Here is a 56981-nt window from a genome sequence, read left to right as displayed (position 1 = left end):
GAGTTCGGTGGCGTCACGCACCTGCGTTTCGACGACACCAACCCGGCCAAGGAAGATCAGGAGTACATCGACGCCATCGAGCGTGACGTCAAGTGGCTGGGTTTCGAGTGGGCCGGCGAAGTGCGCTACGCCTCGCAGTATTTCGATCAACTGCACGACTGGGCGGTCGAGCTGATCAAGGCCGGCAAGGCCTATGTCGACGACCTGACCCCCGAGCAGGCCAAGGAGTACCGTGGCAGCCTGACCGAGCCGGGCAGGAACAGCCCGTTCCGCGATCGCTCCGTCGAGGAGAACCTCGACCTGTTCGCGCGCATGAAGGCCGGTGAGTTCAAGGACGGCGAGCGCGTATTGCGGGCCAAGATCGACATGGCCTCGCCGAACATGAACCTGCGTGACCCGATCCTCTACCGCATCCGCCATGCCCATCACCACCAGACCGGTGACAAGTGGTGCATCTACCCGAACTACGACTTCACCCACGGTCAGTCGGATGCCATCGAGGGCATCACCCATTCGATCTGCACCCTGGAATTCGAAGGCCACCGTCCGCTGTACGAATGGTTCCTGGACAACCTGTCGGTGCCGTGCAAGCCGCGCCAGTACGAGTTCTCGCGGCTGAACCTGAACTACACCATCACCAGCAAGCGCAAGCTCAAGCAACTGGTGGACGAGAAGCACGTCAACGGCTGGGACGACCCGCGCATGTCGACCCTGTCAGGCTTCCGTCGTCGCGGCTACACGCCCAAGTCCATCCGCAACTTCTGCGAGATGGTCGGCACCAACCGTTCCGATGGCGTGGTGGATTTCGGCATGCTGGAATTCAGCATCCGTGACGATCTCGACCAGAGCGCGCCACGCGCCATGTGCGTGCTGCGTCCGCTGAAGGTGGTGATCACCAACTACCCGGAAGGCCAGGTCGAGAACCTCGAGCTGCCCTGCCATCCGAAGGAAGACATGGGCGTGCGCCAGTTGCCGTTCGCCCGCGAGATCTACATCGATCGCGACGACTTCATGGAAGCGCCGCCCAAGGGCTACAAGCGCCTGGAGCCGGCTGGTGAGGTGCGCCTGCGCGGCAGCTACGTGATCCGTGCCGACGAGGCGATCAAGGACGCCGACGGCAATATCGTCGAGCTGCGCTGTTCCTACGATCCGGACACCCTGGGCAAGAACCCCGAGGGTCGCAAGGTCAAGGGCGTGATTCACTGGGTGCCGGCGGCCGCCAGCGTCGAGTGCGAAGTGCGCCTGTACGACCGCCTGTTCCGCTCGCCGAACCCGGAGAAGGCCGAAGACGGCGCGAGCTTCCTGGACAACATCAACCCTGACTCCCTGCAGGTCCTCACTGGTTGTCGTGCCGAACCCTCGTTGGGCAACGCACAGCCGGAAGACCGTTTCCAGTTCGAGCGCGAAGGCTACTTCTGCGCGGATATCAAGGACTCGAAACCAGGCGCCCCGGTATTCAACCGTACCGTGACCCTGCGCGACTCCTGGGGTCAGTGATTCAGTCAAGGAATTAACGTGCTTACGATCTACAACACGCTCACCAAGAGCAAAGAAGTCTTCAAACCGCTCGATGGCAACAAGGTGCGCATGTACGTCTGCGGGATGACCGTGTACGACTTCTGCCATCTCGGCCACGGTCGCAGCATGGTCGCCTTTGATCTGGTGACCCGCTGGCTGCGCTTCAGCGGTTATGACCTGACCTATGTGCGCAACATCACCGACATCGACGACAAGATCATCAATCGGGCCAACGAGAACGGCGAGTCGTTCGAGGCGCTGACCGAGCGCATGATCGCGGCGATGCACGAGGACGAGGCGCGGCTGAACATCCGCAAACCGGACATGGAGCCGCGGGCCACCGATCATATCGCCGGCATGCACGCGATGATCCAGACCCTGATCGACAAGGGCTACGCTTACGCACCGGGCAACGGTGACGTGTACTACCGCGTCGGCAAGTTCATGGGCTACGGCAAGCTGTCGCGCAAGAAGATCGAAGACCTGCGCATCGGGGCGCGGATCGAGGTCGGCGAGTCCAAGCAGGATCCGCTGGACTTCGTCCTGTGGAAAGCCGCCAAGCCGGGCGAGCCGAGCTGGGAGTCGCCGTGGGGAGCGGGGCGTCCGGGCTGGCATATCGAATGCTCGGTGATGTCGACCTGCTGCCTGGGCGAAACCTTCGATATCCATGGTGGCGGCAGCGACCTGGAGTTCCCGCACCACGAGAACGAAATCGCCCAGAGTGAGGCGGCCACCGGCAAGACCTACGCCAATGCCTGGATGCATTGCGGCATGATCCGCATCAATGGCGAGAAGATGTCCAAGTCCCTGAACAACTTCTTCACCATTCGCGATGTGCTCGACAAGTACCATCCGGAAGTCGTGCGTTACCTGTTGGTGGCGAGCCACTACCGCAGCGCGATCAACTATTCGGAAGACAACCTCAAGGACGCCAAGGGTGCCCTGGAGCGTTTCTACCATGCGTTGAAGGGCCTGCCGAGCGTGGCACCCGCCGGTGGCGAGGCGTTCGTCGAGCGTTTCACCCAGGCGATGAACGACGACTTCGGTACACCGGAAGCCTGTGCGGTGTTGTTCGAGATGGTGCGCGAGATCAACCGCCTGCGCGAGATCGATGTCGACGCGGCGGCCGGGCTGGCGGCGCGTCTCAAGCAACTGGCCGATGTGCTCGGTGTGTTGCAGCTGGAGGCGGACGAGTTCCTGCAGGCCGGTGCCGAAGGACGTGTCGATGCGGCGCAGGTCGAGGCGTTGATCCAGGCGCGCCTGGCGGCGCGGGCCAACAAGGACTGGGCCGAGTCCGACCGTATCCGCGACCAGATCACCGCCATGGGCGTGGTGCTGGAAGACGGCAAGGGCGGTACGACCTGGCGGTTGGCTGACTGAGCCTTGCGCTGAGTGAGCAGAAACCCGCCTTGTGCGGGTTTTTGTTTTTAGGGCTCTGGGTTGCGGTTCATCCGCGAACAGGCGGCACAAACAACAAAGGCACCCGAAGGTGCCTTTGTCTTGACTGTTGTCAGCTGTCAGGCGTGCAGCGACTCGGCCGCATACAGGGTGTTTTCCAGCAGGCAGGCACGGGTCATCGGGCCGACACCACCTGGAACCGGCGTGATCCAGCCGGCGCGGGGCAGGGCGGTCTCGTAGACCACGTCGCCCACCAGCTTGCCGTCTTCCTGGCGGTTGATGCCCACGTCGATGACGATGGCGCCTTCCTTGACCCACTCGCCCTTGACCAGGCCCGGCTTGCCGGCGGCCACCACCAGCAGGTCGGCGCGACCGACGTGGCCGGCCAGGTCCTTGGTGAAGCGGTGGGTCACGGTCACGGTGCAGCCGGCCAGCAGCAGTTCCATGGCCATCGGGCGACCGACGATGTTGGATGCGCCGACAATCACCGCATTCATGCCGTACAGGTCCGCACCGGTGCTTTCCAGCAGGGTCATGATGCCTTTCGGGGTGCAGGGGCGCAGCAGCGGGATGCGCTGGGCCAGGCGGCCAACGTTATAAGGGTGGAAACCGTCCACATCCTTGTCCGGGCGAATACGTTCCAGCAGTCTGGATGCATCCAGGTGCTCGGGCAGTGGCAACTGAAGCAGGATGCCGTCGATGCCAGGATCGTCATTCAGACGGTCGATCAGCTCGGTCAGCGCCTGTTGCGTGGTTTCGCTGGGCAGGTCATAGGCTTGCGAAATGAAGCCGACCTCTTCGCAGTCCTTGCGCTTGTGCGAGACATATACCTGGGAGGCAGGATCGCTGCCGACCAGAATCACTGCGAGGCCTGGCGTACGCAGACCCTGCTGGCGACGCTCGGCGACACGTTGAGCGATCTGCTGGCGCAGACGAGCGGCGATCGCCTTGCCGTCGATTAGTTGTGCAGTCATGACGCGTGATTAACCATCGAAAGGGGTGGAAAAAGAGCGCACATTCTCGCACGCCAGGGCGCGAGGGCAAAGGCGCTTGGTCTGGTTATTCCCCTAACTCCTTTATATTTCTAAATTTTTTTCAAAAAAGAGTTGACGACCTTCCGACTCGTCTATAACATTCGTCGCACTTGTCGGGCACAGCCTAGCACTGGTTGAGAAGGTCGAGCTGAATAGGCGGATGTTACAGTCTGGCTCAGCAAGATTGAAGCTCTTAGTTTGTAGTCATAGTAGAGTACAAATTAATAAGGCGCCCGTAGCTCAGCTGGATAGAGCATCCGCCTTCTAAGCGGATGGTCGCAGGTTCGAGTCCTGCCGGGTGCGCCATTCAGGCAGCTTTGGCACAAGTAACGCAATATGGTGGGCGTAGCTCAGTTGGTAGAGCACAGGATTGTGACTCCTGTTGTCGTGGGTTCGATCCCCATCGTCCACCCCATATTCGAATAAAGACGCCAGATTAATCATCTGGCGTCTTTGCTTTAACGGTTTGATCCGCGGACGTGGTGGAATTGGTAGACACACTGGATTTAGGTTCCAGCGCCGCGAGGCGTAAGAGTTCGAGTCTCTTCGTCCGCACCAGATTGGCTTCACATACAAAAGACGGCGCAGCACCTGAATAAGGGCTGCGCCGTTTTTGTTTCAGCGCTCGGCAGGTCCGCGAGGCTGCCGGCCCGGGCGTCGGCCGGTTGCTTCTTCCCGTGGGAGGAAGGGCGGCGACGGCTCTGGCACGAGTGATTGCGTGTTGTCGGAAAAGGATGCCAACAGCCTGTTCCGATGAATAATTACCGGCTGTTTCCTGCTCGTTTTCAGCAGGGTGACTTCTTGAGTATGACCCACTAGAATGCATGCCCTTGCTTCTGAGGTCGGAAACGGCCGGCTAACGTCTGTGCAACGAGGAATATCCATGCAAGTTTCTGTTGAAAATACATCGGCTCTTGAGCGCCGCATGAGCATCACCGTGCCAGCTGAGCGCATCGAGACCCAGGTCAACAAGCGTCTGCAGCAGACTGCCCAAAAGGCCAAGATTGCAGGCTTCCGCCCTGGCAAGGTGCCAATGAGCGTGATCCGTCAGCGTTACGAGGCGGATGCCCGTCAGGAAGCGGTAGGTGACGTGATCCAGGCTTCCTTCTATGAAGCAGTGGTCGAGCAGAAGCTGAATCCTGCTGGCCAGCCTTCGGTCGAGCCGAAAGTGCTGGAGAAAGGCAAGGACCTGGAATACATCGCCACCTTCGAAGTGTTCCCCGAGTTCACCGTTGCCGGTTTCGATTCCATCGCCGTCGAGCGCCTGAGCGCCGAAGTGGCTGATGCCGACCTGGACAACATGCTGGAAATCCTGCGCAAGCAGAACACCCGTTTCGAAGTGGCCGAGCGTGCTGCCCAGAACGAAGACCAGCTGAACATCGATTTCGTCGGCAAGGTCGACGGCGAAGCGTTCGCTGGCGGTTCCGCCAAGGGCACCCAGCTGGTCCTGGGTTCCAACCGCATGATCCCTGGCTTCGAAGACGGCCTGGTCGGCGCCAAGGCGGGTGAAGAGCGCGTTCTGAACCTGACCTTCCCCGAGGACTACCAGAACCTCGACCTGGCCGGCAAGGTCGCCGAGTTCACCGTCACCGTGAACAGTGTCTCCGCGCCAACCCTGCCTGAGCTGAACGAAGCCTTCTTCGCCCAGTTCGGTATCAAGGAAAGCGGCCTGGATGGCTTCCGTACCGAAGTTCGCAAGAACATGGAGCGCGAACTGCGTCAGGCGATCAAGTCCAAGGTCAAGAACCAGGTAATGGACGGCCTGCTGGCCGCCAACCCGATCGAAGTGCCAAAGGCCCTGCTGGTGAACGAAGTCAACCGTCTGCGCGTGCAGGCTGTCCAGCAGTTCGGCGGCAACATCAAGCCTGACCAACTGCCGGCCGAGCTGTTCGAAGAACAGGCCAAGCGCCGCGTCGTTCTGGGCCTGATCGTGGCTGAAGTGGTCAAGCAGTTCGACCTCAAGCCTGATGAAGATCGCGTTCGCGAACTGATCCAGGAAATGGCGTCGGCCTATCAGGAGCCCGAGCAAGTTGTGTCCTGGTACTACAAGAACGAGCAGCAACTGAACGAAGTTCGTTCGGTTGTGCTCGAAGAACAAGTTGTGGATACTGTTCTGCAGAAGGCGAAAGTGACCGATAAATCGGTCTCCTACGAAGAAGCAGTCAAGCCGGCGGAAGCTCCAAAAGCCGACTGATTTTCTGACTCGTTGGAAAATACACACCATAAGCCAGCCTCGTGCTGGCTTATGCGTATTCAAGACATGACTATTTGGGTGCAGAGCATGTTCCGTAATTCTTATATTCAGCAGAACTCTGATATCCAGGCCGCTGGCGGCCTGGTCCCGATGGTTGTCGAGCAGTCTGCTCGTGGCGAGCGTGCCTATGATATCTACTCGCGTCTGCTCAAGGAGCGAGTGATCTTTCTGGTGGGTCCTGTAGAAGACTACATGGCCAACCTCATTTGTGCGCAACTGCTGTTCCTTGAAGCGGAAAACCCGGACAAGGACATCCATCTGTACATCAACTCCCCAGGTGGTTCGGTAACCGCGGGCATGTCGATCTACGACACCATGCAGTTCATCAAGCCGAACGTATCGACCACCTGCATCGGCCAGGCCTGCAGCATGGGTGCATTCCTGCTGACCGCTGGCGCCGAAGGCAAGCGCTTCTGCCTGCCGAACTCGCGCGTGATGATTCACCAGCCACTGGGCGGTTTCCAGGGGCAGGCATCGGACATCGAAATCCATGCCAAGGAAATCCTGTTCATCCGCGAACGCCTCAATACGCTGATGGCCAAGCACAGCGGGCGTACGCTCGAGGAAATCGAGCGCGACACCAACCGTGACAACTTCATGAGCGCAACCGCCGCACGTGAATACGGCCTGATCGACGAAGTGATCGAAAAGCGCCCCGCGTGAAATAAGCGGCACAAAATAGGGGTGGTCGGCCGGTCCGATCACCTGCGGGCTTGAAAAAGCCTGCAATAGCCTTCATCTTGTGTTGCAAGCCTATCGGATTTGGATCGAACGAATGACTGACACCCGCAACGGCGAGGACAACGGCAAGCTGCTTTATTGCTCCTTCTGTGGCAAAAGCCAGCATGAAGTGCGCAAATTGATTGCCGGCCCCTCGGTCTTTATCTGCGACGAGTGCGTCGACCTGTGCAATGACATCATCCGTGAGGAGGTGCAGGAAGCACAGGCCGAGAGCAGCGCGCATAAATTGCCTTCGCCTAAAGAAATCAGCGGCATCCTTGATCAGTACGTCATTGGTCAGGAGCGTGCCAAGAAGGTTCTGGCCGTAGCGGTATACAACCACTACAAGCGCCTGAACCAGCGCGACAAGAAAAGCGACGACGTCGAACTCGGCAAGAGCAACATCCTGCTGATCGGCCCGACCGGGTCGGGCAAGACTCTGCTGGCCGAAACCCTGGCACGCCTGCTGAATGTGCCCTTCACCATCGCTGACGCAACCACCCTCACCGAGGCGGGTTATGTGGGCGAGGACGTGGAAAACATCATTCAGAAGCTGCTGCAGAAGTGCGATTACGATGTGGAAAAGGCCCAGATGGGCATTGTCTACATCGACGAGATCGACAAGATTTCCCGCAAGTCCGACAATCCGTCGATTACCCGCGACGTTTCCGGCGAAGGCGTGCAGCAGGCGTTGCTGAAGCTGATCGAGGGGACCGTGGCTTCCGTGCCGCCACAGGGCGGTCGCAAGCACCCGCAGCAGGAGTTCCTGCAGGTCGACACCCGTAACATCCTGTTCATTTGCGGTGGCGCGTTCTCCGGCCTGGAAAAGGTCATCCAGAACCGTTCGACCAAGGGCGGTATCGGCTTCAGCGCCGAAGTCCGCAGCAAGGAAGAGGGCAAGAAGGTCGGCGAGTCCCTGCGTGAAGTCGAGCCTGACGATTTGGTCAAGTTCGGTCTGATTCCCGAATTCGTTGGCCGTCTGCCAGTACTGGCGACCCTGGACGAGTTGGATGAGGCTGCGCTGATGCAAATCCTCACCGAGCCGAAGAACGCCCTGACCAAGCAGTATGCCAAGCTGTTCGAAATGGAAGGCGTCGACCTCGAATTCCGTGCCGATGCGCTGAAATCCGTGGCCCGACGTGCCCTGGAGCGCAAGACCGGCGCCCGTGGCCTGCGTTCCATCCTCGAAGGTATCCTGCTCGACACCATGTACGAGATCCCGTCGCAGTCCGACGTGAGTAAAGTGGTGATCGACGAAAGCGTCATAGAAGGCAAGTCCCAGCCGCTGTATATCTATGAAAACAGCGAGCCGACCGCCAAGGCCGCACCTGACGCGTAAGTGCTGATGTGCGTGACCCGAAAAAGGGGGCCTTAGGGCCCCCTTTTGCTTTTGCGTCGGCTTTTGCGAAGAGGGGCGCTTGTTTTTTTTTCGGGCAGCCCCCATCTTGGTTCCAAGCTTACTTTCCACCTGTTTCCGGCCTCCGGGCCGCCGTAGAGGCGAAATCATGAAGACGACCATCGAATTGCCTCTCCTGCCATTGCGTGATGTCGTGGTGTATCCGCACATGGTTATCCCGCTGTTCGTGGGGCGCGAGAAGTCTATCGAAGCCCTCGAGGCCGCGATGACGGGCGACAAGCAGATCCTGCTGCTGGCCCAGCGTAATCCTGCCGATGATGACCCGGGCGAAGATGCGCTGTATCGGGTCGGCACCGTGGCGACCGTGCTGCAACTGCTCAAGCTGCCTGATGGCACCGTCAAGGTGCTGGTCGAGGGCGAGCAGCGCGGTACCGTCGAACAATTCAGCGAAGTCGACGGCCATTGCCGTGCGCAAGTGGCGCTGATCGAGGAGACCGAGGCGCCGGATCGTGAATCCGAAGTGTTCGTGCGCAGCCTGCTGTCGCAGTTCGAACAGTATGTGCAACTGGGCAAGAAGGTCCCGGCCGAAGTCCTGTCCTCGCTCAACAGCATCGATGAGCCGAGCCGCCTGGTCGACACCATGGCCGCGCACATGGCGCTGAAGATCGAGCAGAAGCAGGAAATCCTCGAAATCATCGAGCTGCCGGCCCGTGTCGAGCACGTGCTGGCGCTGCTGGATGCGGAAATCGATCTGCTGCAGGTCGAAAAACGCATCCGTGGCCGCGTCAAGAAACAGATGGAGCGCAGCCAGCGCGAGTACTATCTGAATGAGCAGATGAAGGCCATTCAGAAGGAGCTGGGCGATGGCGATGAGGGCCACAACGAAATCGAGGAGCTGAAGAAGCGTATCGATGACGCCGGCCTGCCCAAGGACGCTCTGGCCAAGGCCCAGGCCGAGCTGAACAAGCTCAAGCAGATGTCGCCGATGTCCGCCGAGGCCACCGTGGTGCGTTCCTACCTCGACTGGCTGGTACAGGTGCCGTGGAAGGCCCAGAGCAAGGTGCGCCTGGACCTCAAGCGTGCCGAGGACATCCTCGATGCCGACCACTACGGCCTGGAGGAGGTCAAGGAGCGGATTCTCGAGTATCTCGCCGTGCAGAAGCGGGTGAAGAAGATTCGCGGGCCGGTGCTGTGCCTGGTCGGTCCTCCGGGGGTCGGCAAAACGTCCCTGGCGGAGTCGATCGCCAACGCGACCAACCGCAAGTTCGTCCGCATGGCCCTCGGTGGCGTACGCGACGAAGCGGAAATCCGCGGTCACCGTCGGACCTACATCGGTTCGATGCCCGGAAGATTGATACAAAAAATGACCAAGGTGGGTGTGCGCAACCCGCTGTTCCTGCTCGATGAAATCGACAAGATGGGCAGCGACATGCGTGGCGACCCGGCCTCGGCGCTGCTGGAGGTCCTGGATCCCGAGCAGAACCACAATTTCAACGACCATTACCTGGAAGTCGACTACGACCTGTCCGACGTGATGTTCCTGTGCACCTCCAACTCGATGAACATCCCGCCGGCGCTGCTGGACCGGATGGAAGTGATCCGCCTGCCGGGTTACACCGAGGACGAGAAGATCAACATCGCGACCAAGTACCTGTCGCCCAAGCAGATCCAGGCCAACGGCCTGAAGAAAGGCGAGCTGGAGTTCGAAGAGGACGCGATTCGCGACATTATCCGCTACTACACCCGCGAAGCCGGTGTACGCGGTCTGGAGCGGCAGATTGCCAAGGTCTGCCGCAAGGCGGTCAAGGAGCATGCCGTGGAAAAACGCTTCTCGGTGAAGGTCACGTCCGACCTGCTGGAGCACTTCCTGGGCGTGCGCAAGTTCCGCTACGGCCTGGCCGAGCAGCAGGATCAGGTGGGGCAGGTGACCGGCCTGGCCTGGACCCAGGTCGGTGGCGAGCTGCTGACCATCGAGGCGGCAGTGGTGCCGGGCAAGGGGCAACTGATCAAGACCGGTTCCCTGGGCGACGTGATGGTCGAGTCGATCACCGCGGCCCAGACCGTGGTGCGCAGTCGGGCCAAGAGCCTGGGTATCCCGCTGGACTTCCATGAGAAGCGCGACACCCACATCCACATGCCGGAAGGCGCCACGCCGAAAGATGGTCCTAGCGCCGGTGTAGGAATGTGTACCGCACTGGTGTCGGCTCTGACCGGTATTCCTGTGCGCGCGGATGTCGCCATGACCGGCGAGATCACCCTGCGTGGTCAGGTACTGGCGATCGGTGGTCTGAAGGAAAAATTGTTGGCCGCCCATCGTGGGGGGATCAAGACGGTGATCATTCCGGAAGAGAATGTGCGTGATCTGAAGGAAATTCCTGACAATATTAAGCAGGATCTTCAGATTAAACCGGTTAAATGGATTGACGAAGTCCTGCAAATTGCGCTGCAATACGCCCCGGAGCCCTTGCCAGATGTGGTTCCGGAGATCGTCGCGAAGGACGAGAAACGCGATTCGGATTCCAAGGAAAGAATCAGTACCCATTAGTAGAGATCTTGCCTGGGGCGCTTCCTTGACAGCTTTTTAGAGCCCTTGTTATAAAGCGGCTCTTATAAGTGGCTGTAGGCCATTCAGCACCTGTTTTAGCTTTCACCAAAAACTTAGAAACATACTCAATAGATATAAGGGGACTTAGAGTGAACAAGTCGGAACTGATTGATGCTATCGCCGCATCTGCTGATCTCCCGAAAGCCGCTGCTGGCCGTGCGCTGGACGCAGTAATCGAATCCGTCACTGGCGCTCTGAAGGCCGGCGACTCCGTTGTACTGGTTGGCTTCGGTACTTTCTCCGTTACCGATCGCCCTGCTCGCACCGGTCGTAACCCACAGACCGGTAAGACGCTGGAAATCCCGGCTGCCAAGAAGCCAGGTTTCAAGGCTGGTAAGGCACTGAAAGAAGCGGTCAACTGAGTTTCTTCAACGCCTTTGCCTGTACCAGGTCGGGCTCGCTGCTGACCTGGCAGCGGAGCGGTAGAGCGGTTGGCCAGGCCCATCAGGGCTGCTGACCTGTCACACCGGGGTTCGATCCTCGTCCGCTCCGCCAGTTACGAGAAGGCGCATCCTCGGATGCGCCTTTCTTCTATCCGGACTCTACCCACGCTCCACGGTTGTCCATTCTTGAAGTTCAACCGTTTCTGGGGGACGCATGCTGCAAAATATCAGGGACAATTCACAAGGCTGGATTGCCAAGACCATTATCGGGGTCATCGTTCTACTGATGGCGCTGACCGGTTTCGATGCCATTTTCCGGGCCACCTCCACCAGTCAGGATGCGGCCAAGGTCAATGGTGAGGAAATCACCCAGAACGAGCTGAGCCAGGCGGTCGACATGCAACGTCGCCAACTGATGCAGCAACTGGGCAAGGATTTCGACCCATCGCTGCTGGACGAAAAAATGCTCCGCGAATCGGCTCTCAAGGGGCTGATCGATCGCAAGCTGCTGCTGCAGGGCGCCGAGAAGTCGAAATTCGCCTTCTCCGACGCGGCACTGGACCAGGTCATCCTGCTGACGCCTGAATTCCAGGTGGATGGCAAATTCAATTCCGATCGTTTCGACCAGGTGATTCGCCAACTGGGCTACAGCCGGATGCAGTTCCGCCAGATGCTGGCTCAGGAAATGCTCATTGGGCAGGTCCGTGCCGGTCTGGCGGGCAGCGGTTTCGTGACTGACAACCAGGTGCTGGCCTTTGCCCGCTTGGAGAAGCAGACCCGCGATTTCTCCTCCCTGACCATCAAGAGCGACTCGGCTGCCGTCAAGCTGACCGATGACGAGGTCAAGGCCTACTACGACAAGCATGCCAAGGAGTTCATGACGCCGGATCAGGTGGTCGTGGACTACCTGGAGTTGAAGAAGTCTTCCTTCTTCGACCAGGTCAGCGTCAAGGACGAGGACTTGCAGGCCCTGTACCGCAAGGAAACCTCGAACCTGGCTGAACAGCGCCGGGCGGCGCACATCCTCATCGAAGTGAACGACAAGGTCACCGATGCCCAGGCCAAGGCGAAGATCGAAGAGATCCAGCAGCGCCTGGCCAAGGGTGAGGACTTCGCGGCCCTGGCCAAGCAGTTCTCCCAGGACCCGGGTTCGGCCAACAATGGCGGTGACCTCGGTTTCGCCGGCCCTGACGTCTACGATCCGGCCTTCGAGAAGGCGCTGTATGCCTTGAACAAGGGGCAGGTATCGGGCCCGGTGCGCAGCGAGTTCGGCTACCACCTGATCAAGCTGCTGGGCGTCGAGGCACCTGAAGTGCCGACCTTCGCCAGCCTCAAGGACAAGCTGACCCGCGAGCTGAAGGCCCAGCAGGTCGAGCAGCGTTTCGTCGAGGCGACCAAGCAGCTCGAGGACTCGTCGTTCGAGGCTTCCGACCTGGCCCAGCCGGCCCAGGACCTGAACCTGAAGGTGCAGACCACCGCGCCGTTCGGTCGTGAAGGCGGCGAAGGCATTGCGGCCAACCGTGCCGTGGTGACCGCCGCGTTCAGCCCGGAAGTTCTGGATGAAGGCGCCAACAGCAGCGCCATCGACCTGGACCCGGACACGGTCGTCGTCCTGCGCGCGAAGGAGCACCGCAAGCCGGAGCAACTGCCGTTGGAAAGTGTCGATGCGGCCATCCGCAAGCAACTGACCAAGGAGCACGCCACCGCGGCGGCGAAGGTCAAGGCCGACGAACTGATCGCCAGCCTGCGTGAAGGCAAGGCTCTGCCGGCCGGCCAGTCCTGGAAGGTCCAGGAAGCGGTCACTCGTGGCCAGGAAGGTGTCGACCCTGCGGTGCTGCAGGCCCTGTTCCGCATGCCAAAGCCTGCGGCCAAGGACAAGCCGACCTTCGACACCGTGACCCTCGCTGATGGCAACCTGGTCGTCGTGCGCCTGAGCGGCGTCAACGAAGGTGCTGCGCCGACCGATCAGGAGAAGGCGTCCTACCGTCGCTTCCTCGCTTCGCGTATCGGCCAGCAGGACTTCGCCGCGTATCGCAAGCAACTGGAAGGCGAGGCTGAGATCAAGCGCTTCTGAAGCCGCTGATCGCGCTCCAAACAGGAAGGCCGCTCAATCGAGCGGCCTTCCTGTTTCTGTCAGTCCAGATAGTGTGCTGAAGCTACCGGCCCCTTCGCGCAAGCCCTGCTCCTACAGATTTTGCCGTGTATCAATATCGCAAGCGGCACCCGCCTTGTAGGAGCAGGGCTTGCCCGCGAAGGGGGCCTGGCAGGCCTAGGAGGCCTTCTCGGCTGTGAGGAACGCCGCCTTCAGCAGTTGCCGCGTGTAAGGGTGTTGTGGTGCCTCGAAGATCTCGCGTGCGTCCCCTTGCTCGACCACCTGGCCGTGCTTGACCACCATCAACTGATGGCTCAGCGCCTTGATCACCGCCAGGTCATGGCTGATGAACAGGTAGGTCAGGTTGTACTTGACCTGCAGCGAGCGCAGCAGCTCGACCACCTGGCGCTGTACGGTACGGTCCAGGGCAGAGGTCGGCTCATCCAGCAGGATCAGCGCCGGCTTGAGCACCAGGGCCCGGGCGATGGCGATCCGCTGTCGCTGCCCGCCGGAGAACTCGTGGGGATAGCGGTGGCGGGTCCGCGGGTCGAGGCCGACTTCCTTTAGGGCGGCGATGATCGCCTGTTCCTGCTCGGCTGGTGTACCGATCTTGTGGATGCGCAACCCTTCGCCGACGATCTCGCTGACGCACATGCGCGGGCTGAGGCTGCCGAACGGGTCCTGGAACACCACCTGCATTTCCCGCCGCAACGGCCGCACCTGTTGCTGGGACAGGCCGCTCAGCGACTGTCCCTCGAAGTGGATATCGCCCTGACTGCCGATCAGTCGCAGGATCGCCAGGCCCAGGGTCGACTTGCCCGAGCCGCTCTCGCCGACGATCCCCAGGGTCTGGCCCTGGGGCAGGCTGAAGTTGATGCCGTCCACCGCCTTGACGTGATCGACGGTGCGCCGCAGCAGGCCCTTCCTGATCGGGAACCAGACCTTCAGGTCCTTGATCTCCAGCAGCGGTGCGCCCACCGGATTGGCGGCTGGCTGACCGCTTGGCTCGGCACTGAGCAGTTCGCAGGTGTAGGGGTGCTGCGGCTTGTCGAACAGCGCGGCACAGTCGGCCTGCTCGACGATGCGTCCCTGTTGCATCACGCATACCCGATGGGCGATCCGCCGGACCAGGTTGAGGTCATGGCTGATCAACAGCAGAGCCATGCCCAGGCGCGCCTGCAGTTCCTTGAGCAGATCGAGGATCTTCAGTTGCACGGTGACGTCCAGTGCCGTGGTTGGTTCATCGGCGATCAGCAGCTCCGGCTCGTTGGCCAGGGCCATGGCGATCATCACCCGTTGCCGCTGGCCGCCGGAGAGCTCATGGGGCAGCGCCTTGAGCCGCTTGTGCGGCTCGGGGATGCCCACCAGTTCCAGCAGCTCGAGGGTACGTCGGGTGGCGACCTTGCCGGTCAGGCCCTTGTGAATGGCGAGAACCTCGTTGATCTGCTTCTCGATCGAGTGCAGCGGGTTCAGCGAGGTCATCGGCTCCTGGAAGATCATCGCGATCCGGTTGCCGCGAATGTGCCGCAGGGTCTTTTCCTTGAGGCTCAGCATGTCCTGGCCAGCGTACTGGATGCTGCCGCTGGGGTGGTGTGCCAGCGGGTAGGGCAGCAGACGGAGGATCGAATGGGCGGTCACCGACTTGCCGGAACCGCTTTCGCCCACCAGGGCCAGGGTCTCGCCGCGACGGATATCGAAACTGACGTTTTCGACCACCCGCTGGCGCTGTTCGCCGACGACGAACTCGACGGCGAGGTCGCGTATTTCGATCAGATTGTCCTGATTCATGTCATTTCCTCGGATCGAAGGCATCGCGGGCGGATTCGCCGATGAACACCAGCAGGCTGAGCATGATCGCCAGCACGGCGAATGCGCTGATGCCCAGCCACGGCGCCTGCAGGTTGGACTTGCCCTGGGCCACCAGTTCGCCGAGCGACGGTGCGCCTGGCGGCAGGCCGAAGCCGAGGAAGTCCAGGGCGGTGAGGGTGCCGATGGCGCCGGTGAGGATGAACGGCATGAAGGTCATGGTCGAGACCATGGCGTTGGGCAGGATATGCCGGAACATGATCGCGCCGTTCTGCATGCCCAGCGCCCGCGCCGCCCGCACGTACTCCAGGTTGCGGCCACGAAGGAACTCGGCACGGACCACATCCACCAGGCTCATCCAGGAAAACAGCAGCATGATCCCCAGCAGCCACCAGAAATTGGGCTGGACGAAGCTGGCCAGGATGATCAGCAGGTACAGCACCGGCAGGCCCGACCAGATCTCCAGGAAGCGCTGGCCGGCCAGGTCGACCCAGCCGCCGTAGAAGCCCTGCAGGGCGCCAGCGACCACGCCGATGATCGAGCTGAGGATCGTCAGGGTCAGGGCGAACAGCACCGAGACGCGGAAGCCGTAGATCACCCGCGCCAGCACGTCGCGGCCCTGGTCATCGGTACCCAGCAGGTTGTCCGCGGAGGGCGGGGCGGGAGCGGGGACCCTGAGGTCGTAGTTGATGCTCTGGTAGCTGAAGGGAATCGGCGCCCACAGCACCCAGGCCTCCTTGGCCTTGAGCAGTTCGCGGATGTACGGGCTCTTGTAGTTGGCTTCCAGCGGGAACTCGCCGCCGAAGGTGGTTTCCGGGTAGCGCTTGAGGGCCGGGAAATACCAGCCGCCATCGTAGTGCACCACCAGCGGCTTGTCGTTGGCGATCAGTTCGGCACCGAGGCTGATGACGAACAGTCCGAGGAACAGCCATAGGGACCACCAGCCGCGCTTGTTGGCCTTGAAACGCTCGAAACGTCGGCGATTGAGGGGGGAAAGCTGCATCTCAATGCTCCCGATGTTCGAAGTCGATGCGTGGGTCGACCAGGGTATAGGTCAGGTCGCCGATCAGTTTCATCACCAGGCCCAGCAGGGTGAAGATGAACAGCGTGCCGAAGACCACCGGGTAGTCGCGGTTGATCGCCGCCTCGAAGCTCATCAGGCCCAGGCCGTCGAGGGAGAAGATCACCTCCACCAGCAGCGAGCCGGTGAAGAAGATGCCGATGAAGGCCGCGGGAAAACCGGCGATCACCAGCAGCATCGCATTACGGAACACGTGGCCATAGAGCACCCGACGTTGCGTCAGGCCCTTGGCCTTGGCGGTGATCACATACTGCTTGTTGATCTCGTCGAGGAAGCTGTTCTTGGTCAGCAGCGTCATGGTCGCGAAGTTGCCGATCACCAGGGCGGTGACCGGCAGGGCCAGGTGCCAGAAGTAGTCGCAGACCTTGCCGAACAGGCTCAACTGGTCGAAGTTGCCCGAGGTCAGTCCGCGCAGTGGGAACCAGTTCAGGTAGCTGCCACCGGCAAACACCACGATCAGCAGGATGGCGAACAGGAACGCCGGGATCGCGTAGCCGACGATGATCGCCGAGCTGGTCCAGACGTCGAAATGGCTGCCGTGCCGGGTCGCCTTGGCGATGCCCAGGGGGATCGACACCAGGTACATGATCAGTGTGCTCCACAGGCCGAGGGAGATCGAGACCGGCATCTTTTCCTTGATCAGGTCGATCACCTTGGCGTCGCGGAAAAAGCTGTCGCCGAAATCCAGGGTTGCGTAGTTCCGGATCATGATCCACAAGCGTTCCGGCGCCGACTTGTCGAAGCCGTACATGTGCTCGATTTCCTTGATCAGCGCCGGGTCCAGGCCTTGGGCACCGCGGTAGCTGGAGCCGGCCACCGACACTTCCGAGCCGCCGCCGGCGATCCGGCTGGTGGCGCCGTCGAAGCCCTCGAGCTTGGCGATCATCTGTTCCACCGGGCCGCCCGGAGCTGCCTGGATGATCACGAAGTTGATCAGCAGGATGCCGAACAGGGTCGGAATGATCAGCAGCAGTCGCCGCAGTATGTAAGCCAGCATCTTATCGCTCCGCGCCCTTGCCGTTGGTGTTTTCCGGCGATGCCACCGGTTTTGCGTCCGGCCTGATCCACCAGGTGGAGGTGCCGACATCGTAGGTCGGCGAGATTTTCGGATGGGCGACATGGTCCCAATAGGCGATGCGCCAGGTCTTGATGTGCCAGTTCGGGATCACGTAGAAGCCCCACTGCAGCACCCGGTCCAGCGCTCGGGCGTGGTCGACCAGGCTCTGTCGGGAGTCGGCATTGATCAGCTGTTCCACCAGGATGTCCACTGCCGGATCCTTGAGGCCCATGGTATTGCGGCTGCCGGGTTTGTCGGCGCTGGCGGACATCCAGAACTCGCGTTGTTCGTTACCCGGCGAGCTCGATTGCGGGAAGCTGCCGACGACCATGTCGAAGTCCCGCGAGCGCAGACGGTTGACGTACTGGGACACATCGACCCGGCGGATCACCAGGTCGATCCCCAGGTCGCTCAGGTTGCGCTTGAAGGGCAGCAGCACCCGTTCGAACTCGGTCTGGGCAAGCAGGAATTCGATGCGTACCGGCTTGCCCTCGGTATCGACCATCTTGTCGTCGACGATATGCCAGCCGGCCTCAAGCAGCAGTTGGTAGGCTCGACGCTGCTGGTCGCGGATCATGCCGCTGCCGTCGCAGACCGCGGGCTGGTAGGCCTGGTTGAACACCTGCTCGGGAATCCGGCCGCGCAGCGGTTCGAGGATTGCCAGTTGCGCCTTGTCCGGCAGGCCGGTGGCGGCCATCTCCGAGTTCTCGAAATAGCTGCGGGTACGGGTGTAGGCGCCGTTGAACAGCTGCTTGTTGCTCCATTCGAAGTCGAACAGCAGGCTCAGCGCCTCGCGTACACGCACGTCCTGGAACATCGGCTTGCGCAGGTTGTAGACGAAGCCCTGCATGCCGGTCGGGTTGCCGTTGGGAATCTGTTCCTTGATCAGTCGCCCCTGGGCCACTGCCGGTGTGTTGTAGGCGCTGGCCCAGTTTTTCGCGCTCATTTCCAGCCAGTAGTCGAACTGCCCGGCCTTGAGGGCTTCGAGGGCGACGCTGTTGTCGCGGTAGTAATCGGTGGTCATCACGTCGAAGTTGTAGAACCCGCGATTGATCGGCAGGTCCTTGGCCCAATAGTCCTTCACCCGCTCATAACGCACCGAGCGTCCGGCCTTGACTTCGGCCAGCTTGTACGGCCCGCTGCCGAGAGGGAACTCCAGGTTGCCCCGGGTGAAGTCGCGGGTGGCCCACCAGTGCTTGGGCAGCACTGGCAGTTGGCCGAGAATTAATGGCAGTTCGCGATTGTTGGTGTGCTTGAACTTGAACAGCACCCGCAACGGGTCTTCGGCGACCACCTCGGCGACATCGGCGTAGTAGGCGCGGTAAAGCGGGGCGCCGTCCTTGATCAGAGTCTCGAAGCTGAACACCACGTCGTCGGCGCGCATCGGATGGCCGTCGTGGAAGCGCGCCTCGGGGCGCAGGTAGAAGCGCACCCAGCTGTTGTCAGGGGCTTTCTCGATCTTGCCGGCGACCAGTCCGTACTCGGTAAAGGGTTCGTCCATGCCCTGGCGGGCCAGGGTGTCGTAGATCAGGCCGATGTCGTCGGCCGGAACGCCCTTGCTGATGAACGGGTTGAGGCTGTCGAAGCCGCCGGAGGCCGACTGGCGGAAGGTGCCGCCCTTGGGGGCGTCGGGATTGACGAAGTCGACGTGTTTGAAATCGGCGGGGTATTTCGGTGGTTCATCGTAGAGGGTCAGGGCATGTTGCGGGGTGGCGCCGGCAAGGCCGGTCATTCCGACCGACAGCAGGCCACTGGCGCACAGCAGCAGGGCACGCAAGGGCATCATTGGGCTTTCTCCGAAGCTTTCATCCACCAGGCGCTCAGGCCCAGGGTGTATGGCGGCGTGGTGACGAAGGCGAACCGGTTGCGGTAGGCCAGGCGGTGATAGTTGAGGTACCAGTTGGGAATCATGTAGTGCTGCCACAGCAGCACCCGGTCCAGGGCACGACCTGCGGCCAGTTGTTCGTCTCGCGATTGGGCGGCCAGCAGGGCCTCGAGCATGTGGTCGACCACCGGGTTGGCGACGCCCGCATAGTTCTTGCTGCCCTTGACGGCGGCCTGGCTGGAATGGAAGTACTGCCATTGTTCCAGACCGGGGCTGAGCGTCTGGTCGAGGGTCATCAGGATCATGTCGAAATCGAACTGGTCGAGGCGCTGCTTGTACTGGGCGCGATCCACGGTTCTCAGGTGGGCGTCCACGCCGATGCTGGCGAGATTTTCGACATAGGGCTGGAGGATCCGTTCGAGGTTCGGATTGACCAGCAGGATTTCGAAGCGCAACGGCTGCCCGGCGCTGTTCACCAGGCGCTGGCCGTCCAGCTTCCAGCCGGCCTCGGCAAGCAGCCCCAGGGCGCGACGCATGGTTTCGCGGGGAATGCCGCGGCCATCGGTGCGTGACAGGCTGAAGGGCTGGGTGAACAGGGCGGCCGGCAACTGCTCGCGGTAGGGCGAGAGCAGCAGCCATTCCTTGCCGACCGGCAGCCCGCTGGAGGCAAACTCGCTGTTGGGGTAGTAGCTCATGGCCCGCTGATAGGCATTGTTGAACAGCGTGCGGTTGGTCCATTGGAAATCGAACATCAGGCCGATGGCCTCGCGCACCTCGTCCTGGGCAAAGGTGACGCGGCGGCTGTTCATGAACAGGCCCTGGGTCTGCGTCGGGATCTGGTGGGCGATCTGGGCCTTGATCACGTCGCCGCGCAGCACGGCGGGAAAGCTGTAGCCGCTGGCCCAGTTCTTTGCCTGGTGCTCGATATAGATATCGAATTCGCCGGCCTTGAAGGCCTCGAAGGCGACATCGCTGTCACGGTAGAACTCGACCTCGACCCGGTCGAAGTTGTACTTGCCTCGGTTGACCGGCAGGTTCTCGCCCCACCAGTTTTTCACCCGCTCGAACACCAGTTGCCGGCCGGGCTGGACCCGCGTGATGCGATAGGGGCCGCTGCCCAGTGGCGGCTCGAAGGTGGTGGCCTTGAAGTCGCGACCTTGCCAGTAATGCTGCGGCAAGACCGGCAGTTCGCCCAGGCGCAGGATCAGCAGCGGGTTGCCCGAGCGCTTGAAGACGAAACGGATCCGCTGCGGGCCGAGCACATCGACCCGTGACACTTCCTGCAGGCTGGTGCGGTACTGCGGGTGCCCCTCCTTGAGCAGGAGGCGATAGGAAAACGCCACATCGTAGGCGGTGATCGGCGTGCCGTCGTGAAAGCGCGCTTCGGGGCGCAGATTGAACACGACCCAGCTGCGATCCTCGCTGTATTCCAGCGTTTGTGCGATCAAACCGTAACTTGATGTCGGCTCGTCACCGGACGGCGCATACTGGCCGGTGCCGACCATCAGGGTTTCGTTCAGTTCGTTGACGCCGTACTGCAGGAAGTTCGGTGTCGAGACCGGGCTGGTGCCCTTGAAGGTATAGGGGTTGAGCGTGTCGAAGGTGCCGAAGGCCATGACCCGCAAGGTGCCACCCTTGGGCGCGTCAGCGTTGACCCAGTCGAAGTGGGTAAATTTGGCGGGGTACTTGAGCAGACCGAACTGCGCATAACCGTGGCTTTCGCTGATCGTCGCGCTTGCGGGGAAACTCAAGGCCAGGCTGATGAAGAACGGGAGGAGGGGACGCATCAGCTCAGGGATCCGGTGCAGACTGCTTGGGCTCTATGGATCTTACCTTAACAGCTTGTATCGGCAGGAAAAAGGCCGCGGCCTTTGTAGGGGTGGACTTGCTGGCTATTTGCCAGGTTTGGTCATTCACGAGCCCCTGTAGGAGCCGGCTTGCTGGCGATGGCGAACTCTCCAACACGCTTGTCGAATGGCCGCCTTCGGCGTCTCGCCAGCAAGCCGGCTCCTACAGACCGCTCACCATCAGCTCGCCGTATGCGGGTTGTCGGGTGAGCGGAGAATCAGCGCGGTTGGGCGACGGTAAGGATCTGGCCTGGCTTCAGCGCCTGGCCGGTGCGCGGATTGAGACGCTTGAGGTGCTGCATCTCAACGTTGAAACGCTTGGCGACAATATAAAGGGAGTCGCCCTTCTGCACCTTGTAGGTGGTGGGTGCAGCCGATTTCTTGCTGACCGGCGCGCGGACGTTGTCCTGCATGACCAGGGTCTGGCCGACCTTCAGCTTGTGTCCGGACAGTTTGTTCCAGCGTTGCAGTTCCTTGACGTCGACCTTGTTGGCCTTGGCGATCGACGACAGGCTGTCGCCGTTCCTGACCTTGTAGCGGCGGCTCAGGCTAGCCGGTCCGTTGCTGGCGACATTCTCGAACACCGGCTTTTTCGGCCGCATGCTCACCAGTTCCTCGGGCTTGAGGTTCGACAGGCTGGTGGTCAGCAGTTGTGCCTTGGAACTCGGTACCAGCAGGTGCTGCGGCCCGTCGAGGGTCGCCTTCTGCTTGTAGGCCGGGTTCAACTGGATCATTTCGTCTTCGTCGATTTCCGCCAGCGCGGCGACCCGCGAGAGGTCCAGTGGCTGGTTGACCTCGACGCTGGCGAAGTAGGGTTCGTTGGCGATCGGGTTGAGGTTCACGCCATAGGCTTCCGGCGACATCACCACTTGTGACAGGGCCAGCAGCTTGGGCACGTAGTCACGGGTTTCCTGGGGCAGCGGCAGGTTCCAGTAGTCGGTGGGCAGGCCGAGCTTTTCGTTGCGCTCGATGGCCCGGCTGACCGTGCCTTCGCCAGCATTGTAGGCGGCCATGGCCAGCAGCCAGTCGCCGTTGAACATATCGTGCAGGCGGGTCAGGTAGTTCAGCGCCGCGATGGTCGAGGCGGTGATATCGCGGCGTCCATCATAGAAGCGGTCCTGGCGCAGGTTGAAGTTGCGCCCGGTGGACGGAATGAACTGCCACAGGCCGACCGCATCGGCACGGGAATAGGCCATCGGGTTGTAAGCGCTCTCGATCACCGGCAAGAGTGCCAGTTCCAGCGGCATGTTGCGTTCTTCGAGACGCTCGACGATGTAATGGATATAGAGGGTGCCGCGCTCGCTGGCGTTTTCCAGGAACGACGGGTTGCTGGCGAACCACAGGCGCTGCTGCTCGATGCGCGGGTTGACCCCCAGGCCGTCCTGCAGCTTGAAGCCCTGGCGCATGCGCTCCCAGACATCCTGTGGCGGCGTCGGGTTGGTCTTCTCGCCGGCCCATATCGGTTTCTGCTTGATCCGGACGTTGAGGTTCGGCGTCGGTTCGTTGCCGTTGTCCGAGGGGTTATGGAAGCCTTGGCAACCCGCCAGGGTGGCGGAAACAGCCACGGCGACAGCCTGAGCCAATCGCGTCAATGTGCCTGAATTGATGGGTTTGCGGTTAGGTGACGACATTGGCTGGAAGGTAGTTCCGGGCAAAAATGTCGGGCGATTCTAGAAAGCGCTCAGGGTCCGGTCAACCATGGAGCCTTTGCGGCCCCCCCGGCACCGGGCCTCAGAACTGGTCTTTCCAGGCCCGCAGGGCAGCAAAAACCTCACTCGGCGACGGGTTGTCGCGGCCGCTCCGTTCGTCCGCTTTTTCTTTAACAGATGTTTCGCCGACCCGCAGGAATGGGTTGGTGCGCAGTTCCAGGGCCAGGTTCGATGGTAGGCTGATCCGCCCGTCGGCCCGCCATTGGCTGACCTGTTCCAGCCGCGCGGCGATGTCCGGATTCTGTGGCTCGACGGCCTGGGCGAAACGCAGGTTGCCCAGGGTGTATTCATGGGTGCAGTGCACGGCGGTGTTGGCCGGCAGGGCCGCCAGCCGGCTCAGGGAGGTGTGCATCTGCTCGGCCGTGCCCTCGAACAGGCGCCCGCAGCCGGCGGCGAACAGCGTGTCGCCGCAGAACAGCAGCGGTGTCTCTTCATTCGCCTGGTAGAAGGCGATATGCCCCAGCGTGTGGCCGGGCACGGCAAACACCTGGAATTGCAGGTCGAGTACACTGATCCGGTCGTTGTCCCGCAGCGCCACGTCCCGGGCCGGGATGTTCTCGTTGGCCGGGCCGAGCACACGCGCTCCGGTGGCCTGTTTCAGGCGTTCGACACCGCCGACATGATCGTGGTGGTGGTGAGTGATCAGGATATCGTCCAGTCGCCAGTCCGGATGCGCCTCCAGCCAGGCCAGCACCGGTGCCGCGTCACCCGGGTCGACCACGGCGCAGCGGCGTTGCGTATCGTCGCGCAGCAGCCAGATGTAGTTGTCGGTGAAGGCGGGCAGTGCATCGATCTGTATCATGTTGGAGGTCGCCAAGCGGAAAACATTGGCGCATCTTAGAGGCTGGTATGGCTCATGGCGAGTTGGAGCAAGCAATGACCGATAAAGCGTTCGCTCAAGCCGACCCCGACTGGCTGGCACTGGTCAGTGCGGCCCGTGACTGGTTGTCCGGGCCGCTGGGGCAACTGCTGCTCGATGAAGAGCGGCGCATGCTCGACGAGGAACTCGGGCGTTACTTCGGCGGCTACCTGGTTCATTACGGGCCATCCGCCGAGACCCCGCCGCAAGCGCAGCAGGTGCGTCGCAACGTGCGCCTGGGCGCGCCGCTGCCGGGCGTCGAGATCGTTTGCGACGAACGGGCGTGGCCGCTGAGCGAACACGCGGCGGATGTCGTGGTGCTGCAGCATGGCCTGGATTTCTGCCTGTCGCCCCATGGCCTGCTGCGCGAGGCGGCGGCCAGCGTGCGTCCCGGCGGGCATCTGCTGATCGTCGGCATCAATCCCTGGAGTGCCTGGGGGCTGCGGCACGTGTTCGCCCATGATGCCTTGCGCCAGGCCCGCTGCATTTCACCCTCGCGGGTCGCCGACTGGCTCAACCTGCTGGGCTTTGCGCTGGAGAAACGCCGCTTCGGGTGCTATCGTCCGCCGCTGGCCTCACCGGTCTGGCAGGCGCGTCTGGCGGGCTGGGAGCATGTCGCCGGTCGCTGGCAACTGGCAGGTGGAGGCTTCTATCTATTGGTCGCCCGCAAGATCATGATCGGTCTGCGGCCGGTCCAGCAGGTGCGGCGCGAACCGGTCGGCAAGCTGGTGCCGCTGCCGCTGGCCAAGGTCAACCGGCGCCCCAGCGAGCCCTGATGCGGCGGGCTTTCAATTGGAGTTGGGCAATTTTTCGCGGGCCGGCATTGCCGGTCCGGGCGCCATCGGCCAATCGTCGATGGCCCACAAGGCATTTTTCGATGGAAAGGTTGTAATGAGCGATACCGTTGAACTCTTCACCGATGGCGCCTGCAAGGGCAACCCCGGCCCGGGCGGTTGGGGCGCACTGCTGGTCTTCAAGGGGGTCGAGAAGGAACTCTGGGGCGGCGAGCCCAACACCACCAACAACCGCATGGAGCTGTTGGGCGCGATCCGTGGCCTGGAGGAACTCAAGCGGCCGTGCGAGGTGTTGCTGGTGACCGACTCCCAGTACGTGATGAAAGGCATCACCGAGTGGATGACCAACTGGAAGAAGCGCGGCTGGAAGACCGCGGCCAAGGAACCGGTGAAGAATGCCGACCTGTGGCAACAGCTCGACGAGCAGGTCAATCGTCACACCGTGAAATGGAAATGGGTACGCGGGCACGTCGGCCACCCGGGCAACGAACGTGCCGACCAACTGGCCAACCGCGGCGTGGATGAAGTGCGAGGAATCAAGCATGCGTAGTGTGGTACTCGATACCGAAACCACCGGTATGCCGGTGACCGACGGCCACCGGATCATCGAGATCGGTTGCGTCGAGATCATCGGCCGCCGGCTGACCGGGCGGCATTTCCACGTCTATCTGCAACCGGACCGCGAAAGCGACGAGGGGGCGATCGGCGTCCACGGTATCACCGATCAGTTCCTTATCGGCAAGCCGCGCTTCGCCGAGGTGGCCGACGAGTTCTTCGAGTTCATCAAGGGCGCGCAGCTGATCATCCACAACGCGGCGTTCGACGTTGGCTTCATCAACAACGAGTTCGCCCTGCTGGGCCAGCACGACCGCGCCGATATCAGCCAGCACTGCAGCATTCTCGACACCCTGTTGATGGCCCGGGAACGTCACCCGGGACAACGCAACAGCCTCGACGCCTTGTGCAAGCGCTATGGCGTCGACAACTCCGGCCGTGAGCTGCACGGTGCACTGCTCGACTCGGAGATTCTCGCCGACGTCTACCTGACCATGACCGGCGGCCAGACCAGCCTGTCCCTGGCCGGCAACAATGGCGATGGTGCCGGCGAAGGCGGGGCCGGGCAGGCCAGCGAAATCCGCAGGCTTTCCGCTGATCGCCAGCCGGGCCGGATCATCCGGGCCAGCGAGAGCGAATTGGCCGAGCACCAGGCGCGCCTGGAGATCATTGCCAAGTCCGCCGGCGGCCCTGCACTCTGGACGCAACTGAACGAGGCTGCGGCGCGGTAGGGCTGTTTGTTACAAGAGTTCTCCTTTCTCTCGTTTCAGCTTCACATGTAGGACAAACAGCTTCTACCCTGAAGGAACTGACGGGCGGTATCCCGTCGCCTCAGGACTGAAAAAAACATGTACAAGGATTTGAAGTTTCCGATCCTGATCGTGCACCGCGACATCAAGGCGGACACGGTCGCCGGGGATCGGGTACGGGGAATCGCCAAGGAGCTCGAACAGGACGGTTTCAGTGTCTTCTGCGCTGTCGATTACGCCGAGGGCCGTCTGGTCGCCTCGACTCACCATGGCCTGGCCTGCCTGCTGATCGCCGCCGAGGGGGCCGGGGAAAACACCCACCTGCTGCAAAACATGGTCGGGCTGATACGTCTGGCGCGGGTCCGCGCGCCCGACCTGCCGATCTTCGCTCTGGGCGAGCAGGTCACCCTGGAAAACGCGCCGGCCGACGCCATGAGCGAACTCAACCAGTTGCGCGGCATTCTCTACCTGTTCGAGGACACGGTGCCTTTTCTGTCGCGGCAGGTGGCCCGGGCAGCGCGCAACTACCTGGATGGCCTGCTGCCGCCTTTTTTCCGCGCGCTGGTGCAGCATACCGCCGACTCCAACTATTCCTGGCATACGCCGGGCCATGGCGGTGGCGTGGCCTACCGCAAGAGTCCGGTGGGGCAGGCGTTTCACCAGTTCTTCGGAGAGAACACCCTGCGTTCCGACTTGTCGGTGTCCGTTCCGGAACTAGGGTCGCTGCTCGATCATACTGGCCCCTTGGCTGAAGCCGAAGCCCGCGCGGCGCGCAATTTCGGCGCTGATCACACCTTCTTCGTGATCAACGGCACTTCCACCGCGAACAAGATCGTCTGGCATTCGATGGTCGGTCGGGATGACCTGGTGCTGGTCGATCGCAACTGCCACAAGTCGGTGCTGCATTCGATCATCATGACCGGTGCCATCCCGCTTTACCTGTGCCCGGAGCGCAACGAACTGGGGATCATCGGTCCGATACCCCTGAGCGAATTCAGCCACGAGTCGATCCAGGCGAAGATCGACGCCAGCCCGCTCACCCGCGGGCGCCCGCCCCGGGTGAAGCTGGCGGTGGTCACCAACTCGACCTACGACGGCCTGTGCTACAACGCCGAGCTGATCAAGCAGAGCCTGGGCAGCAGCGTCGAGGTGCTGCATTTCGACGAGGCCTGGTACGCCTACGCGGCCTTCCACGAGTTCTTTGCCGGGCGCTACGGCATGGGTACCTCACGAACCCCGGACAGCCCGCTGGTGTTCACCACCCACTCGACCCACAAGCTGCTCGCGGCGTTCAGCCAGGCCTCGATGATCCACGTGCGGGATGGCGGCGCGCGACAACTGGACCGTGATCGCTTCAACGAAGCGTTCATGATGCACATCTCCACCTCGCCGCAGTACAGCATCATCGCCTCACTGGACGTGGCCTCGGCCATGATGGAGGGGCCGGCGGGACGTTCTCTGCTCCAGGAAATGTTCGACGAGGCGCTGAGCTTTCGTCGTGCCCTGGCCAATCTGCGCCAGCATATCGCCGCTGATGATTGGTGGTTCAGCATCTGGCAGGCACCGCGCGTGGAAGGCATCGACAGAGTCGAGACCGTCGACTGGCTGCTGGAGCCGCAGGCCGATTGGCATGGCTTCGGTGACGTCGCCGAGGACTATGTGCTGCTCGACCCGATCAAGGTCACCCTGGTGATGCCGGGGCTCACAGCCGGCGGTGCCCTGAGCGAGCATGGCATTCCGGCGGCGGTGGTCAGCAAGTTCCTCTGGGAGCGCGGACTGGTGGTGGAAAAGACCGGTCTCTATTCGTTCCTGGTGCTGTTCTCGATGGGCATCACCAAGGGTAAATGGAGCACGCTGCTCACGGAGTTGCTCGAGTTCAAGCGCAACTACGACGCCAATGCGAGTCTGACCAGTTGTCTGCCTTCGGTGGCCCGGCAGGGGCCGCAGCGTTACCAGGGCATGGGCCTGCGCGACCTGTGCGATCAACTGCATGCCTGTTATCGCAGCAATGCCACGGCCAGGCACCTCAAGCGCATGTACACGGTACTGCCCGAGGTCGCCATGAAGCCCGCCGACGCCTACGACCGGCTGGTGCGCGGCGAGGTCGAGGCGGTGTCGATCGATGCATTGCAGGGGCGGGTCGCGGCGGTCATGCTGGTACCTTATCCGCCGGGCATTCCGCTGATCATGCCGGGCGAGCGTTTCACCGAGGCGACCCGTTCGATCATCGACTACCTGGCTTTTGCCCGGGCATTCGACAATGGGTTCCCCGGTTTTGTCGCGGATGTGCACGGCCTGCAACATGAAGACAACGGTGATGGCCGCTGCTATACCGTCGATTGCATCAAGGAATGAGGACAGGACAGTTCGCCCTATGCATTTAGTCATGAACCCGAAAGACCCCGAAGTCTCGGTCCGGGTGGCCGACGAGGGCTTCTCCGAGTACATCTGGGGCAGCGATTTCAGCTTCGAGGTCAGGGCCTATGGCCGGCCCGAGATGGGCCGCAAGGTCGACCAATGGCCGCTGAGCACGGTGGCTCCCTACCGCAAGTGCTACGGCATCGATCCCGAGGAGTTCGCCAGCTACCGCGGCAAGGCGGACAGTGCGATCTTCATGGCCTACCTCGATGGCCGGCCTGCCGGGCATGTGGTGGTCAGCACCAACTGGAACGGCTTTGCCCATGTCGACGAGTTGGCGGTGGATGCCCGTGCGCGACGTCATGGCGTGGCCAGGGCCCTGCTCGACGAGGTGCGGTTCTGGAGCCAGCGCAAGAACCTGCCGGGAGTGATGCTGGAGACCCAGAACAACAACCTCGGCGCCTGTCGCCTGTACGAGCGTTGTGGCTACGTGCTGGGCGGGATCGACCACTTGCGTTATCGCGGAATCGACGCCCAGACCCGTGAAGTGGCGCTGTTCTGGTACCTGCTGTTCACACCGCAGATCTGACGGTCAGGCCGGCGCCAGCATGGCCGTGGCCTTTTCGCCGATGATTTCCAGCAGGGCCTTCTGCGCGGGCGATGGCTCGCGTTCCTTCAGCGTCAAGGCATGCAGGGTGATGGGGATGGCCGGGGCGATCGGACAGACGTCCAGCCCGCCGTCCCTGGCTCCCGCGGCGGTGAATGGATCGACGATCGCCAGGCCTTCGCCGGCTTCGACCATGCTGCGCATCATCTGGTAGGTCTGTACCCGCGTCTGCACCTGCGGTGGCGGACGCAGGCCCTGCAGCTTGCTGTCGAGCAGCAGGCTGAGGGTGTCCTGTTGCTCCAGGCCGATCATCGATTGCCCCGCCAGGTCCCGCAGGGAGATGTATTTCTGCCTGGGTTGCAACCAGCCATGGGGGGCGAGCAGTTGCAGCTTGCCCTGGGCCAGCGTCTCGCAGCGGATCTGCGGATGTTCGGGATCGTGCAGGCTCAGGCCCAGTTCGATCTCGCGCAGCAGCAGGCCGCGGACGATGTCGCGGGTGTGCTGGCTGGCCAGGGTGCAAGGGGTGTCGTGGAAGCGTCGGCGCAGGGCGGCGATGCCTTGTGGCAGCAACTGTTGGGCAAGTGTCGGGGTACAGGTCACCCGCAGGGGCGGGGCCTGGTGCTGGCGCAACTCCGCGGCCAGGCGGCGCAACGGCTCCAGCTCCCGGTACAGATGGCTGATCTGCGGTTGCAGCTCGCGGGTTTCACGGGTCGCCTGCATGCGCCCGCGGACCGTGGCGAACAACAGGAAGCCCAGTTGCTGTTCGGCCTCCTGCAAGGTGGCACTGAGCGTGGACGCCGGCAGTTGCAGCAACTCGGCGGCGGGGCCGAGGTTGCCGGTCTGCAGGATGGCCTGGATTGCTTCGATATGGCGTAGACGCATGCTTGAAGTCCATGTCCCGCACGGAGGAGGTCAGTGGACTGATCCTAACCCAAGTTGGCCTGCAAGACTGCAGATCAGCGTGCGTTCAGCGGTGCGTCATCAAGGGGTGGGAAGGGTATCGGGCTCACGGATGAGGGTGATGCCCGACTGGACCAGCAGAAACTCGTTGTCGTCGAGCTTATTGACGCGATCGCCGATGGCCAGTTTATAGGTAGTGACGGGCTCCGTGCCGGCCAGGCCTTCCTGCGAAGGCATGGATTCCTGGAACTCATGCACCGAGTACACGCGTCCCTCCGCGTCCCGTGCATGAAATTGTCCGACGAGTACTGCAGCCATCTGTATTGAACCTCTGGAAATTAACTGCCGATTTGCGGTTCTGTAGACCTTGCCCGGTTCCGGGAAGTTTTGTCCCGGGAAAAAAATAGTCGTCCGATCCTGCCGGTTTCGGTGTTGGCAAGGGGCCACATCCTGCATGGTGCTGGGAAAAATCCGACATTTGTTGTGGCTGATCATCTATACCTAAAGCTCCCTTGTCCTACGTATCTGGAGTGCCCATGAGTAATGTCCATACCGTCGCCGTGCTGGTTGGCAGCCTGCGAAAAGAGTCGATCAACCGTAAGGTGGCGTTGGCCCTGGCTGACCTGGCACCGGCCAATCTGAAGCTGGGGATTGTCGAGATCGGCGACCTGCCGTTGTACAACGAGGATATCGATGGCACGCCACCGGCGGCCTACACCCGTTTTCGGGAGCAGGTCGCCGCCGCCGATGCGGTGCTGTTCGTGACGCCGGAGTACAACCGTTCGGTACCCGCGCCGCTGAAGAATGCCATCGACGTCGGTTCGCGGCCTTATGGCAAGAGTGCCTGGAGCGGCAAGCCGGGGGCGGTGATCAGCGTATCGCCGGGTGCCATCGGCGGTTTTGGTGCCAACCACCATCTGCGCCAGTCGCTGGTGTTTCTGAATGTGCCGTGCATGCAGCAGCCGGAGGCCTACTTCGGCGGGGCGGGCGCTGCATTCGATGAGACGGGCAAGTTGTCGGAGCAGAGCAGGCCATTCCTGCAGGGTTTCATCAATGCCTATGGGCAATGGGTGGAGCAGCACAAGAAGGCCTGATGGCCACCCTCACCTGGGGAACAGCAGCGTCGTGCGCCTGTCGCGTGTTCGACGCTGCCTTCTTTGGGGCGGACTTCAACGGATCAGCAGCCCTGCGGCATCTCGCCATTCGCCAGCCGCCGGTTGATGTGCGCAATCACCTGCGGCAGCTCGTTGATGGTGTCGATCAGGTAGTGCGGGCGCGAGCCTTCGAACAGGCCATGGATGCGTTGGCGCTGGGCCGCCAGGCTGGCTTCGTCGAGTGCCCGGTAGGCCTGGTAGTCCAGGCCCAGGGCGTTGCCGGAGCAGACCAGGGCCACCGTCCACATGCCGGCGCGGCGACCTTCGAGGATGCCCGGAACCGTATCGTCCACCTTCACGCAGGCCGCGACATCGTCGATGCCCAGAGCGATCACGTTCGCCAGTGCCTGGGCCGGCCAGGGACGGCCATTGGGTACTTCATCGGTGGCGACCACATGGTCGGCGACATAACCGTTGCTGGTCGCCAGTTCGACGACCTTGGCCATCACCTCGGCCGGGTAGCCGGAACAGGAGCCGATCTTCAGGCCTTGCCGGCGCAGTTCGGCGATGGTCTCGAGCGCGCCGGGAATCAGCGCCGAGTGCTCGGCGATCTTTTCGACCTGTAACGGCATGAAGCGCCGATAGATCTCGGTCACGTCCACATCCCTGGGCGTGCGACCGAACACCTGGCGGTAGCGCTCGGCGATCCGCGGCTGGTCGCACAAGGCGCGGATGTGATCCCACTTGCCCATGCCCATCGGCCCACGCGCCTCGTCGATGGAAACCTGCACATCGAACTCGGCGAAGGCTTCGACGAAGATCCGGGTCGGGGCGAACGAGCCGAAGTCGACGACGGTGCCGGCCCAGTCGAGGATGGCCGCTTGCAGTCGTGTCGGTTGGGTGTAGTTCATGGCGGTTGCCTCAAGCACGCAAGTGGGTGTCCAGGGCGGGCGTGGCAACGCCCGGAAGCGGCTGGGGCATCACGCCCATCTCGTGCAGCGCTTCGCCGATCGCCTGGACCGCGGCCTGCATGTCGTGGCGGCTGATAGCGCCAATGCAGCCGACACGGAAGGTGTCGACCGCCGTCAGCTTGCCCGGGTAGAGAATGAAGCCCTTGGCCTTGACCCGTTCGTAGAGCGTCGTGAAGTCGTAGTGCGGATCCTGCGGCGCGTGCACGGTGACGATGATCGGCGCCTGGATCGCCTCTGGCAGGAAACTGCGCAGACCGAGCTTGCCCAGCTCTTCGAGCAGCACCTGGCAGTTGTCGGCATAGCGCCGTAGACGCGCCGGCTGGCCGCCTTGCTCGGAGAACTGCCGCAAGGCCTCATGCAGGGCGGCGATCACATGGGTGGGCGGTGTGAAGCGCCACTGGCCGGTGCGCGCCAGGTAGGCCTGCTGGTCATGCAGGTCCAGCGCCAGCGAATGCGCATTGCCCGCGGCCTTGGCCAGGCTGGTCTTGCGGGCCAGCACGAAGCCCATGCCCGGCACGCCTTCCAGGCATTTGCCGGAGGCCGCGATCAGAGCATCGAACGGCATCCGCCGGGCGTCGATGGGCAAGGCACCGAAGGCACTCATGGCGTCGATGATCAGGCGTTTGCCGTGACGGGCGACGACCTCGGCGATCGGCTCCAGCGGGTTGAGGATGCCGGTGCTGGTTTCGCAGTGGATCAGCGCGACATGGCTGATCGCCGGGTCGGCGAGCAGCCGCTGTTCGACCTCGGCCGCGTCGCTCGGCTGGTCCTCGGCGGTTTCGAGGGTGCGGAAGGCCCGGCCCAGCACCGCGCAGATGCTCGTCAGGCGCTTGCCGTAGGCGCCATTGACCAGCACCAGCACCTTGCCGTCGCGGGGCACCAGGGTGCCGATGGCGGCCTCCACGGCAAAAGTGCCGCTGCCCTGCAACGGCACGCAATAATGGCTGTCGGCACCGTCGACGATGGCCAGCAGGCGCTCGCAGACGCTGGCGGTCAACCGGTTGAAGCGCTCGTCCCACGAGCCCCAGTCCAGCAGCAGCGCCTGGCGGGTACGGGCCGAGGTGGTGAGCGGACCGGGGGTCAGCAGGATGGGGGCGGCGGTGCTCATGGGATTTCCTTGCTACGTGGGTCATTGACGGAATACACGGCATACGTTGCGGTTTGCCTTGTCATCAATCAAATTGTTTGTTGTTATTCGAGCTATAAGTGAGGCCGATAAACAATGAACCTGTTCCAACTCCGTGCATTCGATGCCGTGGCCCGCGAGGGCAGCTTCACCCGCGCCGCCGCCCGGCTGTTCATCAGCCAGCCGGCGGTCACCGGGCATATCAAGGCCCTGGAGGAGCATTACCAGGTCACGCTGCTGCGTCGGACGGCACGGCGGGTGGAGTTGACGGAGCAGGGCAGCCGACTGGCGGCGATTACCCGGGCGATGTTCGGCCTGGTCGAAGAGGCACGAGTGATGCTCGAAGCCAACCGCCAGTTGTTGACCGGGCGCCTCGAGGTCGCGGCGGATGGGCCGCACATGGTCATGCCGATGCTCGCACGGCTGCGCGAGCGTTATCCGGGGATCACCGTCAACCTGCGGCTCGGCAATGCCCGGGAAACCCTGGCGGCGCTGCTCGCCGAGCATGTCGACGTCGCGGTGCTGACCGAAGTCGAGCCGCGCCAGGGCCTGCACCTGCACGCCCTGAGCGAATCGCGGATCTGCGTCCTGGTGCCGGCCGGTCACCCCTGGCAGGACGAGCCCGGGGGTATCGCGCTGCAGCGTCTGGACCAGATGGTCATGGTGTTGCGCGAGCCTTCGTCGATCACCCGGCGTACCTTCGACCAGGCGTGTGGCCTGGCCGGAGTCCATCCGCGGGTGCTGCTGGAGCTGGACAGTCGCGAAGCGGTGAGCGAAGCGGTGGCCGCAGACCTGGGGTTGGGGATCGTCTCTTCGCTGGAGGTCAGTCACGACCCGCGGATAAGGGCGGTACCGCTGATCGGCGACGGCCTGCGCAACCGGCACATGGTTGGCTGCCTGGAGCGGCGTAGCGAGTTGCGCCTGATCCAGGCGTTCCTCGGCCTGCTGGGATGACGGCTCGACGCTTCATTCCGGTTCCAGGGGGCTGATCAGCCATTCATGGACGCTGTTCAGCTCCATGGCACAACTGTCGGAGAGACTCTTCAGACTCGCCTGGAGAAACGCCCGGCGCTGGCCGGGGCTCCAGTGTTGGCGCAGGTATTCGTGCACGGCCAGGCACTGGCCGGGATAGAGCAGCCAAAGTTGTTCCGGCGTGTCGGCGAGCTCCAGTGCCAGCCGATGTCGCTGGCAGGGGCTCAGTATGGCCATGCCCTGGGCATTGCTGTGACCTTCGAGCAGGATGTCTTCGCGATTCAGGCGTGCCAGTTCCCCGAGTCCGGGCCGCGGCATCCGCACGATGTACCAGACGCTGTTGCCCAGGCAGCGCCCGGGTTGCCGTGGCTGTTCGTAGAGATGGATTTCCCCGGGCGTTTCTTCCGGTTCTCGCGATTCGGGCGGCCCGTGGCGTTTCGTCTGCCGATCGCTCAGGAAACCGCAGATCACCAACTGTCCGGGATCGTGGTCGACACATTCGATCAGCACCTGGCTGCCTACCGCCGGAGCCCTGCCTTCGGCGACCCCGAGAGGGATCCAGCAGCCGGGAGGGGCGTCCGGCGCGTGCAGGGCATCCTGCAACTGGACATGCAGCCGCCCCTGGGCATCCGGCCAGGCCGACTGTCCCGGTGGGCCGAGGACGGTTCCCAACTGGTAGCCCGGTGGTTGCAGGCGGGGCTGGCGAAGGGCCGGGCGGAAGGGGGTGGCCCAGGGAATCGCCTTGAAGTGGTTGCGATAGCCCTGGTTCTCCAGGTCTGCCGGGTGTGCCAGGGCCTGGGACAACGCGTCCGGCCGTTCACCGTCGACGCGTTGCTCGCCCCAGTGCCGGACTTCGGTGATCAGCCACTGGTCGTTGAACGCCTGGCGGGGATGGCTGCCCAGTTGGCGCACATCGGCGCTGTGCAGCTCGCCTAGGTCGCTGCTGCCCTGGATCAGCCGGTTGTCGCAGCGCAGGCGTTCCAGGGCGCGGCGACTGCATTGCCGTTCGTGGCGCTGCCATGGGTCGTCGGGCGTCGCGTGCAAGCCGTAGGGTCCGGCCTGGTTGGCGGCCCCATCGGTTTGCGCGGGTACATGACAGGCCGGGGAAGGCCAGGGCGGGCAGCCGGTGCCGGGTGTTCGGCGGCTGTCGAACGGACGAGGCAGTGTGTACCGCTCATGCAACCGATGGAGGGTCGGCTGTCCGTTGAGTGGCGTTTCGCCGTAGCGCAGCAGGCCCGGCCGTTCGGGGAAGGCCTGGGGGTCTTCGGCGAAGACCACGACATGCTGCCCGGCGCTGTGCTCGAAGTGATAGTGGATCCCTTCTTCCTCGCACAGCCGGTTCAGCCACTGCAGATCGTCCTGCTCATGCTGCTGGCAATACGGGCGGGGCGGGTAGGTGCCCTGGTCGAGTTCGAGGCGATAGTCGACGGGCTCCAGGCCATGGCTGGCGAGCAGCCGCGCGAGGATTTCGGGAACACCCAGGCCGTAGAACACCCGATGCCCGGCACGATTTTCCAGCAGCGTCAGGCGTGGTCCCAGCACTACCTGGTAGTGGCAGCGGTTGGCGCTGAGGTAGCCGCAGCCGATTTCATGGATCAGCCCGTGGACCCCGGCCCCCGGCTGGCCGAAACCGAGGAACGCCGGTTGATGCAGCAGGGCCTGCAGGTCCAGTTCCGGGTCATCGCCCAGCAGCTCGATGTCGAAGCGATAGGGCTGGTTCAGGGCTTCATGTCCACTGAAGCGAATCACCTGCAGGGGGGCGGCAAGGGAAGCGATTGCCAGTGAGAACTGTCGTGCCTTGTCCTGAGCCATTTCATCTCTTTTTGTCGGGGACGTTGTGGCAGAGGGTACGAAATGCCGGAGATATCTGGACACAGCAAAACAGCTTTTGGGAAATTGCCTACGATGATCTGCGCAGAGTCGTAGCGATTGTCAGGTTTTGGTCGATCCGTGACTTTTTGCCGTATAAACTGCGCGCAAAGCGTCGGCCAATAAATGTCACGACGCCACTGATCGAGAGAGTGAGTAATGGGCGCACAGTGGAAGGTTAAACACAAAGAGGCGGCAGCCAACGCCAAGGGCAAGCTGTTCGGCAAGCTGGTCAAGGAAATCACCATCGCCGCGCGCAATGGCGCGGACATCGCCACCAACGCGCACCTGCGCCTGGTGGTCGAGCAGGCGAAGAAGGCCTCGATGCCTCGCGACACCCTGGAGCGCGCGATCAAGAAAGGTTCCGGCCAATTGGGCGAAACCGTGCAGTACCACCGTGTGACCTATGAAGGATTTGCTCCGCACCAGGTGCCGCTGATCGTCGAATGCGTCACCGACAACGTCAACCGCACCGTGGCGGAAATCCGCGTGGCGTTCCGCAAGGGCCAGTTGGGCGCTTCCGGCTCGGTGTCCTGGGACTTCAACCATGTGGGCCTGATCGAAGCGTCGCCGGACAGCCCGGATGCCGATCCGGAAGTGGCGGCGATCGAAGCCGGTGCCCAGGATTTCGAGCCGGGTGAAGAGGGCGCGACCCTGTTCATCACCGAGACCACCGACCTCGACGCGGTGCAGAAGGCCTTGCCGGAGCAGGGCTTCACCGTGCTGTCGGCGAAGCTGGGCTACCAGCCGAAGAACCCGGTCAGCGGCCTGAGCGACGAGCAGATGGCTGAAGTCGAAGCCTTCCTCGAAGGCCTGGACAACCATGACGATGTGCAGGACATGTTCGTCGGCCTGGCCGGCTGATCCAGACCTTCAGCGCGTCTGTTCGCGAATGAATCCTGCTTCCGCAAGGATTGCCACAAGTCTGGGGGCAGTCCGCCTGGTGGCAGGATTCACCGATGCGTCGGACCGCCGCGAACAGCGCCCCGCATGACTCAAAGCAGCGCGCAAATCTCCTCGAACCCCGGCCGCGCCAGCACTTCAGGCTGAATGCAGCGAGTCTGCAAGTCTTGCAATGACTCCCGCATGCCCGACTCGAACTCCCCGTCGACCCGCTCCAGCAACTCCCCCAACAGAATTCCGAACGCCCGCACCTCGATCCGCTGCAACGCACGGGTTTCCTGGCTGTCCGTCGGCGAGTGGAACGACGCCGCGCCAAAATCGCCCAACAGGCAGTCACCTTCGGCGTTGTAGAGAATGTTGTGCCCATACAGGTCGCCATGGCACAGCCCCAGGCGATGCAGGTGTGCACCCACCGAAGCAACACCGCGCGCCATGCGCAGGGCCTGCGTCGGGCTGAAGCGGGTCTCGTCGCGATACACATCGCGGCTGCACGAATCGAGGCTGGGCAGGGCGGCGAGGTTGGCGAACCGTGGATCGATCAGTTCCATCACCAGCCCGGCCTGCTCATCGGGATGGCCGACGATGCGGCCTTCGACCCGGATCAGGTTCGGGTGCAGGCCCGCCGCGATGCAGGCGTTCATTTCGTTCAGCGGCGAGCCATCGCTGGTCATGCTGCCCTTGTACAGCTTGACCGCCACGGTCTTGGCCGCTGCCGAAGGACGGTTCCACAGGGCCTGGCTGATCACCCCGGAGGCGCCTTCGCCCAGCCGTTGTTCGAGCTGCAATTGCGCCCAGTCGATATTCGGCGTGGTATCACCGGCCAGCACCTCGCCGGTGTGATCGAGGCGCGGATTGCCGGCATAGGCGATCCAGGCCAGGCTCGGCAGGGTCAGCAGCCACTGCGGCAACTCGTCCAGCCGGTTGGCGGCGATGCGGATCAGCTCCAGGTTGTGGCAGTCGGCCAGGGTCGCCGGCAGTTGGCGCAGACGGTTGCCGGCGAGCATGAGCTTCTGCAACAGGGGGCGGCGGCCCAGCTCTTCGGGCAGTTCGGTGATGCGGTTGTCGGTCAGGATCAGCCAGCGCAGCAGCGGTGGCAATGCCGCCGCCGGAACCTGTTCGATCCGGTTGGCCTTGAACGCGACCATGCTCAGTTTGGCGCATCGACCCAGGCAACCGGGCAGTTCGGTGAACAGGTTGTCGGAACAGAACAGGATGCGCAGGTGCGGCAGGCGGTGCAGGTCGTCCGGCAGCGTACTCAGGCGGTTGCCGCTCAGGTTGAGAATTTCCAGGGAGTCGGCCAACTGGAAGATCTCCCGGGGAAACTCGGTCAGCCCGCAGGACAGATCGAGTCGCTTGATACCGGCCAGTTGGCCGGCGCGCAGTTGTTCAAGGGTATGCATGAGCGGGCGTTCCGTACGGGTCACGATCATCGAAAAAGGCCGCCATCATAGCCGCCCGGGCGCCAGCTTGCTCGTTGTCGCGCTCAGGGGCCGACTTCCATCAGTTGCCCCAGCCGGCTACGGGTGCGCGCCAGGTCGACGGCATTGCCGCCGAGACTGTCGCGAAGGGGGCGCTCGCCGATCAGTCGCAGGCGCTTGTCCTGGTCGTAGAGCACGTCGATCAGGTTGATGAAGCGCTGCTGGGTGGCAATCGGGCAATCCTCCAGGGGGGGGAGTTCGTCGATGATCCAGGTATCGAAACGGCGGCACAGTTCCAGGTAGTCCATCACCGCGGTGGGTTCTTCGCACAGGTCGGCGAATTCGAAGCGCACGCAGCGGTCCTGGTTCTGCCGCACCTTGAGTTGCCGTGCGCCGACGGTCAGCGGGCTGGCCGGAGCACCTCGCTCCGGTAGTCCCAGGGCCTGGCGCTGCCTGGTGCTGCCCGGCCAGATGTACTGCCCTTGGGTGAACCGCTGTTGCGCATGACTGGGGACGAGGCTGCGGTAGTCATGGGGGCCCGCGACCTCCATGACTTCCATCCGCGCATTGATCAGGTCGATCACCGGTTTGAATCGCGCATGGTAGAGCGGGTTGGGCAGCAGCCCCTCGGGGGGGTAGTTGGAGGTCAACACCAGCAGCACCTGGCGTTGGAACAGCGCCTTGAACAGCCGAGTGATCAGCATGGCGTCGCCGATGTCATGGACATGGAACTCGTCGAAGCACAGCAGCCGACAGTCGACGAGCAGTTCATCCAGGGCGGCGCTCAGCGCATCCGGGCTGTCACGATGACTGAACATGCCCCGGTGCAGGCGGGCGAAGAAATCATGAAAGTGCAACCGCTGTTTCTCGGCAATCGGTGCCGCCTGGAAAAAACCGTCCAGCAGCCAACTCTTGCCCCGGCCCACGGCACCGTGCAGATACAGGCTGCGCTGTTGCACGGGCGGGCCCTGCAACAGCGTCGTGGCCTGTTGCGCCATACGTTCGATGACCCGCTGCTGGCTGTGGCTCAGGGTATAGCCCTGGTGGCTGGCCTTGCGCCGGAAGTAGTCATGGACATCGTGGTGCGGCTCGGCCGCGCCCAGCTTGGCCGGCGCCGTTTTGCCAAACAGGCGGCGCAGTGCCGGCCAACGGGACTTGTTGCCTGGGCGGTGAGGAGGTGTGGCGGCCAATGGAGATAATCCCCTTGCGTGAACATTCCGAACGTCGCGGTAGCGGTCTGCCGGGCGATGCTGCACCTGGGGTGGTGCAGCGTCATGTTGCCAGGGACTGCCGCGATTCTACCAATAGAGAATGGGGCGGCCAGCAATCTCTAAAGGGAATGGCTGCCGGGTCAGCGTCGGCGGGCCTCGACGATTCTAGCGTTCGATGCTGCGGTTCCAGCGGGCGTTCCACTGCGGACGCAGCAGATTGACCTGGTCCCAGTCGATCGCCACGGCGGTTTCCAGGTATTGCTTCATCGCCTCGACCTGGCCACGGGTGCGCTCGGTGGTCGGTGTGTTGGGGTTGGACGGGATCTGGTCGCCGTCCTCCAGCGCCGCCGCCTGGGCCTCGGGGCTCAGCAGGAACTCGGCGAGCTTCTGTGCCAGCTCCGGCTGGTTATTGTTGGCAATCGCACACTCGGCGACGTTCAGCACCACCGCGCCCTCCTTGGGTTGCGCGTACTCCACCGGAATACCCTTGAGCTTGAGCGCGGTGACCTGCGTTGGCGTCAGCGGGAACAGCGCCGCTTCGTCGGTCTGCACCATCTCCGACAGCTTGGCCGAGCTGGGGATGTATTCCAGCACGTTGCGGCCCACGCTGGTTGGCCAGGCCTTGAAACCCGGGTCGACATTGGTCTCGTTGCCGCCCTGGAGCCGGTTGAACATCAGGAAACCGTGCAGGCCGAACGTCGAGGAGGACATCGACTGGAACACCAGCTTGTCCTTGTACTTGCTGTCCGCCATGTCCATCCACGAAGTCGGCGCGGCCCAGCCCTTTTCCTTGAACAGCCGGGTGTTGTAGGCCAGTCCCGTCACCCCCAGGCTGACCGCCACCGCTTCGTCCTTGATCCGGCCCTTGGCCGGAATCTGCGCCAGGGTCGGGTTGTCCCGCAGCTTGCTGCACAGGCCCATGGAGATCGCCCGGTACATGATCCCGTCATCGAGAAAGATCACGTGCAGTTGCGGGTTGTCCTTGCTCGCCTGGACCTTGGCGAGAATGTCGGCGGAGGTGCCGGGGACGATCACCACCTTGACGTTGTTGGTCTTTTCGAAGGGCGGCAGCACCTTGTCGGCATACAGCCTTTCCATGGTCCCGCCGTTCATGCCCAGGTACAGCGTCGGCTCGGCCCGGGCCGGCGAGGCCAGGAGCAGGGCGGCGAGCGGCAGGCAGGACAAACCGATCAGGGCATTGCGTGGGGCATGGTTCATGGCGCGATCTTCCTCTGGGTTCTGACGGCCCGCTCAGGCAGCGGGAGTGGCTTGGAAACGTTGGATGGAAAAAGCCTCGATCGGCGTCGACGACTGGCCCTGGCAGACCAGTTCGGCGAGTACTTCGCCCACCGCCGGGCCGATCTGGAAACCCGCCCCGGCAAAACCGAAGGCGTGCAACAGGCCGGGTTGGGTCGAACTCGGTCCGATCACCGGCTGGCGATCGGGCAGGTAGCCTTCGGTGCCGCTCCAGGTACGAATGGCCTGGGCGCCTTCGAGAAACGGGTAGAGCTCGACGGCCTGGCGGAGAATCTCCAGCACGGCGCGCTGTCCGGGTCGGGCGCGGGCGCCGTCGAGAGCGAAACCCTGGCCGCCGCCCAATACGCAGTTGCCCCGCGTGACCTGGCGGGCGTAGATGCCACCACCTTCGACACCGGTGCTGGCATCCATCACCAGGGGCAAGGGTTCGGTCACCAGCATGGCCGGGTGGCCGGAGTGAATCGGCACCGCTTCGCCAAACTGCGCGGCGAGGCTGCCGGCCCAGGCACCGGCGCAGTTGAGTAGCCAGCTGGAGCGGATTTCCTGGCCATGGCAGGTGTGCAGGATGAAGCGCCGGCCGTCGTGCTCGACCCGACTGACCTCGCTCTGCTCCAGCACCCGCGCACCCTGCTGGCGGGCCGCCCGGGCAAAGGCCGGGCTCACCAGACGCGGGTTGGCGTGACCGTCGTCGGGGCAGAACGAGGCGCCCTCGGCGATCTGCCCGACCCAGGGAAAACGCCGATGCAACTGTGTGCGATCGAGTATCTGCAGTTCCAGCCCGAAACCCTGGCTGCTGTCGGCATAGGCCTGCAGGGCGGCCAGGTCGGCAGGGCTGCGGGCGAGCTTGAGATGTCCGCAGCGCCGGTATTCGCCGTCTATGCCGATCAGTTCGGGTAACCGGCTCCAGATTTCATGGGCGCGCCGGGACAGTGGCAGTTGCGACAACGGCCGGCCCTGGCGCCGCACCCCGCCATAGTTCACGCCGCTGGAATGGCTGCCGCAGAAGTCCCGTTCCAGCAGTGCCACACTGCGACCCTGGCGGCTCAGCGCCAGCGCCGCCGAGGAACCGACGATGCCAGCGCCCAGGATGGCCACCTCGACTTCGATCACGGCGTCACCTCCACGCCGAACGGCAGCGGCTTGATCGGCGCCTGGGCACGCAGGCGGCCGATGGCCTCCAGCGACCGGCCGCTTTCACAGGCAATGATCTCCGCCGCCGCCGCACCGCAGAGGCGGCCCTGGCAGCGGCCCATGCCGACCCGGCAGTGGGCCTTGACCCGGTTGATCTCCCAGTGCCCCTCGCGAACCACCGTGCGCACCTCGCCGACCCGTACTTCCTCGCAGCGGCAGAGCATCAGTTCGTCCGGCGCCTGGCGGGCCCAGTGTCCGGGAAAGGGGAAGGCGTTCTCCAGGCCCGTGCGGAACTGGCCGATGCGTTCCAGGCGGTTTTCCAGGTCGGCGGTACGGTTGTGGTCGACGCTGTAGCCCAGGTCTTCCAGCAATGCCAGGGCGGCGCGTTCACCGGCGATTTCCGCGGCGTCGGCCCCCTGGATGCCGGCACCGTCGCCAGCCAGGTAGATCCCCGCCACGCTGCTGCGTCCGGCGCGATCGCGCTCCGGTAACCAACTGCGGTTCAAGGAGTTCCAACTGAACCGGCAACCCAGCAGGTCGGCCAGTTGGGTTTCGCTGCGCAGGCCATGGGCGAAGGCCACGGCGTCGCATTCCAGAGCCTGGGATTGGCCGGCCTGGTGCCAGTGCAGCGCCTGCACCCGCTGTTCACCTTCGATGCGTTCCAGTTGCGCGGCCTGGTGCACGGTCACGCCATGGGCGCTCAGCCAGGCCCGATAGTACAGGCCCTTGGCAAGGGTCAGCGGTTGCCTGAGCAGCCCCGGCAGGGCCTTGCATTGCGCGCTGAAGGGCGAGCTGTCGAGCAGCGCGACCACCTTCGCGCCAGCCTTGGCGTATTGATACGCCACCAGGTAGAGCAGGGGGCCGCTGCCGGCGAAGACCACCCGCTCGCCGATGGCACAGCCCTGGAATTTCAGGGCGATCTGCGCCGCCCCGAGGCTGTAGACGCCCGGCAAGGTCCAGCCGGGTACCGGCAGCACGCGGTCGGTGGCGCCGGTGGCGACGATCACCGCCGCGTATTCGAGGTGTTCGGCGCGGCCTTGGCGCAGCGTATCGACGGCGCCGTGCTCGGCGTTCCACACCAGGGTTTCAGGGCGATAGTCGAGCTGTTCGCGCAGCTCATCGAGGGCCTGGTGGATGGCTTCGGCCTTGTCGGACTCGAAGCCGTACAACTGGGCGGGGGCACGGCGGAAATTCTCCGGCTGGCGCCGATAGATCTGCCCGCCGCCTCGTGGCGCTTCATCCAGCAGGATCGGCCGCAGGCCATGTTCGACCAGGGCCTGGGCGGCGCGAATCCCGGCCGGGCCGGCACCGACGATCAGCACGGGCTTCATGCGTTCGACCTCCCTTCGCGACTCACCTGTTGCCCGGCCTCGAGCATCGTCGAGCAGGCGCGTACCCGGCGCCCGTCAGCCAGGCGGACCCAGCAGTCCTGGCAGGCGCCCATCAGGCAGAAGCCCGCGCGGGGCTCGCCGCCGAAGTCGCTGTGGCGCAGGTGCTCGCCGACGGTGAGCAGCGCGGTCAGCAGGGTATCGCCCTGCAGGCCGCGGGCCGGCTGGCCGTCGAGGGTGAATTCCAGGGCCGGGCGCTGTGCCTCGACCAATCGTTTGAGCAGCGCCATGGCGACCTCATTGTTTGCCTACCAGGACCCGATCGAGGCCGTAGACCCGGTCGAGCAGAATCATCGTCAATGCCGTGAGCGCGATCACCAGTGCCGACACCGCCGCCATCATCGGATCGATGGATTCGGTGGCGTACACGTACATGCGCACCGGCAGGGTCTGGGTCGCGGGGGAGGTGACGAAGATCGACAGGGTCACCTCGTCGAAGCTGTTGATGAACGCCAGCAGCCAGCCGCCGGCGACACCGGGGAGAATCATCGGCAGGGTGATCTGGCGAAACAGCGTCAAGCGTCCGGCCCCGAGGGATTCGGCCGCCTGTTCGGCGCTGCGGTCCAGGCCGATGGCGGCGGCCAGCACCAGGCGCAGCACATAGGGGGTGATCACCAGCACATGGGCCAGGATCAGCCAGCCGAAGCTGCCATTGACCCCCATCAGGGCGAACAGCCGCAGCAGCGCCACGCCGAGCACCAGGTGCGGAATGATGATCGGCGAGAGAAACAGGCCATTGAGAAAGTCCCGCCCGGGGAATTGATGGCGGGTCATCGCCAGGGCCGCCGGTACGGCGATCAGGGTCGCCAGGCTGGCGGCGCTGAAGGCCAGCAACAGGCTGTTGTAGAACGCCTGGACGAAGTCGGCCCGTTCGAACACGGCGCGGAACCAGCGCAGGGAAAAATCCGTGGTCGGCAGGCTCAGGGTGTTTTCCGGGGTGAACGCCACCAGGCACACCACCACCAGTGGAGCGAGCATGAACACCACGATCAGGCCATGGAACAGCAGGGCCAACGGGCCGTTTCTGGACATTTACGCGGCCCCCAGGGATTTTTTGTAGCGACGTTCGATCATGCGGTTCCACGACAGCATGATGAGCAGGTTGAGCAGCAGCAGCGTCACCGCGATCGCCGCGCCCATCGGCCAGTTGAGCTCCGACAGGTACTGGTCGTAGACCAGTGTCGCGACCATCTTCAGCCGACGTCCGCCGAGCAGGCCGGGAATCGCGAAGGAGCTGGCGGACAGGCCGAACACGATCAGCGTGCCGGACAGAACCCCGGGCATGACCTGTGGCAGCACCACTTGGCGCATCACTGTGATGTGGCTGGCCCCGAGGGATAGCGCGGCCTGTTCGGCGGCCGGGTCGAGCTTCTGCAGCGAAGTCCAGACCGGGATGATCATGAATGGCAGCATCACGTGGACCAGGGCGATCACCACCGCGAAGGGTGTGTAGAGCAGCTTCATCGGCGCCAGGCCGATGGCCTGCAGGCTGTGGTTGACCAGGCCGTCGGCGCCCAGCAGCAGGCTCCAGCCGAAGGCCCGCACCACCACCGAGATCAGCAGCGGGATGAGGATCAGGATCAGGAAGATCGAGCGCCACGGACGGCCCATGCGGCTGAGGATGTAGGCCTCGGGCACGCCGATCAGCACGCAGAGCAGGGTGGTCAGGCCGCTGATCCAGAAGGTTCGCAGGAAGATCTCGTAGAAGTACGGGTCGCTCAGCAGTGCGCCGTAGTGCTCCAGGGTGTAGGCGTCGCCGCGCACGCCGCTCTGGTAGTCGAAGACGTTGACCGACAGCACGGCGGTCAGGCCCAGCGGCAGTACCAGCAGGCCGATATACAGGGCCAGTGCCGGGGCCGACAGCAGGTAGCCATGTCGGCCCTGTCGCATCCGCGCCAGCAGGCTCATGCCGACACCTCGCCGGTTTCCAGCACCCGCAGCAGTTCGCCGGGCCAGTCCAGGCCGACCGGGCTGCCTTCCTCCAGCGGTGGCGAGCCGTCGTTGCGGCGGACCACGCTGAGCTCGCCGAGGGCGGTATCGACCCGGTACAGCCATTGGCTGCCGAGAAAAAACCGCGTGCTGATGCGCCCGGCCAGGCGTCCGGTGCCGGCCGCCAGCAGGTCGATCTTTTCCGGACGCAGGCTCAGGGTCAGCGTCCCTTCGCCCGGTATCTGGCGGACCTGCGGGCAGCCGCTGGCGTCACGATCGCCCGGCAACAGATTGGCCTTGCCGACGAACCCGGAGATGAAGCGGGTGCGCGGATGCTCGTAGAGACGGTACGGCTCGTCGACCTGGGTGATGCGTCCGGCCTCCATCACCACCACCCGGTCGCTGATGGACAGCGCCTCGGCCTGGTCGTGGGTGACCATCAGGGTGGTGATGCCGACCTCGCGCTGGATCCGGCGAATCTCGAACTGCATTTCCTCGCGCAGGTTGGCGTCGAGGTTCGACAGCGGCTCATCGAGCAACAGCACTGGCGGTTCGATCACCAGTGCGCGGGCCAGGGCGACGCGCTGGCGCTGGCCGCCGGACAGTTCGCGGGGGTAGCGCTCGGCATGCCGCTCCAGGCGCACCAGTTGCAGCACCGTCGCCACCCGTCGCTGCACCTCGGCGGGCGCTACCTTGCGCATGCGCAGGCCGAAGGCGACGTTGTCCTGGACGGTCATGTGGGGAAACAGCGCGTAGCTCTGGAACACCACGCCCAGGCCGCGGCTGCTGGGTTTGGCGTGGGTGATGTCGCGGTCGTCGAGCAGGATCCGCCCGGCGCTGACCTCGACGAAACCGGCGACCATCTGCAGGGTCGTGGTCTTGCCACAACCGGAGGGGCCGAGCAGCGAGACGAACTCGCCCTTGTCCACCGCCAGGTTGGTGGCGACCACCGCTTCGAGGGTGCCATAGCGCTTGCACACGCCTTCAAGTCGTAGAAAGGCCATAACTGCGTTCCACCTTGGGTTGTGGTGCACGGCGAGGCGCACGTTTCTTGTCATGGGCAGAGACGAAGGGGCGTTGCGTGGGTGCGTGGTGCTCGACGGCGGTCGGCTACCGGTGTTGTTCGAATCGCCCCTTGTGGACGCAGAGTAGGACGAAGCCTAGGATGTGCGAAAGAGTGAATTTCACTGAAAGAATGACTATTTTCAGTTTCATTCATTCAGCAGATTTCCAGGCGAGAAATACCGATATGAATTTCACTGAGCGGAATGAAAAATCGAATGAGGTCGGTGTTGGTGCGGTCTCCCGACTGTTTGCAGTGTTGCGCAGCCTGGGTGATTCGCCGGAGGAGGGCGAGCGGGTCACGCAACTGGCCGAACGCGTCGGCCTGTCCCAGCCGACCACCCACCGGCTGTTGCGCAGCCTGATGGATGAGGGCATGGTCGAGCAGGATGGGCGCAGCAAGCGCTATCGCCTGAGTCTGGAGTTCTTTGCCCTGGCGGCCCGTGCCGGGCGCAGCGGCAACCTGCGCGAACTGGTGCGCCCGGCGTTGCTGCGGCTGTCGGCTTCGCTTGGCGACTCGCTGTTCCTGCTGGCGCGCAGCGGCTTCGATGCGATCTGCCTGGATCGCAGCGAGGGACCGTTCCCGATCCGCACCTTCACCGGCGATATCGGCGGTCGCGTGGCTCTGGGCGTGGGGCAGGGCAGCCTGGCGATCCTGGCGTTCCTGCCGGAAGACGAGCGGGAAACGGTGATCCGCTACAACCTGCCGCGGTTGCGGGACTTTCACCTGTACGACGAAGTGTTCCTGCGTTCGGAAGTCGAGAACGTGCGCCAGCTCGGTTATGCCGGGCGCAATACCGGGGCGCTGCAGGGCATGGCCGGGGTGGCGGTACCGATCCTCGATCGCGATGGGCGGGCGGTGGCGGCGTTGAGCGTGGCGACCATCAGCGATCGTCTCGGGCCGGACCGTCTGCCGACGGTGGTGGAACTGCTCAAGCGCGAGGCGGCGGCGATCGGCCCGCGAATCAACCCGTTCGATCCGCTGCTACGACGCCCTTCGCAGATCTTCGGTGCGCCGGAGTAGCGTCCGCGACTAGAACCGGCTGGTCTGGCGCAGCACCTGCGCCACCGGCGTATCGGCCGGCGCCACCATCGCGTAGTTGTAGCCGGGGCTGGACCAGTACTCGGCCTGCAATTCGCCGTCCCGGCGGTGGCCACGCTCCAGCAGATGGTTCTGCGGCCCTGGCGGGCGCATGTAGTAGGTGATCCGCCGGCCTTGCGGGTCTTCGTAGAGGACCATCGCCGCCGCGCCCTGTTCGGTGCTCAGCAGGCGCGCGCTGACCGGCCTGAAGCCGGCGTTGTCCAGGTTGGGCAGGCGATTGGCCCGGCTGAAGTAGCGGTCGAGCCAGCCCTGCAGGTCGCCGTTGCCCTCGACCTTGAAGTCCGCCGGCAGGATGTCCCGGGTGGCGAACAGGCGGTAGGCCTGCACCGCGTCGGCCATCGGCAGTGGCGTCGGCAGGGTCATTTGGCGGGCCTGCCAGCCGCCCAGGCCGCCGACACTCACCGCGATCAGCAGCACCGCCGCGCTGGCCAGGTGGCGCCGGGAGCGGGCGCGCAGGCGCTGGCGGATGGCGACCGGGTCCAGTCCGGGGTTGGTGGGCAGTTGCAGGGTCGCCCCGAGGGCCGCCCGCAGGTGCTGGGCATCGCGTTGCCAGTCGCGGACCTGACGCGCCACTTCCGGGTGGCTGGCGAGGTAGCTGTCGATCATTTGCCGGTCGGCATCGCTGAGCTGATGGTCGACATAGGCGTGCAGGTCGCGTTCGCTGGGAGGCAGGGTGATCATTTCAGTATCCGCAGGGAAGGGCTGGTGATTTCGCCGTCGCTGAGTTGGCGCAGGGCCTGGCGGGCGCGGGACAGACGCGACATCACGGTGCCGATGGGCACGTCGAGGATCTCGGCGACTTCCTTGTAGCTCAAGCCCTCCACCGAGACCCAGAGCAGCAGTGCACGTTGCTCCACCGACAGGCGTTCGAAGGAGGCCAGGGTCGATTGTGCCACCACCGTGCGTTCCACCGAAGGCTCGCTGTCGTCACGCCCGGTGAAGAACTCCAGCATCCGCGCATAACGACGCTGGCGGCGATGGGCATCGAGGAACTGCCGGTAGAGGATCGAGAACAGCCAGGCGCGCAGGTCGCCGTCCGGGCGCTTCCTGCTCCAGCTGGACAGTGCCCGCTCCAGGCTGGCCTGGACCAGATCGTCGGCGCTGCTCTCGTTACGGGTCAGCGACACGGCGAAGCGCCGCATGCGGGGGATGAGTTCACGTAACTGTTCGTCGAGATCGTTCATGAAAACCTGCAGGGTTCTGGTCAGTCACTACGCTGGGTGCGGGAAGACGTCCATGGCTGAAGGTTATTCCACGCAACGAAAAAATAATCATCGAAAAAAAATATCGACGCCCGGGAATAACCCATGACGGCCCGCGTCCCACTCGCTCCCCAACCGTGTGGCCGCCCAGGGCCCTGGAGTTTTTCATGGTAGATCACACCCCGCCGCCATTGAGCGGTACGAGCAAGGTTCTGCGTCTGTCCGCCATCGCCGTGGTCGTCGCGGTACTGGCCGGCGCCTTCGGCTATGTCGGTGGCCGGCTCGATCCGCAACGCCTGACGCCCGCGCGTATCGTCGACAAGCTGGAAAGCAATAGCGGCCATTACCCGGGGCTGCGCCGCAACCATGCCAAGGGCGTCTGTGTCGCCGGCTACTTCGAAAGCAGCGATGAGGCCCGTCCGTATTCGACCGCCAAGGTCTTCGCCGAAGGCAGCGTACCGGTGGAAGGGCGGTTTGCCTTGCCGGGCGGCAATCCCTATGCGCCGGACAGCAGCGTGCCGATCCGCAGCCTGGGGCTGCGCTTCATCCTCGCCAACGGCCAGCAATGGCGGACCGGGATGAACAGCATGCCGGTGTTCCCGGTGAGTACCCCGCAAGCCTTCTACGAACAGCTCAAGGCTTCCGCCCCGGATCCGGCGACCGGCAAGCCGAACCCGGCGGCCATGGCGGCCTTCTTCGCCGCGCATCCGGAAACCGCCCAGTTCCTGCAGTGGATCAAGACCGCCAAGCCCTCGGCCAGCTACGCCACCGAGAGCTACAACGCACTGAATGCCTTTTACCTGGTCAATGCCGCGGGTCAGCGCCAGGCGGTCCGTTGGGGCTATGTGCCGTTGAGCCAGGACGCTCCCGGGGCGGTGGCGCCGGCCGGTGCCGACTATCTGGAAAAGGACCTGGTGCAGCGCCTGGCGGCCGGTCCGCTGAAATGGCAGTTGCGCATCACCCTGGCCAACCCCGGCGATCCGATCGACGACGCGAGCAGGATCTGGACGGGCGAGCACAAGGTGCTCAACGCCGGCACCCTGGTACTGGAGAGCACGCAGCCCCAGGACAGCGGCGATTGCCGTGACATCAACTATGACCCGCTGGTCCTGCCCAGCGGCATCGAGGCCTCGGCCGACCCGTTGCTGGCGGCGCGTTCGGCGGCCTATTCCAGTTCCTACCTGCGCCGTACCAGTGAGGTTGGCCAGTTGCCGGCCAGTCACGCCAAACAGGAGTCCCGCCCATGAGTGCCCCGTTGAAGCATTTCGTTCCCCTGGCGCGCCTGCTGCACTGGCTGATGGCGCTGATGATCCTGGCGATGCTGTTCATCGGTGCCGGGATGGTGGCCTCGGTGTCGGCACGGCACGAGTGGCTGATCCACCTGCACAAGCCGCTGGGGATCGCGATCCTGGTGTTGGCGGTGGTGCGGCTTGCGGTGCGCTTCGGCACGCGGCAGCCGGCGTTGCCGGCGGATCTGCCCGCCTGGCAGGTGCTGGCGGCGAAGTCCTCCCATGTATTGCTGTATGCGCTGATGCTGGTGCTGCCGCTGCTGGGCTGGGCGATGATCTCCGCGGCCGGTGATCCGGTGATGCTCGGCAGCTCGATCCGCCTGCCGGCACTGCTGTCGGCCGATGCCGCGACCTTCGCCTTCTTGCGCAAGGCCCATGGCTACCTGGCCTACCTGCTGTTCCTCACGGTGCTGATGCACCTGGCGGCGGCGCTGTTCCACGGCTGGATTCGTCGGGATGGAGTGCTGCAGAGCATGCTGCGGGGCAAGGGCTGAGTTCACCCCCTCACGGACCACCCCCAATACACCAGGGCCGTGGCACTGATCGCGGCCCCCAGCAGGCAGACCCCGGTCCATCCGCCCCAGGCGTACATCGCCGTGGCCCCCACGGCACCACTGGCACTTCCCGCCGAATAGAACAGCATGTAGCCCGCCGCCAATCGGCTCTGCGCCTGGGGCCGGACGCTGTAGATCAGCGCCTGGCTGGTCACATGCACCGCCTGCAGGCCCAGGTCGAGGACGATCACCCCGAGCAGCAGGGCCCAGAGCGACCATTGGGTAAAAGCGATGGGCAGCCAGGACAGCAGCATCATCGCCAGCGCCAGGCCGCTCACCCACTGCGCCCGGCCACGGTCCGCCCAGTGTCCGGCGCGCGCCGCACCCAACGCACTGGCTGCCCCCGCCAGGCCGAACAGGCCGATTTCGGTATGCGACAACGACAGCGGCGGAGCGCTCAGGGGCAGCACCAGCGGAGTCCACAGCACGGTGCCGGCGGCAAAGATCAGCATCGCCAGTACCGCCCGATCGCGCAGTACCTTCTCCTCGCGAAACAGCCCGAACAGCGAGGCGATCAGGGCGCCATAACCCTGGCGTGGCTTGCGCGGCTCATGCCGGGGCAGGACCTGCCAGAGTGCCACGGCCATCAGCAGGGTCAGCAGCGCCGACAGCAGGTAGACCGAACGCCAGCCGGCCAGGTCGGCCATGCCCCCGGCAACGCTGCGGGCCAGCAGCAGGCCGACGACGATGCCGCTGGTGACGTGGCCGACGACCTGGCCGCGTTCGCCTGGCGCCGCCAGTTGTGCCGCATAGGCCACCAGGGTCTGGGTCACCACCGCCAGCAGGCCGATCAGGCCCATGCCCAGCAACAGCCAGGCACTGCCGGGGGCCAGGGCGGCGAGCAGCAGGGCCACGACCGACAGCAACATCTGGCCGACGATCAGCCGCCGCCGGTTGAGCAGGTCGCCCAACGGCACCAGCAACAGCAAGCCCAGGCCGTAGCCGACCTGGCTCAGGCTGACCACGATGCCCACGGTGGCGTGGTCCATCGCGAAGGACTCGGCGATGGCATCCAGTAGCGGTTGGGCGTAGTAAACGTTGCCCACCGACAGGCCGCAGGCGATGGCGAACAGTAGCGCCGTCGCCCGGGAAAACCGGCCGCCGGTGTCCGGGATGGCGGTGCTGGCCGGGGCTTGAAGTGCCATGGAAGCGCTCCTTGAAGTTCTGGTTTTAATTTGAAACCACTTGTACCCTAGAGGGGCCGGTTTTATATTGCAACCACATTTTCCTGTCGGAGTGCCGCGCCATGGTCAAACGTGCCAGCCTGGAAGCCGCCGAATGCCCGGTGGCGCGCTCGGTGGGCGCCATCGGCGATGGCTGGTCGTTGCTGATCATTCGCGATGCGTTCGACGGCATTCGCCGCTTCGGCGAGTTTCAGCGCAACCTGGGGCTGGCCAGGAACATCCTCGCCACCCGCTTGAAGAGCCTGGTGGAGCACGGGGTGTTGACCACCGTGCCGGCGTCGGATGGCAGTGCCTACCAGGAATACATGCTGACGGAAAAGGGCCGGGGCTTGTTCAACCTGATCATCGGCCTGCGCCAGTGGGGCGAGGCGCATTGCTATGGGCCGCAGGAGCCGCGCTCGGTGCTGGTCGACCGTGAGCAGGGGTTGCCGCTGCGGCCGCTGGAACTGCGCGCCGAGGACGGGCGCCTGCTGGGGCCGGACGACTGTCGGCGAATCCCGGCCGGTTGACCTTTCACTCGCCGGCGAAGCGCTCCTGGCTGTTGCTCAGATGCGTCCACATCGCGGCCCGGGCCGCGTCGGCATCCTGGCGGCGAATCGCGGCGAGAATCGCCTCATGCTCCTGGTTCGCCAACTGGCCCAGCGTTGCCAGATCGGCATCGCCGCGTTCGGTCGCATGCACCCGGGTCCGCGGGATCATCGAATTGCCCAGGTGCAGCAGGATCTCGACGAAATACGGGTTGCCGGTGGCTTCGGCGATCAGCAGGTGAAAGCGCTGGTCGGCGGCCACGCAACTGTCGTTGTTGGCCAGCAGGCTCCGGTATTCGTCCAGTGCCGCGCGCATCTGTCGCAGATGTTCATCGGTGCGTCGGCGGGCGGCCAGGGCGACGGCCTGGGTTTCCAGGCCCAGGCGCAGCTCGAGAATGCCTCGCACGCTCATCGCCGTGTCCGCGCTCAGGCGCAGGCCATGGCCCTCTTCGCGCTCCAGCACGAAACTGCCGACGCCGTGGTGGGTCTCGACCCAGCCTGCGGCCTGCAGCTTGGAAATCGCCTCGCGCACCACCGTTCGGCTGACCTTGTGCTCGCGAATGATGGCGCTTTCCGAAGGCAGCTTTTCGCCCGGTTTCAGTTCACCCAGGCGAATCCGCTGGGTCAGGTGGTTGACCAGGTCGGTGGCCAGGTTGGGTGTGCGCTTGCGGCGTGAGGTGGAGCGATCGCTGTCAGTGCTCATGGTCGTATCGTGCGGAAGTAAGGGGAGAGCTTAACACTCGTACGATGAGTGGTGGGAGTGGGGGTTCTACATGTATGACGAGTTGGATTTTTTGACTGCCTTGATCTTTTCCGTTGGGACGGCTTCTGAATGGATTAGGAGAAAATTCTTGAGGAATATTTATTTTTTAATGAATTAAGTCTTTTTAAAACAATAGGTTACTTTGATATTTCACTCTCTGGTCTGGATTTTTCAGGCGTGGCCTGGCGTTGAGGTGCTTGTTAGAGGATTTTTCTGCTCGTATGATGACTGTCGACTGGCTGGATTTGGCCAGCACCCCGCACACAACAATAATCCGTGGGAGACCGTCGTGAACCACACCCTCGATCCGTCCGCGTCAGCGGAACACGATTCACTGCTGGCCGTCGCCGTGGCGAAGGTCAAGCGCCATGTTCTGCCGCTGTTCGTCATCATGTTCATCGTCAACTACATCGACCGGGTCAATATCGGCTTCGTGCGCACGCACCTGGAGCACGACCTGGGCATCGGTGCCGCCGCCTATGGCTTCGGTGCCGGGCTGTTCTTCATCGGCTATGCGCTGTTCGAAGTGCCTTCGAACATCCTGTTGCAGAAGGTCGGCGCGCGGCTCTGGCTGACCCGCATCATGTTCAGCTGGGGCGTGGTCGCCACGGCCATGGCCTTCGTCCAGAACGAAACCCATTTCTACATCCTGCGCTTCCTGCTCGGGATCGCCGAGGCCGGCTTCTTCCCCGGCGTGATCTACTACTTCACCCGCTGGCTGCCAGGGGTGGAGCGGGGCAAGGCCATCGCGATCTTTCTCAGCGGTTCGGCGCTGGCCTCGCTGATTTCCGGCCCGCTGTCCGGCGCCCTGTTGCAGATCGAGGGCCTGGGTTGGCACGGCTGGCAGTGGATGTTCCTCATCGAGGGGCTGGCCTCGGTGGTGCTCTGCGGCTTCACCTGGTTCTGGCTCGACTCCACGCCGCGCGATGCCCAATGGCTGAGCCGCGCCGAGCAGGACGTGCTGGTGCGGGCGATCGATGCCGAGCAGCGTGCCCGCGAGGCCTCGATGCCGGTCAAGCCGTCGACCTGGAGCCTGCTCAAGGATCGTCAGATCCTGCTGTTCTGCGTGCTGTACTTCTGCATTCAGCTGACCATCTACGCGGCGACCTTCTGGCTGCCGAGCATCATCAAGAAAATGGGCCAGCTCAGTGATCTGCAGGTGGGTTTCTTCAACTCCATCCCGTGGCTGATCTCGATCATCGCCATGTATGCCTTCGCGGCGGCTTCCGGCAAATGGAAGCACCAGCAGGCCTGGGTTGCCACGGCGCTGCTGGTGGCGGCGGCGGGGATGTTCATGTCCACCACCGGCGGGCCGGTGTTCGCCTTCGTCGCGGTGTGTTTCGCCGCCATCGGCTTCAAGTCCGCCTCGTCGCTGTTCTGGCCGATTCCCCAGGCCTACCTGGATGCGCGGATCGCGGCGGCGGTGATCGCCCTGATCAACTCCACCGGCAACCTCGGCGGCTTCGTCGCGCCGGCCACCTTCGGCCTGCTGGAACAGCACACCGGTTCGATCCAGGGCGGGCTCTACGGCCTGGCGGCGACCTCGGTCATCGCGGCGGTCCTGGTGTTCTTCGCGCGCACCCGGCCCAAGCCCGGCCATGGCGTGCCGGGGAGCATCGGTCCGGCCCTGAACGAATCCCACTGAACCCCATTCCCTTGCCAGACAGGTACCCATCATGAATGCACAGACGCTCGGCACTGCCGGCCAGACCCCGGTCATCAGCGGCTTCCAGGTCATCCCGGTGGCCGGCCACGACAGCATGCTGCTGAACCTGAGCGGCGCCCACGGCCCGTTCTTCACCCGTAACATCGTCATCATCACCGACAGCAGCGGCCGTACCGGCGTCGGCGAGGTGCCCGGCGGCGAGCGGATCCGCGCGACCCTGGAGGACGCCCGCGGATTGCTGCTCGGCCAGTCCATCGGCAATTACCAGAAGCTGCTCAACCAGGTCCGCCAGACCTTCGCCGAACGCGATGCCGGCGGCCGCGGGCTGCAGACCTTCGACCTGCGCATCACCATCCACGCGGTCACCGCGCTGGAGGCGGCGCTGCTCGATCTGCTCGGCCAATTCCTCGGCGTGCCGGTGGCGGCGCTGCTCGGCGAAGGCCAGCAGCGGGACGCGGTCAAGGTGCTCGGCTACCTGTTCTACATCGGCGACCGCCAGCGCACCCACCTGGCCTATCGCAATGAAGCCGAGGCCGAGGATGCCTGGTTCCGCCTGCGTCACGAGCAGGCGCTGACCCCGGAGGCGATCGTCCGCCTGGCCGAGGCGGCCCAGGCGCGCTATGGCTTCAACGACTTCAAGCTCAAGGGCGGCGTGCTCGACGGCGCGCAAGAGATGGAAGCGGTGACGGCCCTGGCCGAGCGCTTTCCCGAGGCGCGCATCACCCTCGATCCGAATGGCGCCTGGTCGCTCAAGGAGGCGATCGCCCTGTGCCGCGACAAGCACCGGGTGCTGGCCTATGCCGAGGATCCCTGCGGCGCGGAGAACGGTTATTCGGGGCGCGAGGTCATGGCCGAGTTCCGCCGGGCCACGGGCCTGCCGACGGCGACCAACATGATCGCCACCGACTGGCGGGAAATGGGCCATGCGATCCAGTTGCACGCCGTCGACATTCCGCTGGCCGACCCGCATTTCTGGACCCTGCAGGGTTCGGTACGGGTTGCGCAGATGTGTCACGAGTGGGGCCTGACCTGGGGCTCGCATTCCAACAACCACTTCGACATCTCCCTGGCGATGTTCACCCACGTCGCCGCGGCGGCGCCGGGCGAGATCACCGCCATCGACACCCACTGGATCTGGCAGGACGGCCAGGGCCTGACCCGCGAGCCGTTGCAGATCGTCGACGGGTTCATCCAGGTGCCGCAAAAGCCCGGCCTGGGCATCGAGCTGGACATGGACGCGGTGTCCCGCGCCCACGAGTGCTACCGCAACATGGGCCTCGGCGCCCGGGACGACAGCGTGGCGATGCAGTTCCTGATCCCGGGCTGGTCGTTCGACAACAAGCGGCCTTGCCTGGTGCGCTGATCCTCAGGTCGGCTCGAACAGCGTCACGGCGGCGATCCGCGCGCCGTCGACGCGCACCAGCAGCAGGCCCCTGGGTAGCGGATGACCTTTCTGATAACTCGCCACCAGCACCTGGTCCGCTGCCGTGGCGGTGGCCTGCAGGTGATGGGGTGGGCGCAACAGCGCACGCACCGCTGGCGGGATCGGGAAGTGCTCACGGTTGTCCCGCACCGCGTCGCAGAAATCCAGCACCACGGCGCGTGGCGCGGGGGCGGGTGGCGAAGTCATTCCCGCCTCGGCGAACAACTGGTTGAGCCGCTCGGCGCTGGCCACGGCCCGGGGAAAACCGGTGAAGGCCGAGGCCTGCAACAGCAGTTCGGTGTATTCGCCCGGTGCCAGCCCCGAGGCCAGGCCGGTCTTGAAGTGGACGCTCAGGGGCGGGCCGACCAAGCCCGCGGCGACGATGGCGGCGAAGGTCGCGGCTTCGCGCAATCGGGGATCGAGGCCGGGGCGCCGGTGCAGGTGGCCGTAGACCACGCCGACCGCCAGTTCGCCCAGCGCTGGCGTGGTATGGAACAACGCGTCGAGGCGGGCACCGCCGTCGGGTATCAGTTCGATGAATTGCTTGCGGCCTTCGCGATAGAGCTCGGTCACGGGGTCGTTGTCGTTCATGCTGTCTCCATTGGCGATCCGGGAAAGATTTCGCGCGTCGACGACAGCGGGACATCGACAGCTGCCAGCCTAGCCAATGCATCGGAAAATGCCAGCGGACGGGTTTTGCCCTAGAGTGGCGGTTTTGCCGGAGCGCAACCATGGCGACGTTTTATGATGCACGCGGGAACATCTATGCGGTGACGAGCCCTGACGAGTTGCGCGGCCTGGGGCTCGATGTGCCGATGGACGCCGCCCAGGCGGCGCTGCAGCGCCGCGACTGGTCCGTTGCGGCGGTGGAGGCGTTGTGCGGCTGGGCGGGGCAGGAGCCGGGGCGCGGTGGCAAGCACCATCGTTCCGACGGCCTGCTGGTCGGGCCGTTCCAGTGCGCGGCGCCGTTCGACCTGCTGATCGTCAATACCGACGGCACCCTGGCCGAGCGCAGTGGCAACGGCCTGACGATCTTTTCCCAGGCCTTGAGCGAGCAGGGGCTTCTACCCGGCGAAGGCAGCAGCCTGTTGCGGGTCCATCACGATCAGCCGGGTGGTACGTCTTCCGTCGCGACGGCGGTTGAGCCGGCGCAGGTCGAGGGCCGGCAGGGGTTCTGGCTGGCGCTGGGCAGACCGGAATTCGGCCCTGCGGCGGTGGCCGCCTCCGGCACCGGCGAGGCCGAGTTGAACGGCCGGCCACTGAGCCATGTCGCGCCTCTGGCGCGGTTGAACGAGGCCTGGCGGTGCAGCCAGTTCGTGCGGGTCGGCAACCCCCATTGCGTCACCCTGGTCGAGGACGTCTCGGCACTGCCGAGCAATGCACGGATGCTTGAGGCTACCCTGGAGCCGGGCTTGACCGCGATTGCCTTTGC

At 63.9% G+C, this 56981-nt stretch carries 50 protein-coding genes and 3 tRNA genes (1 of these 53 running past the window's edge); 26 read left to right on the top strand and 27 right to left on the bottom strand.

Features of this window, described 5'->3' with window-relative positions; all coding sequences use genetic code 11:
• Together K675_RS0127355 and cysS are read left to right on the top strand one after the other, a co-directional pair.
• Positions 1–1497, top strand: partial view of a glutamine--tRNA ligase/YqeY domain fusion protein gene (locus K675_RS0127355; RefSeq protein WP_017906649.1) — the 3' portion only. It extends 201 nt beyond the left edge of the window; the window shows 1497 of its 1698 coding nt (coding positions 202–1698); its start codon lies off the left edge, out of view; its stop codon occupies positions 1495–1497.
• 18 nt (positions 1498–1515) lie between these two features.
• Positions 1516–2898, top strand: a complete 1383-nt coding sequence (gene cysS / locus K675_RS0127350) for a cysteine--tRNA ligase (protein WP_017906648.1) — start codon at positions 1516–1518, stop codon at positions 2896–2898.
• Positions 2899–3035: 137 nt separating this feature from the next.
• On the opposite strand, the gene folD is transcribed toward cysS, so the two are convergent.
• Entirely contained in the window at positions 3036–3890 is an 855-nt protein-coding gene (gene folD, locus K675_RS0127345) for a bifunctional methylenetetrahydrofolate dehydrogenase/methenyltetrahydrofolate cyclohydrolase FolD (protein ID WP_017906647.1), read from the bottom strand.
• A 289-nt stretch (positions 3891–4179) separates the two neighbouring features.
• Between folD and K675_RS0127340 the strand changes: the two genes are divergently transcribed.
• The 9 genes from K675_RS0127340 (at position 4180) to K675_RS0127300 (ending at position 13343) form a co-directional block, all read left to right on the top strand.
• Positions 4180–4256, top strand: a tRNA-Arg gene (locus K675_RS0127340).
• A gap of 33 nt (positions 4257–4289) precedes the next feature.
• Positions 4290–4365: transfer RNA gene (locus K675_RS0127335), tRNA-His, on the top strand.
• Positions 4366–4423: 58 nt separating this feature from the next.
• A tRNA-Leu gene (locus K675_RS0127330) sits at positions 4424–4508 on the top strand.
• A gap of 325 nt (positions 4509–4833) precedes the next feature.
• Complete coding sequence (tig, locus tag K675_RS0127325) at positions 4834–6144, top strand: trigger factor (RefSeq protein WP_026145575.1); 1311 nt, start codon at positions 4834–4836, stop codon at positions 6142–6144.
• Between the two features lie 87 nt (positions 6145–6231).
• Positions 6232–6867, top strand: coding sequence for an ATP-dependent Clp endopeptidase proteolytic subunit ClpP (gene clpP / locus K675_RS0127320; RefSeq protein ID WP_010445788.1), 636 nt, complete (start codon positions 6232–6234; stop codon positions 6865–6867).
• Between the two features lie 112 nt (positions 6868–6979).
• Positions 6980–8263, top strand: coding sequence for an ATP-dependent Clp protease ATP-binding subunit ClpX (clpX, locus tag K675_RS0127315; RefSeq protein ID WP_017906644.1), 1284 nt, complete (start codon positions 6980–6982; stop codon positions 8261–8263).
• A gap of 166 nt (positions 8264–8429) precedes the next feature.
• On the top strand, positions 8430–10826 hold the full coding sequence (lon, locus tag K675_RS0127310; RefSeq protein WP_017906643.1) for an endopeptidase La: 2397 nt from the start codon (positions 8430–8432) through the stop codon (positions 10824–10826).
• A 149-nt stretch (positions 10827–10975) separates the two neighbouring features.
• The gene (locus K675_RS32630) at positions 10976–11248 is read left to right on the top strand and encodes an HU family DNA-binding protein (protein WP_017906642.1); all 273 of its coding nucleotides are present in this window, start codon (positions 10976–10978) and stop codon (positions 11246–11248) included.
• 235 nt (positions 11249–11483) lie between these two features.
• Positions 11484–13343 (top strand): SurA N-terminal domain-containing protein, encoded by a 1860-nt coding sequence (locus K675_RS0127300; RefSeq protein ID WP_017906641.1) that lies wholly within the window; start codon positions 11484–11486, stop codon positions 13341–13343.
• 195 nt (positions 13344–13538) lie between these two features.
• On the opposite strand, the gene K675_RS0127295 is transcribed toward K675_RS0127300, so the two are convergent.
• The 7 genes from K675_RS0127295 to gloB all read right to left on the bottom strand — a co-directional run bounded on the left by K675_RS0127295 (position 13539) and on the right by gloB (position 23488).
• Positions 13539–15149 (bottom strand): ABC transporter ATP-binding protein, encoded by a 1611-nt coding sequence (locus K675_RS0127295; RefSeq protein WP_017906640.1) that lies wholly within the window; start codon positions 15147–15149, stop codon positions 13539–13541.
• Between the two features lies 1 nt (position 15150).
• Positions 15151–16170, bottom strand: a complete 1020-nt coding sequence (locus K675_RS0127290; protein ID WP_017906639.1) for an ABC transporter permease — start codon at positions 16168–16170, stop codon at positions 15151–15153.
• A 1-nt stretch (position 16171) separates the two neighbouring features.
• Complete coding sequence (locus K675_RS0127285) at positions 16172–17245, bottom strand: microcin C ABC transporter permease YejB (protein WP_017906638.1); 1074 nt, start codon at positions 17243–17245, stop codon at positions 16172–16174.
• A 1-nt stretch (position 17246) separates the two neighbouring features.
• The gene (locus K675_RS0127280) at positions 17247–19091 is read right to left on the bottom strand and encodes an extracellular solute-binding protein (RefSeq protein WP_017906637.1); all 1845 of its coding nucleotides are present in this window, start codon (positions 19089–19091) and stop codon (positions 17247–17249) included.
• Entirely contained in the window at positions 19088–20917 is a 1830-nt protein-coding gene (locus K675_RS0127275; protein ID WP_017906636.1) for an extracellular solute-binding protein, read from the bottom strand. The genes K675_RS0127280 and K675_RS0127275 overlap by 4 nt, the downstream gene beginning before the upstream one ends.
• A gap of 278 nt (positions 20918–21195) precedes the next feature.
• Entirely contained in the window at positions 21196–22608 is a 1413-nt protein-coding gene (locus K675_RS0127270; protein WP_026145573.1) for a LysM peptidoglycan-binding domain-containing protein, read from the bottom strand.
• A gap of 100 nt (positions 22609–22708) precedes the next feature.
• Positions 22709–23488 carry a hydroxyacylglutathione hydrolase gene (gene gloB, locus K675_RS0127265; protein WP_026145572.1) on the bottom strand — a complete coding sequence of 260 codons (780 nt, stop codon included), beginning with the start codon at positions 23486–23488 and terminating at the stop codon, positions 22709–22711.
• Between the two features lie 74 nt (positions 23489–23562).
• Here gloB and K675_RS0127260 point away from each other — a divergent pair, with 74 nt between their 5' ends.
• The 5 genes from K675_RS0127260 to K675_RS0127240 all read left to right on the top strand — a co-directional run bounded on the left by K675_RS0127260 (position 23563) and on the right by K675_RS0127240 (position 28590).
• Positions 23563–24321 carry a class I SAM-dependent methyltransferase gene (locus tag K675_RS0127260; RefSeq protein WP_017906633.1) on the top strand — a complete coding sequence of 253 codons (759 nt, stop codon included), beginning with the start codon at positions 23563–23565 and terminating at the stop codon, positions 24319–24321.
• Positions 24322–24436: 115 nt separating this feature from the next.
• Positions 24437–24889 carry a ribonuclease HI gene (gene rnhA / locus K675_RS0127255; RefSeq protein ID WP_017906632.1) on the top strand — a complete coding sequence of 151 codons (453 nt, stop codon included), beginning with the start codon at positions 24437–24439 and terminating at the stop codon, positions 24887–24889.
• Positions 24882–25625 (top strand): DNA polymerase III subunit epsilon, encoded by a 744-nt coding sequence (dnaQ, locus tag K675_RS0127250; protein WP_017906631.1) that lies wholly within the window; start codon positions 24882–24884, stop codon positions 25623–25625. Before rnhA ends, dnaQ begins: the two co-directional genes overlap by 8 nt.
• Positions 25626–25742: 117 nt before the next feature.
• Positions 25743–27998 (top strand): Orn/Lys/Arg decarboxylase N-terminal domain-containing protein, encoded by a 2256-nt coding sequence (locus K675_RS0127245; protein ID WP_017906630.1) that lies wholly within the window; start codon positions 25743–25745, stop codon positions 27996–27998.
• Positions 27999–28029: 31 nt separating this feature from the next.
• On the top strand, positions 28030–28590 hold the full coding sequence (locus K675_RS0127240; RefSeq protein ID WP_017906629.1) for a GNAT family N-acetyltransferase: 561 nt from the start codon (positions 28030–28032) through the stop codon (positions 28588–28590).
• Between the two features lie 3 nt (positions 28591–28593).
• Here the strand turns inward: K675_RS0127240 and K675_RS0127235 are convergent, their stop codons facing one another.
• Both K675_RS0127235 and K675_RS0127230 read right to left on the bottom strand, forming a co-directional pair.
• Entirely contained in the window at positions 28594–29490 is an 897-nt protein-coding gene (locus tag K675_RS0127235; protein ID WP_017906628.1) for a LysR substrate-binding domain-containing protein, read from the bottom strand.
• Positions 29491–29589: 99 nt separating this feature from the next.
• Positions 29590–29826 (bottom strand): hypothetical protein, encoded by a 237-nt coding sequence (locus K675_RS0127230; RefSeq protein ID WP_026145571.1) that lies wholly within the window; start codon positions 29824–29826, stop codon positions 29590–29592.
• 218 nt (positions 29827–30044) lie between these two features.
• Here K675_RS0127230 and K675_RS0127225 point away from each other — a divergent pair, with 218 nt between their 5' ends.
• Positions 30045–30602, top strand: a complete 558-nt coding sequence (locus K675_RS0127225) for an NADPH-dependent FMN reductase (protein ID WP_017906626.1) — start codon at positions 30045–30047, stop codon at positions 30600–30602.
• An 83-nt stretch (positions 30603–30685) separates the two neighbouring features.
• Here the strand turns inward: K675_RS0127225 and phnX are convergent, their stop codons facing one another.
• Positions 30686–31513, bottom strand: coding sequence for a phosphonoacetaldehyde hydrolase (gene phnX / locus K675_RS0127220; RefSeq protein WP_017906625.1), 828 nt, complete (start codon positions 31511–31513; stop codon positions 30686–30688).
• Positions 31514–31523: 10 nt separating this feature from the next.
• A complete protein-coding gene (locus K675_RS0127215) occupies positions 31524–32681 on the bottom strand; it encodes a 2-aminoethylphosphonate--pyruvate transaminase (RefSeq protein WP_017906624.1) in 1158 nt (385 codons plus the stop codon).
• Between the two features lie 114 nt (positions 32682–32795).
• Between K675_RS0127215 and K675_RS0127210 the strand changes: the two genes are divergently transcribed.
• Positions 32796–33653, top strand: coding sequence for a LysR substrate-binding domain-containing protein (locus K675_RS0127210; RefSeq protein ID WP_017906623.1), 858 nt, complete (start codon positions 32796–32798; stop codon positions 33651–33653).
• Between the two features lie 12 nt (positions 33654–33665).
• Here the strand turns inward: K675_RS0127210 and K675_RS0127205 are convergent, their stop codons facing one another.
• Positions 33666–35483 carry a type VI secretion system Vgr family protein gene (locus tag K675_RS0127205; RefSeq protein WP_017906622.1) on the bottom strand — a complete coding sequence of 606 codons (1818 nt, stop codon included), beginning with the start codon at positions 35481–35483 and terminating at the stop codon, positions 33666–33668.
• 216 nt (positions 35484–35699) lie between these two features.
• On the opposite strand from K675_RS0127205, the gene K675_RS0127200 reads away from it, so the two are divergent.
• Complete coding sequence (locus tag K675_RS0127200; protein WP_017906621.1) at positions 35700–36404, top strand: YebC/PmpR family DNA-binding transcriptional regulator; 705 nt, start codon at positions 35700–35702, stop codon at positions 36402–36404.
• A 131-nt stretch (positions 36405–36535) separates the two neighbouring features.
• On the opposite strand, the gene K675_RS0127195 is transcribed toward K675_RS0127200, so the two are convergent.
• The 9 genes from K675_RS0127195 to K675_RS0127155 all read right to left on the bottom strand — a co-directional run bounded on the left by K675_RS0127195 (position 36536) and on the right by K675_RS0127155 (position 45781).
• Positions 36536–37843, bottom strand: a complete 1308-nt coding sequence (locus K675_RS0127195; RefSeq protein WP_026145570.1) for a leucine-rich repeat-containing protein kinase family protein — start codon at positions 37841–37843, stop codon at positions 36536–36538.
• A gap of 83 nt (positions 37844–37926) precedes the next feature.
• Positions 37927–39051, bottom strand: a complete 1125-nt coding sequence (gene zapE / locus K675_RS0127190) for a cell division protein ZapE (RefSeq protein WP_017906619.1) — start codon at positions 39049–39051, stop codon at positions 37927–37929.
• A gap of 186 nt (positions 39052–39237) precedes the next feature.
• Positions 39238–40290, bottom strand: coding sequence for an ABC transporter substrate-binding protein (locus tag K675_RS0127185; RefSeq protein ID WP_017906618.1), 1053 nt, complete (start codon positions 40288–40290; stop codon positions 39238–39240).
• Between the two features lie 33 nt (positions 40291–40323).
• Positions 40324–41439: an NAD(P)/FAD-dependent oxidoreductase gene (locus tag K675_RS0127180; protein WP_017906617.1), complete on the bottom strand. Its 1116-nt coding sequence runs from the start codon at positions 41437–41439 to the stop codon at positions 40324–40326.
• Positions 41436–42791, bottom strand: a complete 1356-nt coding sequence (locus K675_RS0127175) for an FAD-dependent oxidoreductase (protein WP_017906616.1) — start codon at positions 42789–42791, stop codon at positions 41436–41438. The genes K675_RS0127180 and K675_RS0127175 overlap by 4 nt, the downstream gene beginning before the upstream one ends.
• A complete protein-coding gene (locus K675_RS0127170; protein WP_017906615.1) occupies positions 42788–43078 on the bottom strand; it encodes a (2Fe-2S)-binding protein in 291 nt (96 codons plus the stop codon). Before K675_RS0127170 ends, K675_RS0127175 begins: the two co-directional genes overlap by 4 nt.
• Before the next feature lie 7 nt (positions 43079–43085).
• Positions 43086–43880 (bottom strand): ABC transporter permease, encoded by a 795-nt coding sequence (locus K675_RS0127165; protein WP_020481084.1) that lies wholly within the window; start codon positions 43878–43880, stop codon positions 43086–43088.
• Positions 43881–44756 (bottom strand): ABC transporter permease, encoded by an 876-nt coding sequence (locus K675_RS0127160; RefSeq protein WP_017906613.1) that lies wholly within the window; start codon positions 44754–44756, stop codon positions 43881–43883. It lies immediately after the preceding gene.
• A complete protein-coding gene (locus tag K675_RS0127155) occupies positions 44753–45781 on the bottom strand; it encodes an ABC transporter ATP-binding protein (RefSeq protein WP_017906612.1) in 1029 nt (342 codons plus the stop codon). Before K675_RS0127155 ends, K675_RS0127160 begins: the two co-directional genes overlap by 4 nt.
• 245 nt (positions 45782–46026) lie before the next feature.
• On the opposite strand from K675_RS0127155, the gene K675_RS0127150 reads away from it, so the two are divergent.
• Positions 46027–46863 (top strand): IclR family transcriptional regulator, encoded by an 837-nt coding sequence (locus tag K675_RS0127150; RefSeq protein ID WP_017906611.1) that lies wholly within the window; start codon positions 46027–46029, stop codon positions 46861–46863.
• 9 nt (positions 46864–46872) lie between these two features.
• Here K675_RS0127150 and K675_RS0127145 read toward each other — a convergent pair whose 3' ends face one another.
• On the bottom strand, positions 46873–47622 hold the full coding sequence (locus K675_RS0127145) for an anti-sigma factor family protein (protein WP_017906610.1): 750 nt from the start codon (positions 47620–47622) through the stop codon (positions 46873–46875).
• Positions 47619–48125, bottom strand: a complete 507-nt coding sequence (locus K675_RS0127140) for an RNA polymerase sigma factor (protein ID WP_017906609.1) — start codon at positions 48123–48125, stop codon at positions 47619–47621. Before K675_RS0127140 ends, K675_RS0127145 begins: the two co-directional genes overlap by 4 nt.
• Positions 48126–48310: 185 nt before the next feature.
• Between K675_RS0127140 and K675_RS0127135 the strand changes: the two genes are divergently transcribed.
• Positions 48311–49390, top strand: a complete 1080-nt coding sequence (locus K675_RS0127135; protein WP_017906608.1) for a catalase family peroxidase — start codon at positions 48311–48313, stop codon at positions 49388–49390.
• Complete coding sequence (locus K675_RS0127130; RefSeq protein ID WP_017906607.1) at positions 49387–49926, top strand: cytochrome b; 540 nt, start codon at positions 49387–49389, stop codon at positions 49924–49926. Before K675_RS0127135 ends, K675_RS0127130 begins: the two co-directional genes overlap by 4 nt.
• A gap of 2 nt (positions 49927–49928) precedes the next feature.
• Here the strand turns inward: K675_RS0127130 and K675_RS0127125 are convergent, their stop codons facing one another.
• Positions 49929–51131 carry an MFS transporter gene (locus K675_RS0127125; RefSeq protein ID WP_017906606.1) on the bottom strand — a complete coding sequence of 401 codons (1203 nt, stop codon included), beginning with the start codon at positions 51129–51131 and terminating at the stop codon, positions 49929–49931.
• 101 nt (positions 51132–51232) lie between these two features.
• Here K675_RS0127125 and K675_RS0127120 point away from each other — a divergent pair, with 101 nt between their 5' ends.
• The gene (locus K675_RS0127120; RefSeq protein ID WP_017906605.1) at positions 51233–51679 is read left to right on the top strand and encodes a winged helix-turn-helix transcriptional regulator; all 447 of its coding nucleotides are present in this window, start codon (positions 51233–51235) and stop codon (positions 51677–51679) included.
• A 4-nt stretch (positions 51680–51683) separates the two neighbouring features.
• On the opposite strand, the gene K675_RS0127115 is transcribed toward K675_RS0127120, so the two are convergent.
• Positions 51684–52400: a FadR/GntR family transcriptional regulator gene (locus K675_RS0127115; protein WP_017906604.1), complete on the bottom strand. Its 717-nt coding sequence runs from the start codon at positions 52398–52400 to the stop codon at positions 51684–51686.
• 349 nt (positions 52401–52749) lie between these two features.
• Here K675_RS0127115 and K675_RS0127110 point away from each other — a divergent pair, with 349 nt between their 5' ends.
• Together K675_RS0127110 and gudD are read left to right on the top strand one after the other, a co-directional pair.
• Positions 52750–54105, top strand: coding sequence for an MFS transporter (locus K675_RS0127110; RefSeq protein WP_017906603.1), 1356 nt, complete (start codon positions 52750–52752; stop codon positions 54103–54105).
• 31 nt (positions 54106–54136) lie between these two features.
• Positions 54137–55489: a glucarate dehydratase gene (gene gudD, locus K675_RS0127105; RefSeq protein WP_017906602.1), complete on the top strand. Its 1353-nt coding sequence runs from the start codon at positions 54137–54139 to the stop codon at positions 55487–55489.
• Between the two features lie 3 nt (positions 55490–55492).
• Here gudD and K675_RS0127100 read toward each other — a convergent pair whose 3' ends face one another.
• On the bottom strand, positions 55493–56140 hold the full coding sequence (locus K675_RS0127100; RefSeq protein WP_017906601.1) for a carboxymuconolactone decarboxylase family protein: 648 nt from the start codon (positions 56138–56140) through the stop codon (positions 55493–55495).
• 140 nt (positions 56141–56280) lie between these two features.
• Between K675_RS0127100 and K675_RS0127095 the strand changes: the two genes are divergently transcribed.
• Positions 56281–56981 (top strand): hypothetical protein (locus tag K675_RS0127095; RefSeq protein ID WP_017906600.1); only part of this gene is annotated, 701 nt, incomplete at its 3' end.

Source organism: Pseudomonas fuscovaginae SE-1 (genome assembly GCF_000364705.1).
GTDB classification, from domain to species: Bacteria; Pseudomonadota; Gammaproteobacteria; order Pseudomonadales; family Pseudomonadaceae; genus Aquipseudomonas; species Aquipseudomonas fuscovaginae_A.
This window is presented reverse-complemented; position numbering and strand designations above follow the sequence as displayed.

What these genes read in the sequence shown, in the direction of transcription:
- K675_RS0127290 (WP_017906639.1), bottom strand. Translation starts at nt 16,170, where the DNA reads ATGCAGCTTTCCCCCCTCAATCGCCGACGTTTCGAGCGTTTCAAGGCC.
- K675_RS0127145 (WP_017906610.1), bottom strand. Translation starts at nt 47,622, where the DNA reads ATGATCACCCTGCCTCCCAGCGAACGCGACCTGCACGCCTATGTCGAC.
- K675_RS0127170 (WP_017906615.1), bottom strand. Translation starts at nt 43,078, where the DNA reads ATGGCGCTGCTCAAACGATTGGTCGAGGCACAGCGCCCGGCCCTGGAA.
- rnhA (WP_017906632.1), top strand. Translation starts at nt 24,437, where the DNA reads ATGAGCGATACCGTTGAACTCTTCACCGATGGCGCCTGCAAGGGCAAC.
- K675_RS0127300 (WP_017906641.1), top strand. Translation starts at nt 11,484, where the DNA reads ATGCTGCAAAATATCAGGGACAATTCACAAGGCTGGATTGCCAAGACC.
- gloB (WP_026145572.1), bottom strand. Translation starts at nt 23,488, where the DNA reads ATGATACAGATCGATGCACTGCCCGCCTTCACCGACAACTACATCTGG.
- K675_RS0127295 (WP_017906640.1), bottom strand. Translation starts at nt 15,149, where the DNA reads ATGAATCAGGACAATCTGATCGAAATACGCGACCTCGCCGTCGAGTTC.
- K675_RS0127240 (WP_017906629.1), top strand. Translation starts at nt 28,030, where the DNA reads ATGAACCCGAAAGACCCCGAAGTCTCGGTCCGGGTGGCCGACGAGGGC.
- lon (WP_017906643.1), top strand. Translation starts at nt 8,430, where the DNA reads ATGAAGACGACCATCGAATTGCCTCTCCTGCCATTGCGTGATGTCGTG.
- K675_RS0127160 (WP_017906613.1), bottom strand. Translation starts at nt 44,756, where the DNA reads ATGAGCCTGCTGGCGCGGATGCGACAGGGCCGACATGGCTACCTGCTG.
- K675_RS0127125 (WP_017906606.1), bottom strand. Translation starts at nt 51,131, where the DNA reads ATGGCACTTCAAGCCCCGGCCAGCACCGCCATCCCGGACACCGGCGGC.
- K675_RS0127195 (WP_026145570.1), bottom strand. Translation starts at nt 37,843, where the DNA reads ATGCATACCCTTGAACAACTGCGCGCCGGCCAACTGGCCGGTATCAAG.
- dnaQ (WP_017906631.1), top strand. Translation starts at nt 24,882, where the DNA reads ATGCGTAGTGTGGTACTCGATACCGAAACCACCGGTATGCCGGTGACC.
- K675_RS0127135 (WP_017906608.1), top strand. Translation starts at nt 48,311, where the DNA reads ATGGTAGATCACACCCCGCCGCCATTGAGCGGTACGAGCAAGGTTCTG.
- gudD (WP_017906602.1), top strand. Translation starts at nt 54,137, where the DNA reads ATGAATGCACAGACGCTCGGCACTGCCGGCCAGACCCCGGTCATCAGC.
- K675_RS0127175 (WP_017906616.1), bottom strand. Translation starts at nt 42,791, where the DNA reads ATGAAGCCCGTGCTGATCGTCGGTGCCGGCCCGGCCGGGATTCGCGCC.
- K675_RS0127215 (WP_017906624.1), bottom strand. Translation starts at nt 32,681, where the DNA reads ATGAGCACCGCCGCCCCCATCCTGCTGACCCCCGGTCCGCTCACCACC.
- K675_RS0127130 (WP_017906607.1), top strand. Translation starts at nt 49,387, where the DNA reads ATGAGTGCCCCGTTGAAGCATTTCGTTCCCCTGGCGCGCCTGCTGCAC.
- clpP (WP_010445788.1), top strand. Translation starts at nt 6,232, where the DNA reads ATGTTCCGTAATTCTTATATTCAGCAGAACTCTGATATCCAGGCCGCT.
- folD (WP_017906647.1), bottom strand. Translation starts at nt 3,890, where the DNA reads ATGACTGCACAACTAATCGACGGCAAGGCGATCGCCGCTCGTCTGCGC.
- K675_RS0127225 (WP_017906626.1), top strand. Translation starts at nt 30,045, where the DNA reads ATGAGTAATGTCCATACCGTCGCCGTGCTGGTTGGCAGCCTGCGAAAA.
- K675_RS0127165 (WP_020481084.1), bottom strand. Translation starts at nt 43,880, where the DNA reads ATGTCCAGAAACGGCCCGTTGGCCCTGCTGTTCCATGGCCTGATCGTG.
- K675_RS0127285 (WP_017906638.1), bottom strand. Translation starts at nt 17,245, where the DNA reads ATGCTGGCTTACATACTGCGGCGACTGCTGCTGATCATTCCGACCCTG.
- K675_RS0127100 (WP_017906601.1), bottom strand. Translation starts at nt 56,140, where the DNA reads ATGAACGACAACGACCCCGTGACCGAGCTCTATCGCGAAGGCCGCAAG.
- K675_RS0127230 (WP_026145571.1), bottom strand. Translation starts at nt 29,826, where the DNA reads ATGGCTGCAGTACTCGTCGGACAATTTCATGCACGGGACGCGGAGGGA.
- K675_RS0127115 (WP_017906604.1), bottom strand. Translation starts at nt 52,400, where the DNA reads ATGAGCACTGACAGCGATCGCTCCACCTCACGCCGCAAGCGCACACCC.
- phnX (WP_017906625.1), bottom strand. Translation starts at nt 31,513, where the DNA reads ATGAACTACACCCAACCGACACGACTGCAAGCGGCCATCCTCGACTGG.
- K675_RS0127200 (WP_017906621.1), top strand. Translation starts at nt 35,700, where the DNA reads ATGGGCGCACAGTGGAAGGTTAAACACAAAGAGGCGGCAGCCAACGCC.
- K675_RS0127245 (WP_017906630.1), top strand. Translation starts at nt 25,743, where the DNA reads ATGTACAAGGATTTGAAGTTTCCGATCCTGATCGTGCACCGCGACATC.
- K675_RS0127140 (WP_017906609.1), bottom strand. Translation starts at nt 48,125, where the DNA reads ATGAACGATCTCGACGAACAGTTACGTGAACTCATCCCCCGCATGCGG.
- K675_RS0127275 (WP_017906636.1), bottom strand. Translation starts at nt 20,917, where the DNA reads ATGCGTCCCCTCCTCCCGTTCTTCATCAGCCTGGCCTTGAGTTTCCCC.
- tig (WP_026145575.1), top strand. Translation starts at nt 4,834, where the DNA reads ATGCAAGTTTCTGTTGAAAATACATCGGCTCTTGAGCGCCGCATGAGC.
- K675_RS0127120 (WP_017906605.1), top strand. Translation starts at nt 51,233, where the DNA reads ATGGTCAAACGTGCCAGCCTGGAAGCCGCCGAATGCCCGGTGGCGCGC.
- K675_RS0127185 (WP_017906618.1), bottom strand. Translation starts at nt 40,290, where the DNA reads ATGAACCATGCCCCACGCAATGCCCTGATCGGTTTGTCCTGCCTGCCG.
- K675_RS0127150 (WP_017906611.1), top strand. Translation starts at nt 46,027, where the DNA reads ATGAATTTCACTGAGCGGAATGAAAAATCGAATGAGGTCGGTGTTGGT.
- K675_RS0127235 (WP_017906628.1), bottom strand. Translation starts at nt 29,490, where the DNA reads ATGCGTCTACGCCATATCGAAGCAATCCAGGCCATCCTGCAGACCGGC.
- clpX (WP_017906644.1), top strand. Translation starts at nt 6,980, where the DNA reads ATGACTGACACCCGCAACGGCGAGGACAACGGCAAGCTGCTTTATTGC.
- K675_RS0127210 (WP_017906623.1), top strand. Translation starts at nt 32,796, where the DNA reads ATGAACCTGTTCCAACTCCGTGCATTCGATGCCGTGGCCCGCGAGGGC.
- K675_RS0127155 (WP_017906612.1), bottom strand. Translation starts at nt 45,781, where the DNA reads ATGGCCTTTCTACGACTTGAAGGCGTGTGCAAGCGCTATGGCACCCTC.
- K675_RS0127280 (WP_017906637.1), bottom strand. Translation starts at nt 19,091, where the DNA reads ATGATGCCCTTGCGTGCCCTGCTGCTGTGCGCCAGTGGCCTGCTGTCG.
- K675_RS0127270 (WP_026145573.1), bottom strand. Translation starts at nt 22,608, where the DNA reads ATGTCGTCACCTAACCGCAAACCCATCAATTCAGGCACATTGACGCGA.
- K675_RS0127205 (WP_017906622.1), bottom strand. Translation starts at nt 35,483, where the DNA reads ATGGCTCAGGACAAGGCACGACAGTTCTCACTGGCAATCGCTTCCCTT.
- K675_RS0127260 (WP_017906633.1), top strand. Translation starts at nt 23,563, where the DNA reads ATGACCGATAAAGCGTTCGCTCAAGCCGACCCCGACTGGCTGGCACTG.